At 73.5% G+C, this 56829-nt stretch carries 53 protein-coding genes (2 of these 53 running past the window's edge); 26 read left to right on the top strand and 27 right to left on the bottom strand.

The window, feature by feature from the left end:
* The 6 genes from KU893_RS16730 to KU893_RS16705 all read left to right on the top strand — a co-directional run.
* Window positions 1–645: the 3' end of an NAD-dependent succinate-semialdehyde dehydrogenase gene (locus KU893_RS16730; RefSeq protein WP_218235513.1), read on the top strand. 705 nt of this gene lie to the left of the window's left edge; 645 of the gene's 1350 nt are visible here — the last part of the coding sequence; the start codon falls outside the window, past its left edge; it ends in the stop codon at window positions 643–645.
* A gap of 32 nt (window positions 646–677) precedes the next feature.
* On the top strand, window positions 678–2147 hold the full coding sequence (locus KU893_RS16725) for a PucR family transcriptional regulator ligand-binding domain-containing protein (protein ID WP_218235512.1): 1470 nt from the start codon (window positions 678–680) through the stop codon (window positions 2145–2147).
* 104 nt (window positions 2148–2251) lie between these two features.
* Window positions 2252–3604: a 4-aminobutyrate--2-oxoglutarate transaminase gene (gabT, locus tag KU893_RS16720; protein ID WP_218235511.1), complete on the top strand. Its 1353-nt coding sequence runs from the start codon at window positions 2252–2254 to the stop codon at window positions 3602–3604.
* Window positions 3601–5085, top strand: coding sequence for an aldehyde dehydrogenase family protein (locus KU893_RS16715; protein ID WP_218235510.1), 1485 nt, complete (start codon window positions 3601–3603; stop codon window positions 5083–5085). Before gabT ends, KU893_RS16715 begins: the two co-directional genes overlap by 4 nt.
* Window positions 5082–6239, top strand: a complete 1158-nt coding sequence (locus tag KU893_RS16710) for a CaiB/BaiF CoA transferase family protein (RefSeq protein ID WP_218235509.1) — start codon at window positions 5082–5084, stop codon at window positions 6237–6239. Before KU893_RS16715 ends, KU893_RS16710 begins: the two co-directional genes overlap by 4 nt.
* A complete protein-coding gene (locus tag KU893_RS16705) occupies window positions 6236–7429 on the top strand; it encodes an acyl-CoA dehydrogenase family protein (RefSeq protein WP_218235508.1) in 1194 nt (397 codons plus the stop codon). The genes KU893_RS16710 and KU893_RS16705 overlap by 4 nt, the downstream gene beginning before the upstream one ends.
* A 45-nt stretch (window positions 7430–7474) precedes the next feature.
* On the opposite strand, the gene KU893_RS16700 is transcribed toward KU893_RS16705, so the two are convergent.
* The 4 genes from KU893_RS16700 to KU893_RS16685 are packed head-to-tail and all read right to left on the bottom strand — an operon-like array spanning window position 7475 to window position 10212.
* Window positions 7475–7678, bottom strand: coding sequence for a hypothetical protein (locus tag KU893_RS16700; RefSeq protein WP_218235507.1), 204 nt, complete (start codon window positions 7676–7678; stop codon window positions 7475–7477).
* Complete coding sequence (locus KU893_RS16695) at window positions 7675–8130, bottom strand: DUF4383 domain-containing protein (RefSeq protein ID WP_246592748.1); 456 nt, start codon at window positions 8128–8130, stop codon at window positions 7675–7677. The genes KU893_RS16700 and KU893_RS16695 overlap by 4 nt, the downstream gene beginning before the upstream one ends.
* Before the next feature lie 49 nt (window positions 8131–8179).
* Window positions 8180–9868 carry a SulP family inorganic anion transporter gene (locus KU893_RS16690; RefSeq protein ID WP_218235506.1) on the bottom strand — a complete coding sequence of 563 codons (1689 nt, stop codon included), beginning with the start codon at window positions 9866–9868 and terminating at the stop codon, window positions 8180–8182.
* Window positions 9865–10212: an ArsR/SmtB family transcription factor gene (locus tag KU893_RS16685; RefSeq protein WP_218235505.1), complete on the bottom strand. Its 348-nt coding sequence runs from the start codon at window positions 10210–10212 to the stop codon at window positions 9865–9867. The genes KU893_RS16690 and KU893_RS16685 overlap by 4 nt, the downstream gene beginning before the upstream one ends.
* A 107-nt stretch (window positions 10213–10319) precedes the next feature.
* On the opposite strand from KU893_RS16685, the gene KU893_RS16680 reads away from it, so the two are divergent.
* Window positions 10320–10571, top strand: coding sequence for a hypothetical protein (locus tag KU893_RS16680; protein WP_218235504.1), 252 nt, complete (start codon window positions 10320–10322; stop codon window positions 10569–10571).
* Window positions 10572–10577: 6 nt separating this feature from the next.
* Here KU893_RS16680 and KU893_RS16675 read toward each other — a convergent pair whose 3' ends face one another.
* Window positions 10578–11171 carry a TetR/AcrR family transcriptional regulator gene (locus KU893_RS16675; protein WP_257441375.1) on the bottom strand — a complete coding sequence of 198 codons (594 nt, stop codon included), beginning with the start codon at window positions 11169–11171 and terminating at the stop codon, window positions 10578–10580.
* Between the two features lie 80 nt (window positions 11172–11251).
* On the opposite strand from KU893_RS16675, the gene KU893_RS16670 reads away from it, so the two are divergent.
* Window positions 11252–12424 carry an acyl-CoA dehydrogenase family protein gene (locus KU893_RS16670; protein WP_218235503.1) on the top strand — a complete coding sequence of 391 codons (1173 nt, stop codon included), beginning with the start codon at window positions 11252–11254 and terminating at the stop codon, window positions 12422–12424.
* Here the strand turns inward: KU893_RS16670 and KU893_RS16665 are convergent.
* Both KU893_RS16665 and KU893_RS16660 read right to left on the bottom strand, forming a co-directional pair.
* A complete protein-coding gene (locus tag KU893_RS16665; protein WP_218235502.1) occupies window positions 12417–13076 on the bottom strand; it encodes a type 1 glutamine amidotransferase family protein in 660 nt (219 codons plus the stop codon). The two genes, KU893_RS16670 and KU893_RS16665, sit on opposite strands and share 8 nt — an antisense overlap.
* Entirely contained in the window at window positions 13073–14590 is a 1518-nt protein-coding gene (locus KU893_RS16660; protein ID WP_218235501.1) for a hypothetical protein, read from the bottom strand. The genes KU893_RS16665 and KU893_RS16660 overlap by 4 nt, the downstream gene beginning before the upstream one ends.
* A gap of 103 nt (window positions 14591–14693) precedes the next feature.
* On the opposite strand from KU893_RS16660, the gene KU893_RS16655 reads away from it, so the two are divergent.
* Entirely contained in the window at window positions 14694–15413 is a 720-nt protein-coding gene (locus KU893_RS16655) for a GntR family transcriptional regulator (protein ID WP_218235500.1), read from the top strand.
* 6 nt (window positions 15414–15419) lie between these two features.
* Here the strand turns inward: KU893_RS16655 and KU893_RS16650 are convergent, their stop codons facing one another.
* The 5 genes from KU893_RS16650 to KU893_RS16630 form a co-directional block, all read right to left on the bottom strand.
* Window positions 15420–16658: an amidohydrolase family protein gene (locus KU893_RS16650; RefSeq protein WP_218235499.1), complete on the bottom strand. Its 1239-nt coding sequence runs from the start codon at window positions 16656–16658 to the stop codon at window positions 15420–15422.
* Window positions 16659–16894: 236 nt separating this feature from the next.
* Entirely contained in the window at window positions 16895–17431 is a 537-nt protein-coding gene (locus tag KU893_RS23675; RefSeq protein ID WP_218235498.1) for a gamma carbonic anhydrase family protein, read from the bottom strand.
* 252 nt (window positions 17432–17683) lie between these two features.
* Window positions 17684–19480, bottom strand: coding sequence for an acetyl/propionyl/methylcrotonyl-CoA carboxylase subunit alpha (locus KU893_RS16640; RefSeq protein ID WP_218235497.1), 1797 nt, complete (start codon window positions 19478–19480; stop codon window positions 17684–17686).
* Window positions 19481–19496: 16 nt separating this feature from the next.
* Entirely contained in the window at window positions 19497–19754 is a 258-nt protein-coding gene (locus KU893_RS16635) for an acyl-CoA carboxylase subunit epsilon (RefSeq protein WP_218235496.1), read from the bottom strand.
* Entirely contained in the window at window positions 19751–21337 is a 1587-nt protein-coding gene (locus KU893_RS16630; protein ID WP_218235495.1) for an acyl-CoA carboxylase subunit beta, read from the bottom strand. Before KU893_RS16630 ends, KU893_RS16635 begins: the two co-directional genes overlap by 4 nt.
* Window positions 21338–21386: 49 nt before the next feature.
* Between KU893_RS16630 and KU893_RS16625 the strand changes: the two genes are divergently transcribed.
* From KU893_RS16625 to KU893_RS16600, 6 genes are all read left to right on the top strand, one after another.
* Window positions 21387–22082 carry a TetR/AcrR family transcriptional regulator gene (locus KU893_RS16625; protein ID WP_257441377.1) on the top strand — a complete coding sequence of 232 codons (696 nt, stop codon included), beginning with the start codon at window positions 21387–21389 and terminating at the stop codon, window positions 22080–22082.
* 46 nt (window positions 22083–22128) lie between these two features.
* On the top strand, window positions 22129–22560 hold the full coding sequence (locus KU893_RS16620; RefSeq protein ID WP_218235494.1) for an SRPBCC family protein: 432 nt from the start codon (window positions 22129–22131) through the stop codon (window positions 22558–22560).
* A gap of 136 nt (window positions 22561–22696) precedes the next feature.
* The gene (locus KU893_RS16615) at window positions 22697–24235 is read left to right on the top strand and encodes a S8 family peptidase (RefSeq protein WP_218235493.1); all 1539 of its coding nucleotides are present in this window, start codon (window positions 22697–22699) and stop codon (window positions 24233–24235) included.
* Window positions 24236–24295: 60 nt separating this feature from the next.
* Window positions 24296–24949, top strand: a complete 654-nt coding sequence (locus tag KU893_RS16610) for a GTP pyrophosphokinase (protein WP_257441378.1) — start codon at window positions 24296–24298, stop codon at window positions 24947–24949.
* A gap of 113 nt (window positions 24950–25062) precedes the next feature.
* Entirely contained in the window at window positions 25063–25800 is a 738-nt protein-coding gene (locus KU893_RS16605; RefSeq protein WP_218235491.1) for an SDR family NAD(P)-dependent oxidoreductase, read from the top strand.
* Window positions 25797–26615, top strand: a complete 819-nt coding sequence (locus KU893_RS16600; protein WP_218235490.1) for an SDR family NAD(P)-dependent oxidoreductase — start codon at window positions 25797–25799, stop codon at window positions 26613–26615. The genes KU893_RS16605 and KU893_RS16600 overlap by 4 nt, the downstream gene beginning before the upstream one ends.
* A gap of 3 nt (window positions 26616–26618) precedes the next feature.
* Here the strand turns inward: KU893_RS16600 and KU893_RS23355 are convergent, their stop codons facing one another.
* The 4 genes from KU893_RS23355 to KU893_RS23670 form a co-directional block, all read right to left on the bottom strand.
* Window positions 26619–28043, bottom strand: coding sequence for a hypothetical protein (locus tag KU893_RS23355; protein ID WP_218235489.1), 1425 nt, complete (start codon window positions 28041–28043; stop codon window positions 26619–26621).
* 378 nt (window positions 28044–28421) lie between these two features.
* A complete protein-coding gene (locus KU893_RS16590; RefSeq protein ID WP_218235488.1) occupies window positions 28422–29312 on the bottom strand; it encodes an alpha/beta hydrolase in 891 nt (296 codons plus the stop codon).
* Window positions 29299–30066 (bottom strand): tetratricopeptide repeat protein, encoded by a 768-nt coding sequence (locus KU893_RS16585; protein ID WP_218235487.1) that lies wholly within the window; start codon window positions 30064–30066, stop codon window positions 29299–29301. The genes KU893_RS16590 and KU893_RS16585 overlap by 14 nt, the downstream gene beginning before the upstream one ends.
* 105 nt (window positions 30067–30171) lie before the next feature.
* Window positions 30172–33003, bottom strand: a complete 2832-nt coding sequence (locus KU893_RS23670) for an FAD-binding and (Fe-S)-binding domain-containing protein (RefSeq protein ID WP_218235486.1) — start codon at window positions 33001–33003, stop codon at window positions 30172–30174.
* Between the two features lie 92 nt (window positions 33004–33095).
* Between KU893_RS23670 and KU893_RS16575 the strand changes: the two genes are divergently transcribed.
* A complete protein-coding gene (locus KU893_RS16575) occupies window positions 33096–34151 on the top strand; it encodes an LLM class F420-dependent oxidoreductase (protein ID WP_246592747.1) in 1056 nt (351 codons plus the stop codon).
* Entirely contained in the window at window positions 34148–34963 is an 816-nt protein-coding gene (locus KU893_RS16570) for a crotonase/enoyl-CoA hydratase family protein (protein ID WP_218235485.1), read from the top strand. Before KU893_RS16575 ends, KU893_RS16570 begins: the two co-directional genes overlap by 4 nt.
* Window positions 34964–34967: 4 nt before the next feature.
* Here KU893_RS16570 and KU893_RS23340 read toward each other — a convergent pair whose 3' ends face one another.
* From KU893_RS23340 to KU893_RS16540, 6 genes are all read right to left on the bottom strand, one after another.
* Window positions 34968–36143: a calcium-binding protein gene (locus tag KU893_RS23340; protein ID WP_257441391.1), complete on the bottom strand. Its 1176-nt coding sequence runs from the start codon at window positions 36141–36143 to the stop codon at window positions 34968–34970.
* Window positions 36144–36248: 105 nt separating this feature from the next.
* Window positions 36249–36545: a DUF4031 domain-containing protein gene (locus tag KU893_RS16560; protein ID WP_218235484.1), complete on the bottom strand. Its 297-nt coding sequence runs from the start codon at window positions 36543–36545 to the stop codon at window positions 36249–36251.
* 41 nt (window positions 36546–36586) lie between these two features.
* Window positions 36587–37165 carry a C40 family peptidase gene (locus KU893_RS16555; RefSeq protein WP_218235483.1) on the bottom strand — a complete coding sequence of 193 codons (579 nt, stop codon included), beginning with the start codon at window positions 37163–37165 and terminating at the stop codon, window positions 36587–36589.
* 345 nt (window positions 37166–37510) lie between these two features.
* The gene (locus KU893_RS16550) at window positions 37511–38182 is read right to left on the bottom strand and encodes a hypothetical protein (protein ID WP_218235482.1); all 672 of its coding nucleotides are present in this window, start codon (window positions 38180–38182) and stop codon (window positions 37511–37513) included.
* Window positions 38183–38289: 107 nt separating this feature from the next.
* Window positions 38290–39732, bottom strand: a complete 1443-nt coding sequence (locus KU893_RS16545; RefSeq protein WP_218235481.1) for a glyceraldehyde-3-phosphate dehydrogenase — start codon at window positions 39730–39732, stop codon at window positions 38290–38292.
* A gap of 98 nt (window positions 39733–39830) precedes the next feature.
* Window positions 39831–40328: a VOC family protein gene (locus KU893_RS16540; protein ID WP_218235480.1), complete on the bottom strand. Its 498-nt coding sequence runs from the start codon at window positions 40326–40328 to the stop codon at window positions 39831–39833.
* Between the two features lie 59 nt (window positions 40329–40387).
* Between KU893_RS16540 and KU893_RS16535 the strand changes: the two genes are divergently transcribed.
* Window positions 40388–40855: a MarR family winged helix-turn-helix transcriptional regulator gene (locus KU893_RS16535; protein ID WP_218235479.1), complete on the top strand. Its 468-nt coding sequence runs from the start codon at window positions 40388–40390 to the stop codon at window positions 40853–40855.
* Window positions 40856–41076: 221 nt separating this feature from the next.
* Here KU893_RS16535 and KU893_RS16530 read toward each other — a convergent pair whose 3' ends face one another.
* Both KU893_RS16530 and KU893_RS16525 read right to left on the bottom strand, forming a co-directional pair.
* The gene (locus KU893_RS16530) at window positions 41077–42627 is read right to left on the bottom strand and encodes an FAD-dependent oxidoreductase (RefSeq protein ID WP_218235478.1); all 1551 of its coding nucleotides are present in this window, start codon (window positions 42625–42627) and stop codon (window positions 41077–41079) included.
* A gap of 77 nt (window positions 42628–42704) precedes the next feature.
* On the bottom strand, window positions 42705–43778 hold the full coding sequence (locus KU893_RS16525) for a GTP-binding protein (protein ID WP_218235477.1): 1074 nt from the start codon (window positions 43776–43778) through the stop codon (window positions 42705–42707).
* A gap of 56 nt (window positions 43779–43834) precedes the next feature.
* Between KU893_RS16525 and rpmG the strand changes: the two genes are divergently transcribed.
* Window positions 43835–44005 (top strand): 50S ribosomal protein L33, encoded by a 171-nt coding sequence (rpmG, locus tag KU893_RS16520; RefSeq protein WP_218235476.1) that lies wholly within the window; start codon window positions 43835–43837, stop codon window positions 44003–44005.
* A gap of 27 nt (window positions 44006–44032) precedes the next feature.
* Here rpmG and KU893_RS16515 read toward each other — a convergent pair whose 3' ends face one another.
* Window positions 44033–45067 carry a CobW family GTP-binding protein gene (locus tag KU893_RS16515; RefSeq protein ID WP_218235475.1) on the bottom strand — a complete coding sequence of 345 codons (1035 nt, stop codon included), beginning with the start codon at window positions 45065–45067 and terminating at the stop codon, window positions 44033–44035.
* A 60-nt stretch (window positions 45068–45127) separates the two neighbouring features.
* Between KU893_RS16515 and KU893_RS16510 the strand changes: the two genes are divergently transcribed.
* Window positions 45128–46375 (top strand): YibE/F family protein, encoded by a 1248-nt coding sequence (locus KU893_RS16510; RefSeq protein ID WP_218235474.1) that lies wholly within the window; start codon window positions 45128–45130, stop codon window positions 46373–46375.
* A 37-nt stretch (window positions 46376–46412) separates the two neighbouring features.
* Here KU893_RS16510 and eccCb read toward each other — a convergent pair whose 3' ends face one another.
* Together eccCb and KU893_RS22865 are read right to left on the bottom strand one after the other, a co-directional pair.
* Window positions 46413–49946 carry a type VII secretion protein EccCb gene (gene eccCb / locus KU893_RS16505; protein ID WP_308167229.1) on the bottom strand — a complete coding sequence of 1178 codons (3534 nt, stop codon included), beginning with the start codon at window positions 49944–49946 and terminating at the stop codon, window positions 46413–46415.
* Between the two features lie 3 nt (window positions 49947–49949).
* On the bottom strand, window positions 49950–50546 hold the full coding sequence (locus tag KU893_RS22865; RefSeq protein ID WP_246592746.1) for a hypothetical protein: 597 nt from the start codon (window positions 50544–50546) through the stop codon (window positions 49950–49952).
* 165 nt (window positions 50547–50711) lie between these two features.
* On the opposite strand from KU893_RS22865, the gene KU893_RS16500 reads away from it, so the two are divergent.
* The 6 genes from KU893_RS16500 to KU893_RS16475 all read left to right on the top strand — a co-directional run.
* Window positions 50712–52109: a hypothetical protein gene (locus KU893_RS16500; RefSeq protein ID WP_218235473.1), complete on the top strand. Its 1398-nt coding sequence runs from the start codon at window positions 50712–50714 to the stop codon at window positions 52107–52109.
* A 133-nt stretch (window positions 52110–52242) separates the two neighbouring features.
* Window positions 52243–52566, top strand: coding sequence for a WXG100 family type VII secretion target (locus KU893_RS16495; protein WP_218235472.1), 324 nt, complete (start codon window positions 52243–52245; stop codon window positions 52564–52566).
* A gap of 33 nt (window positions 52567–52599) precedes the next feature.
* The gene (locus KU893_RS16490) at window positions 52600–52914 is read left to right on the top strand and encodes a WXG100 family type VII secretion target (RefSeq protein ID WP_218235471.1); all 315 of its coding nucleotides are present in this window, start codon (window positions 52600–52602) and stop codon (window positions 52912–52914) included.
* Between the two features lie 120 nt (window positions 52915–53034).
* Complete coding sequence (gene eccD / locus KU893_RS16485) at window positions 53035–54417, top strand: type VII secretion integral membrane protein EccD (protein ID WP_218235470.1); 1383 nt, start codon at window positions 53035–53037, stop codon at window positions 54415–54417.
* A 5-nt stretch (window positions 54418–54422) separates the two neighbouring features.
* Complete coding sequence (gene eccB / locus KU893_RS16480) at window positions 54423–55829, top strand: type VII secretion protein EccB (protein ID WP_218235469.1); 1407 nt, start codon at window positions 54423–54425, stop codon at window positions 55827–55829.
* Window positions 55820–56829, top strand: the 5' portion of a protein-coding gene (locus tag KU893_RS16475; protein WP_218235468.1) for a S8 family serine peptidase. The gene runs 271 nt beyond the window's last position; 1010 of the gene's 1281 nt are visible here — the first part of the coding sequence; its start codon is at window positions 55820–55822; the stop codon falls past the right edge of the window. Before eccB ends, KU893_RS16475 begins: the two co-directional genes overlap by 10 nt.

The following is a 56829-nucleotide window of genomic DNA, read 5'->3' as shown; positions in this document are numbered from 1 at the left end:
TCGGACCCGTTCCTCGTGCTCGGCTCCGACGACCTCGACGCCACCGTGCAGGCCGCCGTCGACGCCCGCACCTACAACACCGGCCAGGCCTGCAACGCCGGCAAGCGGTTCGTCGTCGTCGACCACCTCCACGACGAGTTCGTCGCCCGGTTCGCCGGGCGCCTCGCCGAGCTCGAGCTCGCCGCCCCCCTCTCCTCGGAGACGGCCGCCGCGACGCTCGCCGACCAGGTCGACCGTGCGGTCGCCGCGGGCGCCCGGCTCCTCACCGGCGGGGAGCGGCACGGCGCCTACTTCCCGGCCGGCGTGCTCACCGGTGTCACGCCCGACAACCCGGTGTACCGGGAGGAGCTCTTCGGTCCCGTCGCGATGGTGTTCCGCGCCGCCGACGAGGACGAGGCGGTCGCGATCGCCAACGACACGCCCTACGGCCTCGGGTCCTACGTGTTCACCCCCGACGCCGAGCAGGCGGCCCGGGTCGCGGACCGCCTCGAGGTCGGCATGGTGTTCGTCAACGGCGTCAACGCCGACGGGGTGGAGCTCCCCTTCGGCGGGGTGAAGCGCTCCGGCTTCGGCCGCGAGCTCGGGCGCTACGGCATCGAGGAGTTCGTCAACAAGAAGCTGATCCGCACCGTGGTGCCGGCCTGAGCCGGTGCCGGGGCCGGTGACAGACTCCTGACGTGGCCGTGCCGACCGTTGCCTCGCTGTGCTCCGCCCTCGGGCACCACCTCGTGCCCGCCGCCGGGTTCGAGGTGCCGCGCACCGAGGTGAGCGCGGTCCACATCAGCGAGCTGCTCGAGCCGGAGGCCTACCTCAGCGGTGGTGAGCTGCTGCTCACCACCGGGTTGGCGCTGCCCGACGACGCGGCCGGCGTGGCGACGTACGTCGACCGGGTGCGCGCGGCGCAGGTCAGCGCGCTCGTGCTCGGCCTCGGTCCGGTGCACCAGACGCCCCCCGAGGTGCTGGTCGAGGCCTGCCGCGCGGCCGGCCTGCCGCTGCTCCTCGTCCCGCCGGCGACGCCGTTCCTCACCGTCTCGCGGGCCTACTGGACCGCGCAGTCGCGCTCGACCGAGGAACGGCTCAACGACGTGGTGTCCGCGCACCGCGCGCTGGTCGAGGCGGCAGTGGCGCCCGACCCCGCCGCCTCGGTGCTCAGCCGGCTCGCGCGGTGGCTGGACGGCTGGGCCGTGCTTCTCGACGCGGCCGGCTCGGTCGACCTGGTCCATCCGCTCTCGCTCGGCGAGGAGCTGGGCGTGCTGGAGGCCGAGGTCGCCCGGCTCGACGTCGTGGGGGTGCACTCCTCGGCGTCCTTCCCCGTCGGCGACCACGTGGCGGCCGTCTTCCCGCTGGCCGTCGGCAACCGGGTGGTCGGCTACCTCGCCGCCGGCTCCCGCCGGCAGCTCGACGCCGCCCAGCGCCGGGTCGTGCTCACCGCCGCCGCCCTGCTCAGCCTCGACGCCGTCCGGCGACAGCAGGTCGAGTCCGCCCGCGCGGCCACCCGGCGCTGCGTCGCCGTCCTCGTCGACCTCGGCCTCGTGGACGCCGCCCGCCGCCTGGCCGCCGAGAGCGACTGCCCGGCGCCCGCGCGCGAGGCCGCCGTGCTCGTCGTCCGGGGCCGTGACAGCGAGGTGCTCGCCCAGACCGTCGAGCGGTGGTGTCCCGGAGCCCTCGGTGTGGCCGTCGACCGGACCACGGCCTGGTTCCTGCTGCCGCACGACCACGGCAGCGCCGACGACCTGCGCCGCCGCCTCGACGCCGCGGACCCGACCGCGGCGCTCACCCTCTCGGGCCCGGTCGCGGTCGAGACGGCCGGCGCCGTCCGGGTGCGCCTGCAGCGCGACCTCGCCGACGTCGCCGCCGGTGGCTCGGTCGGCCCGGCGCCGGGCGTCCACCTGCGGGTGACCCGCGCCGTCGACGGCTTCGTCGCCTCGGCGAGCCCGGAGCTGAGGGCCGCTCTGGTGGCCTGGCTGCGACACCGCGGGCAGTGGGAGGCGGCGTCGAGCGCCCTCGGGCTGCACCGCAACACCCTGCGCTACCGCGTCGCGCGGGCCACCGAGGCGCTCGGCCTCGACCTCGACGACCCGGACGTCGCCGCGGAGACCTGGCTGGCGCTGCGGGCGCGCGGCGAGACCACGGTTTCGGCGTACTGACGAAGTCGGACGGATCTTCGTCCGGATCATCCGAAGACCCGCGCGGCCCGGACTTCCTACCGTCGTGCCACACGACCACGGGCACCACCAGCGGGAGGAACACCATGACGATGCCGGAGCAACGCCGGATCCTGGCCACGGCCATCCCCGGCCCGCTGTCGCTGGAGCGGCAGGTCCAGCGCAAGGCGGAGCTGGCCAACGGGCTCGGCACCACGATGCCGGTCTTCATCGAGCGTGCCGGCGGCGGCATCCTGGTCGACGTCGACGGCAACCACATCATCGACCTGGCGTCCGGGATCGCCGTCACGTCCGTGGGCGCCTCCCACCCCGCGGTCACCCAGCGGATCGCCGAGCAGGCGGCGCGGTTCACGCACACCTGCTTCCTGGTCACCGAGTACGACGGCTTCGTCGACGTCGCCGCCGCGCTGAACCGGCTCACCCCGGGTGAGCACGCCAAGAAGACCGCGCTCTTCAGCACCGGCGCCGAGGCGGTGGAGAACGCCATCAAGATCGCCCGCACGGCCACCGGCCGCACAGCCGTCGTGGTGCTCGGCCACGCCTACCACGGCCGGACCAGCCTGACCATGGCGATGACGTCGAAGAACGCGCCCTACAAGCAGGGCTTCGGGCCGTTCGCCCCCGACGTGCACCGGGTCCCGTCGCCCTACCCCTACCGCTGGCCCTCCGGACCCGAGAAGGCCGCCGAGGAGGCGTTCGCCGCGCTGGAGGAGATCGTCACCACCCAGCTCGGGGCCACCAACGTCGCTGCGATCGTGGTCGAGCCGATCCAGGGCGAGGGCGGCTTCATCGTGCCGCCGCCGGGCTACCTCGCGAAGGTCCAGCAGTTCGCCCACGAGCACGGCATCGTGTTCGTCGCCGACGAGATCCAGACCGGCCTGGCCCGCACCGGCGCGATGTTCGCGTGCGACCACGAGGGCGTCGTACCGGACCTGATCACGACCGCCAAGGCCCTCGCCGGCGGCATGCCGCTGGCGGCGGTCACCGGCCGCGCCGAGATCATGGACGCCGTCGCGGCGGGCGGCCTCGGCGGCACGTACGCCGGCAACCCGGTCGCCTGCGCCGCCGCCCTCGGCGCCCTCGAGGTCATCGAGTCCGAGGACCTGGTGGGCCGCGCCCGCGAGATCGAGGCACGGGTGCGGCCCCGCCTCGAGGCCGCGTGCGGGCCGGACAGCGTCGTCGGCGAGGTCCGCGGCCGGGGAGCGATGCTGGCGCTGGAGTTCGTGCGACCCGGCACCACCGAGCCCGCGCCCGAGGTCGCGAAGGCGGTCGTCGAGCGCTGCCACCAGGAGGGCGTGCTGACGCTGCAGTGCGGGACCTACGGCAACGTCATCCGGTTGCTGCCGCCGCTGGTCATCGGCTTCGACCTGCTCGACGAGGCCGTCGACGTGCTCCTCGACGCGATCGCCGCCGTCGGGGCCCTGGAGACGCAGGCATGAGCGCGACCTCCTTCGACCCGCGCACGGGGGCGGTGGTCGCCACCGTCGCCGACACCAGCGCGGACGAGCTGCGGACGGTCCTGGCGACCGCGGCCACGGCGGCCCCCCGGCTGGCCGCGACCAGTCCCGCGGAGCGTCGTCCCTGGCTGCACGCCGTGGCCGACGCGCTCGAGCTGCACCGCGACGAGCTCGCCCGGCTCGCCGACCGCGAGACCGCGCTCGGCCTCGCCCGGCTGACCGGCGAGGTCGACCGGGCGGCGGCCCAGCTGCGCTTCTACGCCGACGTCGCGGCCGAGGGGTCCTACGTCGAGGTCACCGTGGACGAGCCGACGGCGACCACGCCCGGGCTGGTGCGGGTCAACCGGCCGCTCGGCCCGGTCGCGGTGTTCGGGGCCAGCAACTTCCCGTTCGCGTTCAGCGTGCTCGGCAACGACACGGCCATGGCGCTGGCCGCCGGCTGCCCCGTCGTCGCCAAGGCACACCCCGCGCACGCCGGGCTGTCGATGCGCCAGGCCGAGATCGCCCGCGAGGCCCTGGCCGCGGCCGGCGCACCGCGCGGCGCGTTCAGCGTCGTCAGCGGCCACCAGGTCGGGGTCGAGCTGGTCCGCGCCCCCGAGATCACCGCGGTCGGGTTCACCGGGTCGCAGGCCGGGGGCCTGGCCCTGTGGCGCATCGCCAACGAGCGGGAGAGCGTCATCCCGGTCTACGCCGAGATGGGCACCGTCAACCCGGTCGTCGTCACCCGGGCGGGCGCGGCCGACATCGACACCGTCGCCAAGGGCTTCGTCGCCTCCTTCACCCTCGGCAGCGGCCAGTTCTGCACCAAGCCGGGCCTCCTGCTCGCCCCGGCCGGGTCCGGCGCCGCGGCCGCCGTCGCCGCCGCCCTGCACGCCGCCGGGCCGGAGCCGGTGATGCTCACCGAGGCGATCGCCCGCGGGGTCGTCGCGGGTGTCGAGCAGATGCGCGCCGCCGGTGCCGAGCTCGTCGCCGAGGTGGCGGCGGGCGGGGCGGCCTTCGCCGCACCGGCCGCGGTGCTCACCGCGTCGCCGGACGCGCTGGTCCCGGGGAGCCGGGTGCTGGAGGAGACCTTCGGCGCCGTCGTGCTCGTCGTCGAGTACGCCGACGACGCCGAGCTCGCCGCCGTCGTACGCCGGCTGCAGCCCTCGCTCGCCGCGAGCGTGTTCACCGGCGGCGCCGACGACCCGGACGCCGCCGCGGCGCTCGCCCTGCTCGGCGACCAGGTCGGCCGGGTCGCCGTCGACGAGTGGCCCACCGGGGTCGCGTTCACCTGGGCCCAGCAGCACGGCGGGCCGTGGCCGGCGACCTCCGTTCCGTCGGCCACGTCGGTCGGCGCCGCCGGACTGGGCCGCTTCGTGCGCCCGGTCGCCTTCCAGTCGGTGCCCGACGGCTGGCTTCCCCCCGAGGCGCGCTCCGACAACCCGTGGCAGCTGCCGCGCCGGGTCAACGGGACGCGGTCATGACCGGCCCGCTCGACGGCGTCCTCGTCGCCGACTTCAGCCGGGTCCTGGCCGGACCGCTCGCCGCGGCCACCCTGGCCGACCTCGGCGCCGAGGTGATCAAGGTCGAGCGCCCCGGGGTCGGCGACGACACCCGGCACTGGGGACCGCCCTGGACCGAGCGCTCGAGCTCCTACTTCGAGTGCGCCAACCGCTCGAAGAAGTCGGTGGAGCTCGACCTCGCCGACCCCGCCGACCTGGCGGTGGCCCGGGAGCTCGCCGGACGGTGCGACGTGCTGATCGAGAACTTCAAGGCCGGCTCGCTCGACCGGCTCGGCCTCGGGTACGACGCGGTGTCCGCCGCCAACCCTGGCGTCGTCTACGCCTCGATCACCGGCTTCGGCACCCAGCAGGGCGCGGGCCTGGCGGGGTACGACTTCCTCGTCCAGGCCGTCGGCGGCCTGATGAGCATCACCGGTCAGCCCGGTGAGCCGGTCAAGGCCGGGGTCGCCCTGGTCGACGTGCTCACCTCCAAGGACGCGGTCGTCGCGATCCTCGCCGCCCTGCGCGCCCGGGACCTGATCGGTCGCGGCCAGCACGTCGAGGTCAACCTGCTCTCGAGCCTGCTCGGCTCGCTGGCCAACCAGGCCTCGTCCTACCTGGCGACCGGCCGGGCGCCGGGAGCCATGGGCAACCGGCACCCCTCGATCGCTCCCTACGAGACGATGCGCGCCAAGGACGGCCACCTCGCCGTGTGCTGCGGCAACGACGGCCAGTTCGCCCGGCTCGCAGCCGCGCTCGGCCGCCCCGAGCTGTCCTCGGACCCGCGCTTCGTCACCAACGGCGACCGGGTCGCCCACCGCGATGCCCTGCTGCCGCTGCTCGAGGAGGCTCTGGCGGGCGACACGGTGGACGCCTGGGTCGACACCCTCACCGCGGCCGGGCTGCCGGTCGGCAAGGTCGGTACGGTCGCCGACGGGTTCACGCTCGCCGCCCGGCTCGGGCTCGAGCCCACCGTCGAGGTCGGCGCCGGCGCCTCGCCCCAGGTCCGCAGCCCGCTGGGCTTCTCGGCCACCCCGATCACCCGCTACACCGCCCCGCCCCGGCTGGGCGAGCACAACGACGTCGTACGAACCATGCTGAGCACCGCTCAGGACAACCAGGAGGACTCCCGATGAGCACCCCGACCACCGCCCTGCCGCCGTTCGCCCCGCTCGACCCGGCCGGCATCGACGACCTGCTGACCGAGGACGAGAAGGCGGTGCGGGCCACGGTCCGTCAGCTGTGCGCCGACCGGATCGACCCGTACGTCGCGGAGTGGTTCGAGCAGGGGCACCTGCCCGACATCCGCGGCCTGGCCAAGGAGCTCGGCTCGATCGGCCTGCTCGGCATGCACCTGGAGGGCTACGGCTGCGCCGGGATGTCGGCCACCGACTACGGCCTGGCCTGCCTCGAGCTGGAGGCCAGCGACTCCGGCATCCGCTCCCTGGTCTCGGTGCAGGGCTCGCTGGCCATGTTCGCGATCTGGCGCTGGGGCTCGGAGGAGCACAAGACCGAGTGGCTGCCGCGGATGGCGGCCGGCGACGCGATCGGCTGCTTCGGCCTGACCGAGCCCGACGTCGGCTCCGACCCGGGCAGCATGCGCACCCGGGCTCGCCGCGACGGCTCGGACTGGGTCCTCGAGGGCCGCAAGATGTGGATCACGAACTCCTCGGTCGCCGACGTGGCCGTGGTGTGGGCGCAGACCGACGAGGGCGTGCGCGGCTTCGTCGTACCGACCGACACCCCCGGCTTCAGCGCCCCGGAGATCAAGCACAAGCAGTCGCTGCGCGCCTCGGTCACCGGCGAGATCGTCCTCGACGGCGTCCGGCTCCCGGAGTCGGCGGCCTTCCCGGAGGTGCGCGGCCTCAAGGGCCCGCTGTCCTGCCTCAACGAGGCCCGCTACGGCATCGTCTGGGGCGCGATGGGCGCGGCCCGCTCCTCGCTGCAGGCGGCCCTCGACTACGCCAACCAGCGCATCCAGTTCGGCAAGCCGATCTCGGCCTTCCAGCTGACCCAGCAGAAGCTGGTCGACATGAACCTGGAGTACACCAAGGGCGTGCTCCTCGCGCTCCACCTCGGCCGCCGCAAGGACGCCGGCACGCTGCGACCCGAGCAGGTCAGCCTCGGCAAGCTCAACAACGTCCGCGAGGCCCTCGAGATCTGCCGCACCGCCCGCACCGTGATGGGCGCCAACGGCATCTCGCTGGAGTACCCGGTGATCCGGCACGCCAACAACCTCGAGTCGGTGCTCACCTACGAGGGCACCGTCGAGATGCACACCCTCGTCCTCGGGCAGGCGATGACCGGCCACGCCGCCTTCCGCTGACCGGGGGCGCGCACCGTGCGCCGGTGAGGCTCGGCCCCGCCGACCTCACCGGCCGTGGGGGCCGCGGGCGAGCCGGCGGCCGCCCACGAGGTGCCCGCCGAGATAGCCCGCCGCGCTGGCGCCGACGGTGGCGGCCACGTGCAGGACCAGGGGGACGACGACGCCGCGCCGGCGGTGCTCCTCGTCGCGGACCGAGGCCATGGCGCAGGTCCAGTACTCCACGGCCGGGTCGCCCACGCCGCTGCTCATCGCGGGTCCGTCGCTTCGTCGTCGGAGCGGGCCAGCACCAGGCCGAGGCCGATCATGCCCACGCCGAGGACCAGGTGCAGCCAGTTGTCCGCCCGGTCCAGCGGTACGACGTTGGCGTCCTCGTGGCGGTCGACGAGCAGACCGTAGACCGTGAGCGCCAGGTAGAGAGCGCCGCCACCGAGGAGGAAGGCGCGGGCGCCGGTCCAGCTCGTGGCGAGGACCAAGCCCACGACGCCGAGGGCCAGGTGCACGATGTTGTGCAGGCCCGAGACCGCGAAGATCCCGAGCAGCTGGGCGCCGGACTCGTGGCCGGCGAAGGTCATCTCGTCGTAGTCGGTGGTGATGCCGGGGACGAAGCCGAGGATGCCGACGAGGACGAACGTGCCCGCCACCGCGGCGGCGGCCTTCTGGGTCAGCGTCGTCATCGCCGTGGGAGCAAGCGAGGTGTCCATGGCCGGCCGGTACCCGCCGGCCAGGTGGCAAGACGTCCTCAAGTCCCGGTCAGGACGCCTCGCGCTCCAGGCCCGGCTCGTGCGCGATCCGCGCCGCGTGCAGTCGTGCGTGCGCGATCGCCTCGGGGGTGGTCGCGAACAGGTGCCGCTCGTGGGCGAGCTGGCGGTGCACGCCGAGCTGCTCGAGGACCGCGAGGTGCTCGGGCCGGGTGCCCGACAGCAGCACCGTGACGCCGCGCTGCTCGAGGCGGCCGATCGTGTCCGCCAGGACGTGGGCCCCGGTCGCGTCCACGGCTGTCAGGTGCGCCATCCGCAGCACGACGACGCGGACCCGCTTGACCTCGGCGAGCTCGAGCAGGAAGTCGTGGGCGGCGGCGAAGAAGAGCGGGCCGTCGAGGCGGTAGGCGACGATGTTCTCGTCGAGCAGCCGCCGCTCCTCGTCGGTGTGGTCGCTGTTGTCGAGCGGTTCCTCCTCCAGACGCGCCGTCCGGGCGGTCTGGCGCAGCGCGAAGAAGCCGGCGGCGGCCAGGCCGACGGTCACGGCGAGGACCAGGTCGAGGGCCACCGTCGCGGCGGCGGTGAGCAGCAGCGTGGCCGCGTCGCCGCGGGTGGCGCGCAGGAGGGGCGCGAGGCTCGAGACCCGGATCATCTGGACGGCGGTCGCGATCAGGACGCCAGCCAGGGCGGCCAGCGGGATCTGGCCGACCCAGCGGGCGGCGACCAGCACCACGACCAGCAGCAGCACGGCGTGGGTCAGGGCGGCCAGCCGCGACCGGGCGCCGGAGCGCACGTTGACCGCCGTGCGGGCGATCGCCGCGGTGGCGGGGATGCCGCCGAACAGCGGGCTGACCAGGTTGGCCAGGCCCTGGCCGAGCAGCTCGCGGTCCGGGTCGTGCCGCTGCCCGACGCTCATCGCGTCCGCGACCGTCGCGGACAGCAGGCTCTCGAGCGCGCCCAGGGCGGCGACGGCGACTGCGGCGAGGACGAGCGTGTCGAGGTCGCCCCAGGGCACCGAGGGCAGGTGTGGCGCGGGGAGGCCGGAGGGGATGGTGCCGATGGTGGCGAGCGGCGTGCCCCCGTCGCTGTCGGCGAGCAGCGCGTTGCCCACCGTCGCCAGCACGATCAGGAACAGGGCCGCCGGGAAGCCGGCGCGGACCCGGGCCATCGCCACGATCAGCACGGCGATGCCGCCGGCCGTCGCCGGAGCGCCCCACGAGGGAGCCTGCGCCCAGGCGCGCACGGCGTCGGTCGCGAGGACGAGCACCTTCTCCGCGTGCACCTCCACGCCGAGGGCGGCGGGCAGCTGCTGGAGGGCGATGATGACCGCGATCCCGGCGGTGAAGCCCTCGATCACCGGGACGGGGACGTACCGGATGGCCCGGCCCGCGCCGGTGACCGCGAGACCCAGCAGCATCAGGCCGGCGAGCAGGCCGACCACGAGCACGCCGTCGATGCCGTGCGCGGCGACGATCGGGATGAGGACGACGGTCATCGCCCCGGTGGGACCGCTGACCTGGACGTGGCTGCCGCCGAAGACCGCGGCGATCGCGCCGGCGACGACCGCGGTCACGATGCCCGCTCCGGCCCCGACTCCGGAGCTGACCCCGAAGCCGAGGGCCAGCGGCAGGGCCACCAGGGCGACCATCACGCCCGCCGTGAGGTCGTGGCGCAGATCGGCCTGAGCCCAGTCGGCCCGACGTGGGGCCAGCTGGCGGGCCCGGTCCAGCAGCGTGCTCATCGGTCGGCCGACGGTCGGGTGGGGACCACCAGCTCGTCCTCGAAGTCGGTGCGCGTCGCGGCGAGCCCGGCCAGGATCTGGCGGGCGGACAGCAGCAGGTCGCGGACCTCGGGTGCGCTGATGGAGTAGACGACGGCGTTGCCCTCGCGGCGGGAGACGACCAGCGAGGTGCGGCGCAGCACCGCGAGCTGCTGGGACAGGTTGCTGGCTTCGATCGCGATCTGTTCGAGCAGCTCGTGGACCGCGTGGTCGCGCTCGGAGAGCAGCTCGAGGATCCGGATCCGGGCCGGGTGGCCCAGGGTGCGGAAGAACTCGGCCTTGGTCTGGTAGAGCGGCACTGCCATCGGCGCACCTCCTTCTTGTCCTCGACATTACCGCTAGAATACATGAAGTGAAGAATTCTTCATGTTGTGAATCATCCGAGGACCTGAGGAAGGGCGGGGAGCGCCGCATGCACGAGGGCACCGTCGAGACCGTCACCGTCGCCCAGCTCGAGCCGGGCGACGTCGTCACCTTGCCGGGGATCTCGGCCCGCTGCCGGATCCAGGTCGCGCGCTCGGCCGTCCCCGGCGTGGTCTGGCTGTACGTCGTCGACGCGGTGACGGGCGTGCGTCACCGCGGTCACGTCGCGCTGCCGCTGCACCAGGAGGTCGCCCGCCACGGTACGGCGCCGGTGCCCGAGCCGGTCCCCGAGGACAGCTGAGCCCGGTCAGCCTCGCGCGCGCAGGCCGGTCGCGACCAGGTCGACCAGCGCCTGGTAGGCCTGCGCGTCGTCGAGGCCGGTCGCCGTACCGATCCGGCCGTCGCCGATCGCGTCCATGACCTCGGCGACGGCTGCACCGACGAAGGTGGCGTTGACCTTGCGCAGCGTTCCGGCGGCGACCCCCTCGGTCACCAGCGCCTGCACGCGGGCCGCGGCCTGCGCGGTGTTGGCGCGGTAGACCTCGGCGCCGGGCGGGAAGCCGGCGAGGTCGGCGTAGAACCGGGGGGAGGCGGGGGCGAGCTCGTCGGCGACCGCGGTGAGGTACGTCGAGAGCCGGTCGGCCGGGTCGGCGGCAGCCTCGACGCGGTCCTCGATCCGCTCGGCGGCGCGCTTGAAGAAGCGCCGCACCGTGGCGGTGATGAGCTGTTCCTTGCTGGGGGCGACGAGGTAGAGCGTGCTGCGCGAGCAGGAGAGGCGCTGGGCCAGCTCGCCGATCCCGAAGCCGGCGAAGCCCTCGGCCAGGAACAGCTCGACGAGCTCGTCGAGCAGGGCGTCCCGGCGCTGGCGGGTGCGCGCCGGGAGGGTTCGCTGCTGCTGCACGGTCGCAGGCTAGCAACGAAGGGAGTACTGTGGTCCGTACCAGAAGGACACTTCCAGTACTCACCGCTTCGGAGGACCCGATGCCCGCACGTCGCCTGATGCCGTCCGAGGAGACGGCCGACCTGCTCCGCCTGGCCCGCCAGCTCGCCGCCGACGAGCTGCTGCCGCGCGCCGCGGAGGCCGAGGCGACCGGGACCTTCCCGCGCGAGGTGTTCCGGCTGCTCGGCCGCGCCGGCTTCCTCGGCCTGCCCTACCCCGAGGAGCTGGGTGGCGGCGGACTGCCCTACGAGGTCTACCTGCAGGTCCTCGAGGAGATCGGCTCGGTCTGGTCGAGCGTCGGCGTCGGCGTCTCGGTGCACGCGCTGAGCTGCTTCGGTCTCGCCACCGCCGGCACCGACGAGCAGCGGCGGACGTGGCTGCCCGAGATGCTCGGCGGCGAGCTGCTCGGCGCCTACTGCCTCTCCGAGGCGCACGCCGGCTCCGACCCGGCCGCGATGCGCACCCGCGCGCGTCGCGACGGCGACGAGTACGTCATCAACGGCGCCAAGGCGTGGGTCACCCACGGCGGCCAGGCCGACTTCTACAAGGTCATGGCGCGCACCGGCGACCGTCGCGGCGACATCAGCTGCTTCCTGGTCCGGGCCGGGACCCCCGGCCTGTCGGCCGACACCCCCGAGGACAAGATGGGCCTGATGGGCTCGACCACCGCGACGGTGCGCTTCGAGGACGTGCGGGTCCCTGTCGACCAGCGGCTCGGCGAGGAGGGCCAGGGCCTCCAGATCGCCCTCGCCGGTCTCGACTCCGGCCGGCTCGGCATCGCCGCCGTCGCGACCGGCCTCGCCCAGGGCGCGATCGACCGTGCCGTCGCCTACGCCCAGCAGCGCGAGTCCTTCGGCCAGCGGATCATCGACCACCAGGGCCTGGCGTTCGTGCTCGCCGACATGGAGGCCGCCGTCCAGTCCGCCCGCGCCACCATGCTGCACGCCGCGCGGCTCAAGGACCTCGGCCTGCCCTTCTCCCGCGAGGCTTCGATCGCCAAGCTGGTCGCCACCGACGCCGCCATGAAGGTCACCACCGACGCGGTCCAGGTGCTCGGCGGCGCCGGCTACACCAAGGACTTCCCGGTCGAGCGCTACATGCGCGAGGCCAAGGTGATGCAGATCTTCGAGGGCACCAACCAGATCCAGCGGATGGTCATCGGCCGCTCGCTCGACCGCGAGGCCGGCGCGGGCGCCATCGTCTCCGTCAGCTGACGAGCACGCCGCCCTCGGCGGGCCGCACGTGCAGCGCCGCCCCGGCGCCGACGACCTCGAGCACACCGTCGCGCACCACGACGGCGGTGTGCTCGTCGACCGCGCGCGCCTCCGGCGCCAGCCCGGCGCGGACGGCCGCCACGGCCCGCGGGAGCGTGCCCCACTGCGCGGCGTGCACGTCCACGGCGAACCCGACCCGGCCCAGCCCCGGTACGACGGCCAGCTGGTCGAGGTCCTCGCCGGCGTCCTCCGGGGCGACCGGGCGCCCGTCCAGGAGCCAGCCCCCGACGATCGCGCGCTCCGCCGCGATCGCCGCGCCGGCCGAGAACCCGGCGTAGGGGAGCGCGGCCAGCGCGTCGCGGGCCGGCACCACCAGCTCGGCGTACAGCGGGGTGAGACCGCCGGCGACGAACACGCCGGCAGTGCCGGTGAGGTCCGCGGCGCACAGCGGGCGTCCGGACGCCAGGACGACCGTCCGCACCGACGGCGCATCGCCCAGCACGTCGCGCCAGCGGTCCAGGTCGACGCCCTCGCCGTCGTCGACGACGACGCAGGTCGCCTCGCCGCCCGCGAGCTCGGCCACGAAGGGCGCGAGCAGGGCTCGGACCTGTGCCTCGTCCCGACCACCACCGACCAGCACGCTCAGCGTCACCGGCTCCTCCTCACCACGATCGACTTCGTGCTCGGCGTCGCGTCCCACTGGGTCCCGACGCCCGCTCGGACGTACAGGATGTACCGTCCCGGCTTCATCTGCCGCGTCTTCAGCACGAAGGTCGGCGAGCATGCGCGCCACGCGGTCGCGACCGGTGCGGCACCCTTGCGTCGCACCTGGCAGGCGAGGACGGCGCCCGGCGTGGGGGAGGCGAGGCGGTAGGTCGCCTTGCGCCCGGCGCGGACCTTGCCCGGCCCGGTCACCGGCCCGGTCTCCGGGGCGCTCGCGGCGGGGGTCGGCAGCGGTTGCGGATGCGGCCCGGGGCCCGGGTCGAGCGGGTCCTCCGGGTCGGGGGTGGAGAGCCACGACCATCCGGCCGGCGTGACGTCGAAGTTGCCGGCGGCGTCGCTCGCCGCGACCTCGAAGGTGTAGGTGCCCTCCGCGGTCAGGCCGCTGTAGGTCACCGGAGAGGTGCAGGCTGCCCACGCGTCGTCGCGTCCCGGCCCGGTCACGCGGCACCGGAACGAGGCCCCAGCCTCGGAGGTGAAGGTGGACCGCATCACGCCTCCGCTGACCTCACCGCCGGTCAGCGTGGTCTGCGGGGCCGTGGTGTCGACGGTCCAGGTGTGCGTCGCCGGCACCTGGTCGGACCACCCGAGGTGGCGTCCCCACACCCGCATCCGGTGCGTCCCCTCGCCCAGTCCGGCCGCCGTGTGGTTGCCGACCCGCTGGCTCAGGCACACGTACGGCGTCTGGTCGTCGAGCTGGCACAGGTAGCTGGACGCGATGGTGCTGGTCAGGCCGAAGGTGGCCGCGGTGCTGTTGGTGAGCGCCGGCGGCGTCGCGATCAGCTGGGTGTCGACGGCGGTGAACGGGTACCCGCTGACGGCGCTGCTCTGCCCCGACGGGTCGGTCGCGCGGACGTAGAAGGCGTGGTTGCCCTCGCCGAACGCCTGCTGGAAGCCGCTGGAGCAGGGTGTCCAGATGACGGTGCTGTCGAAGGCGCACTCGAGCGCGCCCTCGTCGGCGGCGAAGTCGAACCGGAAGGTCCGGTCGACGTCCGGGACCGAACGCACCTCGACCGAGGTCATCTCGGGGACGTGGGTGTCGTTGAACGAGATCCGCGGCGTCTTCTCGACCGAGCTGAACGCACCGGACTGCAGGCCGCACAGCGGGACGTCGCCCTCCATCTCGATCAGGTCGCAGCCCGACCAGTTCCCGACCTCCCAGTTCCCGGGAGCGGCCTCGGGCCGCAGCCAGGTGGTGGCGACCAGCGGTTCCTCGTTGCGCATCCGCTCGCAGGTATTGACGGCGCGCTCGTCGACCTCGCTGGTCCAGTCGCAGACGGTCGGGCCGTCCTCGATCGAGCCGGACTTGACGGTGACCTTGCCGGCTCCCTTGATCGAGACGACGACGCCCACCTGTCCGGCGTGGGCGGGGGAGGTCAGGGACGGGACGGCGGTCAGGGCTGCCGTGGTCGCCAGGACGGCGGCAGCGCGAAGCAGGAGTCTCACATTCCCCGAGTCTCCGGGGTTCCGGCACCCGTCACCATCCCGAGTGGCTGGTGACTCGTCCCTCCCAGAGTGCTGGGGGTCGCGGACGCTCTAGGGTGGCGCCGTGAGTGATGCGGGGCTGCCGGAGCCGGTCGAGCGCCGGCTGCAGCGGCTCTGGGCCGATGCGGCCGAGCGCGGCGGTCCCATGCCGGGGGAGACCGTGCTCGCGTCGTCCCTGGAGGTCAGCCGGCCGGCGGTGCGCGAGGCGCTGGTCCGACTCGAGGAGCGCGGCTTCATCCACCGCCGCAAGGGCGCCGACACCACCGTCAACAGCTCACTGCTCGGCATCCCCGCCCGTTTCGAACAGCGCCTCGACAGCGCCGAGCTGATCGCCGCGATGGGCCGCACGCCGTCGGTCGAGGTCGTGTCGGCGGAGGTCGGCGAGGTGACCCTCGACGAGGCCGACGCGTACGACGTCACGCCGCGCCAGTCCGTGCTGCGCACCACCAAGGTGTGGTCCGCCGACGGTGAGCCGGTGCTGGTCGCGCGCGACGTCGTACCGGTGCTGACCCGGGTGGACCCGGCCGGCCTCGACCCCGTGACCCCGATGCCCGCGCTGGCGCGGGAGCTGGCCGGCGAGCAGGTCGGCTGGGAGCTGGTGTGGCCGGGTGCCGACGGCCTGTCCGTCGAGGACGCAGGGCTGGTCGGCCGCCCCGAGGGTGAGCCGGCGATGACCCTCGAGGCGACGGGGATCAGTCGCACCGGCACGATCTGCTACTGGACCCGCGAGGTGCACGTGCGCGGCGCGTTCCGCTACGCGCTCGTCCGCCGCGCCGACTGGTAGGCCGGCTCAGCGCAGCAGCCGCGTCGTCGTCTCCGACTCGGCGACGACCCGCCCCTCCCGGACCACCCAGCGGGGCCGGGCGTGCTCGGTGAGGACGTCGCGCAGCCGGCCGTCGGCGTGCACGCACAGGTTGGCCGGGTTGCCCGCGGCGATCGCGTGGTCGGCGACGCCGAGCACCTCGGCCGCCCGCGTGGTCACCAGCTCGAGCAGCAGTCGCTGGTCGGCGGCGGTGAGGAAGCGCAGGGTGTGCGCGGCGAGGAAGGCGACCTCGAGCATGCTGTGCCGACCGAACGGGTAGTACGCGTCCTCGACGTCGTCCTGGCCGAGCGCCACCGGGATGCCGTCCTCGAGGAACTCCCGCACCGGTAGGTGCAGCGGCCCGGTGTGCGGGTCGGAGACGAAGCCGAGCCCTGCCGCGTGCGCGAGGTCCATCAGCCGCTGCAGCGTCGGCTGGGGGTACGTCGCCAGGGCACGCGCGTGGCAAGCGACCCCGCGCCCGCGCAGGTCGTGCTCGATCATCGCCTCCGCCAGCATCTGGGTCGTCCGCAGCCCCGGGTCGCCGGCGTCGTCGACCAGCATCGCCACCCGCTTGCCCTGGGCCGCGGCCAGCCGGCAGGCCCACTCCACGTGAGCCCTGGCGTCGGTGTCGGTCATCTCGATCCAGGGGATGCCGCCGACCACGTCGGCACCCATCCGCAGCGCCTCCTCGCACAGCGCGGCCGCGCCCGGGTCGCGGAGCAGCCCGTCCTGCGGGAAGGCCACCACCTGGACGTCCAGCAGGTCGCGGTACTCCTCGCGCACGGCCAGCACCGCCTCCATCCCCACCAGCCGCGCCGTGGTGTCGACGTCGACGAACGCCTGGACGTGCAGCACCCCGTGAGCGACGGCCGCGTCGAGGACGCGCCGGATGTTGGGCTCGAGCCAGGCCCGGTCGTACTGCCGCTTCACCCCGCTCGCCTCGCGCACGATCGAGCGGAGCGCCGCGCCCATGTTCCCGGAGGTGTACGCCGCCAGCGCGCCGTCGCCCGCCCGGTCGAGCGTGTGCACCTTCTCCAGGTGCAGGTGCCCGTCGACGAAGGACTCGGTCACCAGGCCGCCGCCGGCGTCGATGGTCCGGGTCGCGGTCGCGCCGGCCGGCGCCTCCGTGCCGACGTGGGCGTAGCGACCGTCCCGGATCCCCAGCGTGACGGGCGATCCGTCGGCCAGGCGGGCGTTCGCGACGAGCAGGTCGTACGGCGCGCTCATGCCGCCGCCTCGACCGCGACCGACTCCTGCGCGGTGAGCGAGGCGAAGTCGGTCAGGCTGTGCACGACGACGTCGCGGTTGGCCGACGCGTGGGTCTCTGCGGTCACGGGGTCCTCCGGGCTCGGATGAGATCTGTCAGACAGGACCTTCTCCACCTGTCAGACATGTGTCAAGAGCCGGCGGCGCGCCGACGGGCCGGCTCGTCAGGTCTCGACGAGCCGGGCCGGGGGTTCGGGTCAGGACCTGCCGTCGACCGGTACGACGCCCGCGTGGTGCCGCTTCGCCAGCTCGGCGTAGTAGGCGGCGTTGGTCTCGACCCAGAAGTGGGCGCCCGTGCCCTCGATGGGCCGCTTCGTCTCGGCGGGCGCCCCGGCGGCGAGCACGCCCTCGGGGATCTTGGTGCCCGGCGTGACGACCGCGCCCGCCGCGACGAGCGAGCCTGCGCCGATCGTGGCGTGGTCGAGGACGGTGCTGCCGTTGCCGAGCAGCGACTTCTCGCCCATCGTGGCGCCGTGGAAGACGCAGGCGTGGGCCACGGTCGCGTTCGGACCGATCTCGACGACGACGTCCGGGGCGCCGTGGACGACCGAGTTGTCCTGGATGTTCGAGCCCTCGCGCACGATGATCGTGCAGATGTCGGCGCGCAGCACGGCGCCGTACCAGACGCTGGCACCCTTCTCGATGCGGACGTCGCCGATCAGCGTCGCGGTCGGCGCGACGAACGCCTCGGGGTGGACCTGGGGCCGGCGGCCTTCGAACTCGTAGAGGAACACGGGGCCACCGTAGGGCAGCACGTGTCCCGAGACGCGCCCAGGTCCGGAGACGCCGCGAGGTGGGGGGGGGGGCGGCCCCGGGGCCGGGCGCGCGCGCCCCCCGGGGGCCGGGGGGGGGGTCGGGGCCCCTCCCCTCCCCCCCCCCGCCCACCACCTCGCCTGGTCTCGTGACGCGTCGCTCGGTCCCTTGCTTCGCTGCGGGACCGAGCCGACGCTCCTCGACCTGCGGACGCATTCAGCGCCTTCGCAAGCTCAGGCGCTGGCGTCCTTGATCTCGCAGACGACCTCGCCGTTGCCGATGGTGGCGCCGACCTCGGCCGCGAGACCGGTGATCGTGCCGGCCTTGTGCGCCTTGAGCGGCTGCTCCATCTTCATCGCCTCGAGGACCACGACGACGTCGCCCTCGGCGACCTCCTGGCCCTCCTCGACGGCGACCTTGACGATGGTGCCCTGCATCGGCGAGGTCACCGAGTCGCCCGACGCCGCGGCGCCGGCCTTCTTGCCGGCCGCGCGCTTGGGCTTCTTCGCACCCGCGCCGCCGCCGACGGAGAGCCCGCCGAGGCCGGCCGGGAGGACGACCTCGATCCGCTTGCCTCCGACCTCGACGACGACCTTCTGCTTCTCGCCCTGCTCCTCGGCCTCGCCGGCGGCGCCGCCGGCGGCGCCGCCGTACGGCGTGATCTGGTTGTCGAAGTCGGTCTCGATCCAGGTCGTGTAGACGTCGAAGGAGCCCTCGCCGGACGGCGTGGACGCGCCGACCCAGGCGGGGTCGTTGACGATGACCTCGTGGAAGGTGATCGCGGTCGGCATGCCGTCGACCTCGAACTCCGCGAGGGCACGGCGGGAGCGCTCGATCGCCTGGGTCCGGCTGGACCCGGTGACGATCAGCTTGGCGATCAGCGAGTCGAACGCGCCGGGCACCGTCTCGCCGACCTGGTAGCCGCCGTCGACGCGGACGCCGGGACCCTGCGGCGGGTTCCAGGCGGTGAGCGTGCCGGGGGCGGGCATGAAGTTGTTGCCGCCGTCCTCGGCGTTGATCCGGTACTCGATGGAGTGCCCGCGGACCTCCGGGTCGCCGTAGCCGAGCTCCTCGCCCGCGGCGATGCGGAACATCTCGCGGACCAGGTCGATGCCGGTGACCTCCTCGGACACGCAGTGCTCGACCTGGAGACGGGTGTTGACCTCGAGGAAGGAGATCGTGCCGTCGGCGGCGACGAGGAACTCGCAGGTGCCGGCGCCGACGTAGTTGGCCTCGCGCAGGATCGCCTTCGACGACTCGTAGAGGCGCGCGTTCTGCTCGTCGCTGAGGAACGGCGCGGGCGCCTCCTCGACCAGCTTCTGGTGGCGGCGCTGCAGCGAGCAGTCGCGGGTCGAGACCACGACGACGTTGCCGTGCGTGTCGGCCAGGCACTGGGTCTCGACGTGGCGGGGCTTGTCGAGGAACTTCTCGACCAGGCACTCGCCGCGGCCGAAGGCGCTGATCGCCTCACGGGTGGCGGACTCGAAGAGCTCGGGGATCTCCTCGAGGGTGCGGGCCACCTTGAGGCCGCGACCGCCGCCGCCGAAGACCGCCTTGATGGCGACCGGGAGGCCGTGCTCCTTCGCGAACGCGACGATCTCGTCGGCCGACTCGACCGGGTCCTTGAGGCCCGGGGCCAGCGGGGCGCCGGCAGCCAGCGCGATCTGCTTCGCCTTCGCCTTGTCGCCCAGGCCGTCGATCGCCTCGGGCGAGGGGCCGATCCAGATCAGGCCGGCGTCGATGACCGCCTGTGCGAAGAGCGCGTTCTCGGCCAGGAAGCCGTAGCCCGGGTGGACCGAGTCGGCACCCGACTGCTTCGCGACATCGATGATCTTGGCGATGTCGAGGTAGGTCTCGGCGGGGGTCGAACCGCCCAGGGAGTACGCCTCGTCGGCCAGGCGCACGAACAGCGCGTTGGCGTCCGGCTCGGCGTACACCGCGACCGAGCCGATACCCGCGTCCTTGGCGGCACGGATGACCCGAACCGCGATCTCGCCGCGGTTGGCGATCAGGACCTTCTTCAAACTCATGGTGTGGCCTTCCAGTTCAGCGGGGCAGGGCGCTGGCGCGCCAGGCGCCGCGTCCGGGGTTCGGGTGGGAGCTGGCGGTACGACGCAGGCGGCGGGCCGGGTTGGTCCACTCGGAGCGTGGTGCCTCGGGCGCCGCGGCGCCACCGCCGAGGGCGGAGAGCACCGCGACGATCGCGGCAACCTCCTCCGGCGTGGTGCCCGGCGTGATGACCCGCAGCAGGGGAGCGGCGGGAGTCGCCGCCTGCTCGGCCTCGGTCACGGTCTCGGCGCTCACAGCGGGATGTTCCCGTGCTTCTTGGGCGGGAGCACCTCGCGCTTGTTGCGCAGCAGGCGCAGTGCCTTGACCACCTCGGCGCGGGTCTCCGACGGCTTGATCACGCCGTCGACGTAGCCGCGCTCGGCCGCGATGTAGGGGTTGGCCAGCGTGGTCTCGTACTCGTCGATCAGCTCGGCCCGCTTGGCCTCGACGTCACCGCCGGCGGCCTCGAGCTCGGCGAGGGTACGGCGGTGCACGATGTTGGCCGCGCCCTGGGCGCCCATCACCGCGATCTGGCCGGTGGGCCACGACAGGTTGATGTCGGCGCCGAGGTGCTTGGACCCCATGACGTCGTACGCGCCGCCGTAGGCCTTGCGGGTGATGATCGTGACGAGCGGGACGGTCGCCTCGGCGTAGGCGTAGATCAGCTTGGCGCCGCGGCGGATGATGCCGAGGTGCTCCTGGTCGACACCGGGGAGGAAGCCGGGGACGTCGACGAAGGTCAGCACCGGGATGTTGAAGGCGTCGCAGAACCGGACGAACCGGGCGGCCTTCTCCGAGGCGTCGATGTCGAGGGTGCCGGCGAACTGCATCGGCTGGTTGGCGACGACGCCGACCGAGCGGCCCTCGACGCGGCCGTAGCCGACGATGATGTTGGGTGCGAACAGCGGCTGCACCTCGAGGAAGTCGCCGTCGTCGACGATCGTCGTGATGACGTCGTGCATGTCGTAGGGCTGGTTCGGCGAGTCCGGGATCAGCGTGTCGAGCGCGAGGTCCTCGGGCGTGGGCTCGAGGTCGGCCGCCTCGTCGAAGGACGGGGCGTCGTCGAGGTTGTTCTGCGGCAGGAACGCCAGCAGCGCCTTGACGTACTCGAACGCGTCCTCCTCGTCGTGGGCCATGTAGTGGGCGTTGCCCGACTTGGTGTTGTGGGCCCGGGCGCCGCCGAGCTCCTCCATCGAGACGTCCTCGCCGGTGACCGTCTTGATGACGTCCGGGCCGGTGATGAACATGGCGGAGGTCTGGTCGACCATGATCGTGAAGTCGGTGACGGCGGGGGAGTAGACGTGGCCGCCCGCGCAGTTGCCCATGATCATCGAGATCTGCGGGATCACGCCGGAGGCGTGCACGTTGCGCTTGAAGATCTCGCCGTACAGGCCGAGCGAGACGACGCCCTCCTGGATGCGGGCGCCGGCGCCCTCGTTGATGCCGATGATGGGGCAGCCGGACTTGATCGCCAGGTCCATGACCTTGGTGATCTTCTCGCCGTACACCTCGCCGAGCGAGCCGCCGAAGACGGTGAAGTCCTGGGAGAACACGCACACCTGGCGGCCGTCGACCGTGCCGTAGCCGGTGATCACGCCGTCGCCGTACGGGCGGGTCTTCTCGAGGCCGAAGGCCGTGGAGCGGTGGCGGGCGAACTCGTCGAGCTCGACGAAGCTGCCCTCGTCGAAGAGCATCTCGATGCGCTCGCGGGCGGTCTTGCGCCCCTTGGCGTGCTGCTTCTCCTGCGCCTTGGCGGCGGGAGCGTGCACGGCCTCGTCGGTGCGGCGGTCGAGGTCCGCCAGCTTGCCCGCCGTCGTGTGCAGGTCGATCTCGGTCATGAAACTGAGTATCATCCATTGATACTGGAGTTCACAAGGGGGGTGGGGTGTGACGCAATCGCGTGACGACGACCGCCGGGCGCCGGCCGCCAAGGGCCCGGGCCCTGCCGCCGCGATCGTCGACGCCGCCTTTCGGCTGTTCAACGAGTTCGGGTACGACGAGACCAGCGTCGACGACATCGCCTCCGCCGCGGGCGTCAGCCGCAGCTCCTTCTTCCGGCTCTTCGGGTCCAAGGAGATGGTGATCTTCCCCGACCACGACGCGATCCTCGCGGCGGTCGAGGAGCGGCTCGCGGCCTCCACCCAGAAGAGCGCCATCCTCGCCGTGTCCGACGCGGTGCGGGTCGTGCTGTTCCACTACATCGCCGAGGGCCCGCTGGCCCGGCGTCGTTACCAGCTCACCTCGACGGTGCCCGCGCTGCGCGAGCGCGAGCTGATCAGCGGGTCGCGCTACCAGCAGCTGTTCCGGCAGTACATCAGCGCCTGGGGCGACGGCACCGAGGAGTCCGAGCGGCGCGGCGAGCTGATGGCGGCCGCCGTCGTCGCCGCCCACAACCGGGTGCTCCGCCGCTGGCTGCGCGAGGAGTGCGAGGACCCGCACATGGAGATCGACCAGGCGATGGCGCAGGTCAACGCGCTCTTCGCCCCGCCGCCGGCGACGACCCCCGCCGCTCCCGGCGCGATCGTCGTCGTCCGCACCGACCAGGACCTCGAGGCCGTCGCGGAGCAGCTCCGCTCGCTGTGACCGGCCGGACGGGCTGCGGGGATCGGCCGGGGGTACCGCCGCGGTCATGCCGAGCGTCGAGCGCGTCGTCGTCGTCCCCCGTCCCGTCGAGAAGGTCTGGGACTACCTGACCGACTTCACCACCACCGAGGAGTGGGACCCGCCCACCGTGACCACGGTGCGGACCTCCGGCGACGGCGGCGTCGGTACGACGTACCGCAACGTCTCCTCCTTCCTCGGTCACGAGACCGAGGTCGAGTACCGCGTGATCGCCTCCGTGCCGCACGAGCTGTTCGAGCTCACCGGGTCCGCCGCGGGCGTCGACCTGCGCGACACGCTCCGCTTCTCCGAGCAGGACGGCGTGACCACGGTGCGCTACCGCTCCGAGCTCACGCCGCACGGCGTCGGCAAGCTGGCGTCGCCCGTCGTGAAGGGCGGCCTCGAGCTGCTCGCCAACCAGGTCGCCCAGAAGATCGAGGAGCGTCTGCTCCTCCTCTAGCGAGGCCGGGCGGGCGCGCAATGGCTCCGGTCGTGCGGAACTTCGGCCGCGGATCCTCTCGCCAAGGCGGCCTCCGGGAGGACAGGATGTGACCCGGCGCACATCCCCGCGCCCTTCCTCTCGGAAAGGTTGATCCATGCCTCACCTCAACCGGCGGTTCCGTGCCGCCGTCCTCACGGTCGCGACCGGCCTCACCCTGGCCGGACTGTCCGTGACCGGATCCGGCGCCGTCGCCGCCCCCGGCGCCGCGGCCGACGAGCCCCCGTCGACCCCCGTGCCGATCAGCACGCCCGACGGAGTCGTGTCGGCGTACCTGCTCAACGCCAAGCACGCCAACCCCGGCCAGACCCGCCTCGTGGAGCGCGCCGTGACCCGGGCCGGCGGTGTCGTCGTCCAGACCTGGCCGCAGATCGGCGTCGTCGTCGCCCACAGCGACGAGGCCTCGTTCCGCGCCGACGTCCAGGCGTACGCCGGCAACGCGCTCGAGTCGGTCGGTGCGACCCGCACCGTGCCGGTGTCCGAGGGCACTCCGGCCGGCGTCCAGGCGCCGTGGGGCCCCGGCAAGGGACAGGTCCGCAAGGCCCAGCAGTCGCCGCAGCACGACGACACGGAGAACACCCTCACCGCCGCCGACCCGCGCGAGGCGGAGCAGTGGGACATGCAGGTGATCAAGGCCGACCAGGCGCACGCCATCACCGACGGCTCCCGTGACGTCGTCGTCGGCGTGCTCGACTCCGGCATCGACCCCGACCACCCGGACCTCGCGGCCAACATCGACGTCGCCGACTCGGTCAACTGCAGCGACGCCGGCCGTCCGGACACCTCGCCGACGGGCTGGTACCCGACCACCAGCGACCACGGCACCCACGTCGCCGGCACCATCGGCGCGGCGCGCAACGGCACCGGCATCGTCGGCGTCGCGCCCAACGTGCGGATGGCGGCGGTCAAGGTCGTCAACGACGACGGCTTCATCTACCCGGAGTACGCCGTGTGCGGCTTCGTCTGGGCCGGTTCGCACGGCATGGACGTGACCAACAACAGCTACTACGTCGACCCGTTCGAGTTCTACTGCGAGGACCAGCCCGACCAGTACGCCGCCAAGGAGGCCGTGCGCCGCGCGGTCGCCTGGTCGACCGGCCAGGGCGTCGTCCACGCCGCGGCCGCCGGCAACTCGGCCCACGACCTCGCCGACAAGTCGTCCTTCCTCGACGAGGGCAGCCCTGACGACGGCACGCCGGTGACCCGCACGCTCAACAGCGGCTGCCAGGACATCCCGACCGAGCTGCCCGGCGTGGTGACCGTCTCCGCGAGCCACCGCGACGACATCTTGTCGTACTTCTCGAACCGCGGCCTCGGCGTCATCGACGTGGCCGCCCCGGGGCGGCGCATCCTGTCGACCATCGTCACCGACAACGGCTACGGCCTGAAGTCGGGCACGTCGATGGCCTCGCCGCACGTCGCCGGCGTCCTCGCCCTCATGAAGTCGGCCCACCCCGACCTCACGCCGGCACAGATGGTCGCCAAGCTGCGCGCCGACGCCGACGACCACGCCTGCACGATCCAGGAGACGCCGCCGCTGCCGACGATCCCGTTCGGGGCCCCGTGCGTCGGGACCAACGCCGACAACAGCTACTACGGCGAGGGCATGGTCGACGCCCTCGATGCCGTGCGCTGAGGCACCAGGTGACCGGTGGCCGCCTGCGGGCGGTCACCGGTCGCCGGGCAGACTCGGTGCGTGACCACGACGAGCGCGCCCCCGGACGAGGAGTCGAACGCCGACGACTCGTCGGCATTCGAGCGAGCGTTGGGTCCGTTCCTGCTCAACTACAAGTTCGGCCTCGACGAGATCCTCACCAAGATCAACATCCTGCGCGAGGAGCTCGCCTTCCGCGGCAACGGCAACCCGATCGAGCACGTCAGCTCGCGGCTGAAGTCCGTCGAGAGCCTGCGGTCCAAGGCGCTGCGGATCGGCTGCCCGCTCGAGGTCGACGCGATCGCCGAGCAGATCACCGACATCGCCGGGGTGCGGATCGTGTGCAGCTTCATCGCCGACGCCTACCAGGTGCTCGACATGCTGACGACCCAGCCGGACATCACCGTGCGCACCATCAAGGACTACGTGGCGCAGCCGAAGCCCAACGGCTACCGCAGCCTGCACGCGATCGTGGAGATCCCGGTCTTCCTGTCCGACACGGTGCGCACCGTCGCGGTGGAGCTGCAGATCCGCACCGCGGCCATGGACTTCTGGGCCAGCGTCGAGCACAAGATCTACTACAAGTACGCCAAGGACGTGCCTGCCGAGCTCGTCGAGGAGCTCTCTGCCGCCGCCCGGGTCGCCCACGAGCTCGACACCCGGATGGCCGAGCTGCACCGCATCGTGCACGGCTGACCCCGGCTCGCGGCGTGCTGCGGCCGCGGGGTCTCCCGCGAGCACGGGCAGCGCAGAACTAGAACAGGTTCTATGGTGTCCTCGGCATGCTGCCGCGAACTCCAGGAGGACCCATGACCGACCAGCCCGCTCCCCGCGCCCAGCGCTTCACCGGCCGCCGGGTCGTCGTCACGGGAGCCGCCGGCGGCCTCGGCCAGGTCGTCGCCGAGCTGTTCCGCGCCGAGGGCGCGACCGTGGTCGCGACCGACGTGGTCGCCGCCGACGGCGTCGTGGCCTGCGACCTGTCCGACGACGCGGCCCGTGACGCCTTCGTCGCGGACGCCCTCGCCGAGCTGGGCGGCCTCGACGTGCTCTGCAACGTCGCCGGGATCCAGAAGTTCGCCCAGATCGGCTCGATCACCGCCGACCTGCTGCGCAAGCACTTCGACGTCAACGCCCTCGCCCCGATCATGCTCGCCCAGGCCTGCGCCGACGCACTGGTCGAGAGCAAGGGCAACGTCGTCTCCGTCGCCTCGATCTCGGCCGTGATGGGCCAGCCCTACAACGCGCCGTACTGCTCCTCGAAGGCCGCGCTCCTGCTCGGCATGCGTGCCCTCGCCGTCGAGTTCGGCACCAAGGGCGTGCGGGTCAACTGCGTGTCGCCCGGCGGCATCGCCACCCCGATGGTCGAGGCGGCGGCGGCCGGCCTGCCCGCCGACGCCAACTGGGACCTGGTCGCCCGCAGCACCTCGGTCATTCCCGGCTTCATGCCGCCCGCCGATGTCGCCGAGGCGCTCCTCTACCTCGCCTCCGACGCGGCCGCGTCGGTCACCGGCGCCAACCTCGTCGTCGACCGCGGTGTCGTCTGGTGATCACCGGGTCGCCCCGCCGTGCGATCGTCACCGGCGCCGGTCCCCGTTCCATCGGCCGGGCCGTCGCTGACGCGCTCCTGGCCGACGGCTGGGACGTCGTCGTCACCCGCCGCGACACCCTCGACCTCGCCGACCGCGCCTCGGTCGCCGCCTTCGCCGCGTCGTACGCCGAGCAGGCCGACCGCCTCGACCTGCTGGTCAACAGCGCGGGCATCCACCTCGACCTCGGCTCGCGGTGGAAGGAGCCCCAGCTCGTCGACGGGCACGAGATCCACTGGCGCACCAACTACCTCGGCACCGTCGACCTGACCACCGCTCTGCTGCCGCTGCTCCTCGCGGCGCCGTCGCCGACCGTCGTGCACCTCGTCTCCCAGCTGCACGACCGCGGCACCACCGACCAGCTGCTCGGCCGGCCGGTGGACTACGACTCGTGGGCGTCCTACGGCACCTCCAAGCTCGGGCTGGTCCACCATGCCGCGCTCCTCGCCGAGACGTACGGCGACCGGGGCCTGCGCGCCCTCGCCGTCCACCCCGGCTCGGTGTCGACCAACATCGCCAACCGTGGCCTCGAGACCCGCCCGCTGCTGAGGCGGCTGCGCAACCTGGCCCTGCCGCTCGAGCGCCGTACCCTCATGACGCCCGAGGAGTCGGCCGCCCACCTGGTCCGGATCGCCACCGACCCGTCCAGCGGCTCGGGGTACTACCGCAAGAGCCGGCCGGTCGACCCGGCGCCGGCCGCAGGCGACCTCGCCGCCCGCGAGGCGCTCGCGGCGACGACCGAGGCATGGTTGGCTGGCGGCTCCGGAGGCCGGTGACGCTCAGGCCGCGTCGCCGCCGGCGAAGACGAGGGCGTCGTGCTCGTGGAGCTGGTACTCGGCTTTGGTGAGCACGGTGGTGCCGCCCCCGGTGACGAGGCGGTAGAGGCCGTGGGGTGTTGCCCAGATCCATCTGTCGGGTCCGAGCTGCAGGACGGTGTAGCCGAGGTGGGTCTTGGCTCGGTGGTGGTGTCTGCCGAGTGGGGTGTCGTTGTGGTCGCCGGTCTGGCCGGGTGGGCCGTTCTTGTCGTAGGGCACCGTGTGGTCGTGATCGGGGCTTCGGCCGTGCTTCGTGAAGAGCTTCGTGGCGTGGGGGAAGACGTCGCCCAGGGTGCGTAGCTCGGTGCGGTGCTTCACGTCCGCGGGGTGTTCGTAGCCGTTGACCGAGCGCCCGGTGTGGAGGTCCACGACGGGGGTGATGGTCACGTGCGCACCGCGTCTCAGCAGGTCGCGGACCTGGTCGAGGAGGCGGGGTCCGTTGACCCGGCCCTCGACGCGGGCCAGGGGCCCGAGGGTGCCGGTGGTGTCGTGGGCCAAGTGGACGACGAGGTCGACGGCTGCCCTGCCGGGGTCCGCGGTGCCGGGGTCTGCGGTGCCGGGGTCGCGACCTTCCTCCGATGCCTGGAGGAACGCGAGGACGGCGGCGGGGTCGGCGAGCATGGCGAACGCTTCGGCCCGCCAGTGGTCCATCCCCCACGGTTCCCCGCCGTCGACCGGGGCCGGCGCGTTCTCAGCCAAGGCGAGGGCGAGGTCGTCGACCATGCGGGCGTGGGCGAGGGCGTCGGCCTCGTCGATGCGGGCGAACACGACCCCCAGCCCGGCAGCGTTGTCCACGGAGTCGATCTGGGTGCCGGGGCGGGGCTGGGGGAACCAGACCCCTTTGCCCTTCTGGTTGGCGTTGATCCGTTCCCGATGGGCGACGGGGTCGGCTTCGATGATTTTGGCCTCGGCGATCTTCAGGATCCGTGAGGGTGCCTGGTCCAGGGCCGCGGCGACCGCGGTGTCGACGACCCGGACCTGGGAATTGCTGAGCTTGCGGGACCAGCGGGCGACCTTGCGGACCACCCACAGCTCACAACGCCCGGCTTTCACTCCCTCCCACACGGTGGGGAGGCGGTGGCGCAGGTCGAACGCATCGGCCACCGCGCTGCGGGTCGACAGGACACCTTCGTGGCGGGCGATCGCCATCTCCACCAGGGCCAGGTCCTGGACCTGCGGCGTTCCGTCGCCGCCGAGGGTGATCAGCTTTGGACCCCCGAGTCGTACGGGCACCGCGTCGGGTTCGGTCTGCGGGTCATTCGAGTGGAGGTCGGCCCAGGCGAGCAGCAGCTCCAGCTGTTCGACTTCGTGGATCCGGCGGACCTGGACGCCGTTCTCGGCCGCGTGGAGCAGCTGCGCCGGGGCGGCGTCCGAGAGGTCCGAGAGCATGGGTCGATTCTACTCGAACACACGTTCGTACGCCATGGACTCGAGGGGACTTTCCCCATATTTCTAGCGGTTTCTCGCGCCTTCCCATCGCGGCCCCGCCGTCTCGGCGGGAATCGCAAGCCGACCGCGGAACCCGACCCCTACGCCCCTCCTTCGTTGCTGCCTTTCCGGAACCCGACCGGCTGCGCGACCGAAGCCCGCTGACCGTCTCCCTGGCACGCAAGAGCGGGTCTGCGTCGTTCGGGACATGCGGCAGCTCAACGGCGAGGAAGCGGCAACTCAACAGCGAGGAAGCGGCAACTCAACAGCGAGAAAGTGGCAACTCGACAGCAAGAAAGTGGCGACTCAACGATCTCCTCACCCGCAGACGGCAGCGCGCTACGCGTCGAGCGCCTCGGCCAGGAAGCGCAGCTGCTTCGGCACCACGCGCCGCCAGTACCCGATGTCGTGGTCGCCCCGGCTGAACCCGCCGGCGGGCCGCTCGGGGAGGTCGCGGACGAAGTCGCGGGTGGCCGCGTAGAAGGGGTCGCCCGTGCCGCAGTCCACCCGGAGGGGTACGTCGGCCAGGGTGTTCTCGCGCCCGAACACCGTCATCCGCGCGAAGTCCGCCGCGTCGTCGAACGCGCCCGGCGACGTGTCGTCGTACCGGTGCCACAGGGCGGGGCTCATCACGCCCACCGCCTTGACCGCGTCGCCGAGCGCGGGGGTCAGGTGGAGTGCGCCGAACCCACCCATCGACCAGCCGAGCAGGCCGATCCTGCTGGTGTCGAGACCGCGCTGTGCCAGCAGGGGCAGGAACTCGTCGACGACCATGGCGCCGGCGTCCTCGCCGCTGCGCCGGGCGTGCCAGTAGGTGTCGCCCCCGTCGACGCTCGCGATCGCGACCGGCGGCATCCCGTCGGCGATGCCGGCCGCGAGGAACCGGTCGAGCGCCAGGTAGGAGCGCGCGAAGGCCGACGCGTGGTCGTTGCGCCGCCCGTGCAGCACCACCACGACCGGCGGTCCGGGCCCGTCGGTGAACCGGCCTCCCCACGGGGTCGCGATCGACCACCCGCAGGTCGCGCCCTTGCGGGCCGCGGAGACGAAGCTGCCCGACACCGGCTCGCCGCCCCGCACGTGCGGGACGACGCCGTCCGGTCCGTCGTCCGTCCGGTGCCGGTACGCCGCCCCCGCCGCACCCGCTGCCCCCAGCGCCACCACCCCGCCGCCGGCACCGAGCAGCCCGCGACGCGAGAGGCGACGGCCCGGGCGGGGCTCACTCCTCGTCATCGTCGTCCAGCTCCTCCTCGAGCTCGCGCAGCGCCTGCGCGGCCAGCGTGTCACCCCTGGCCGCGGCCAGCCGGAAGTGCTCGAGCGCGCCCTCGGTGTCCCCCAGGCAGTCGAGCAGGATCGCGAGGTTGTGGTGGGCGTGGGCGTCGCCGAGCGCGGCGCCGGCCCGGTAGGCGGCCTCGGCTGCGACCGGGTCGTTGAGGACATCGGCGTACAGGTTGCCGAGCGGGAGCATGCTCTCCGTCTCGCCGAGCAGCATGCCGCGCTCCAGCACCGCGCGCCCCTCCTCGAGGCGCCCGGACCGGATCAGCAGCTGGGCGAGGTCGCCGCGCGCCGACGGGAACAGCTCGGCGCCGGCGCGCAGGTCGTCCTCGAGTGCCGGGTCCCACGACGTGCACCACCGCCAGCAGGCCACGACCGCCGCCGCGGTCGCGTTCCCGGTGGCTGCTGCCCGCTCGGCCGTCGCGAGCGCCTCGTCGCACCGGTCCAGCTCGCGCAGCATGAACGCGATCGCGAGGGTGGCGTCCTCGTCGCCAGCCGCCTCGGCACGCTCGAAGGCCGCGAGCGCCTCCGACCACCGTTCCAGGTCGGCCAGCGTGTTGCCCAGGTTGTAGGAGCCGAGCACCGACCCGAGCTCCTCGGCCATCCGGAAGCAGTCGATGGCGGCCTCGAGCCGGCCCAGCTCCGCCAGCTCGCAGCCGGTCTCGATCAACGCCTCCTCGTCCGAGGGATCGATGCGGTCAGCAGGGGACATGCCCGGAACCTAGCGGTGCAGCTCCGCGAGCGCGGGCAGTTGCCTGACTCAGCGCTGAGCCGAGCCGGCCGTGATCGGCTCGGAGGGAGCGGGTGGTCGAGGCGGTCAGCGCAGGCCGCGCGCCAGCAGCTCGGCGAGGTGCACCGGCTCCGCGTCGGGAGCCAGCTCGTCGAGCTGCGTGCGGCACGAGAAGCCGTCGGCCAGCACCACCCGCCGCGCGTCGTCGGCCGACGACCGCAGCGCCGGCAGCAGGTTCGCCTCGGCGACCGCGACCGACACCTCGTAGTGCCCCTGCTCGACGCCGAAGTTGCCGGCCATGCCGCAGCACCCGGGCACCGCCTCGACCGTCGCGCCGGCCCGCTCGAGCAGCGCCTGGTCGGTGCTCCAGCCCATCACCGCGTGGTGGTGGCAGTGCGGCTGCGCGACGATCCGCACCCCGGCCAGCGAGGGCGGGGTCCAGGCCGGCGTGCGGGACAGCAGCTCGGCCAGCGTGGTGGTCGCACCGGCGACGGCCGCGGCGTCGGGGCCCGGCACCAGCTCGCGCAGCTCGTGGCGCAGCACCGCCGTGCACGACGGCTCCAGTCCGACGATCGGCACCCCGGCGTGGGCGTCCTCCTTGAGCGCCTCGACCATCCCGCCCAGCCGGCGGGCGGCGCCGTCGAGCTGGCCGGTGCTGATCCACGGCAGGCCGCAGCACTCCTGCTGCCGGGTGATCCGCGGGTCGTAGCCCGCGTCGCGCAGCACCGCGACCGCCGCATCGGCGACGCGCGGCGCGAAGTGGTTGGTGAACGAGTCGACGAAGAGCACGACCGGCGTACCCGTCCCCGCGGCACCGCCGAAGGTACGGCGGAACGTGCGCCGCGCGAACGCCGGCATCCGCCGCCGCGTGTCGACGCCGGCCGCCTTCAGGGCCACCTTCCGCAGCGGCGCGAGGTCCATCGACTTGTTGGCGAAGCGCGGCATCGCGGAGCCGACCTTGGCCCACCGGGGCAGCCAGCCGACGGAGTAGTGCGAGCGCGGCCGCAGCTTGCGCTTGTAGGTCTGGTGCAGCACCTCGGCCTTGTAGGAGGCCATGTCCGTCCCGGTCGGGCAGTCCGACGCACAGCCCTTGCAGGACAGGCACAGGTCGAGTGCCTCGTGCACCTCCGGCGAGCTCCAGGTCGTCGTGCTCGAGCCGTTGACGATCTCCTGCAGCAGCCGGGCGCGGCCGCGGGTGGAGTGGATCTCCTCCTTCGTCGCCTGGTACGACGGGCACATCACGCCGCCCGAGCCGCTGTTGTCGGCGCGGCACTTGCCCACCCCGGTGCAGCGGTGCACGGCCTGGCCGAAGTCGCCGCCGTCGGAGGTGTAGGCGAGTGCCAGGCCCCCCGACTGCTTGGTCAGGCGCGCCGTCGCGGTGTAGCGCAGGTCGGCGGTGCTGGAGGCGGGCTCGACCAGGATCCCGGGGTTGAGCATCCGGGTGGGGTCGAAGACGTCCTTCACGGCGGCCATCAGGGAGAGCGCGGCGGGGGAGTACATCCGCGGCAGCAGGTCGCTGCGGGCCCGGCCGTCGCCGTGCTCGCCGGACAGCGAGCCGCCCAGGGAGGTGACCAGGTCGGCCGCGTCCTCGAGGAACGCGCGGAACGCCTCGGCCCCGTCGGGCCGGTCGAAGGGGAAGTCCATCCGCACGTGCAGGCAGCCTTCGCCGAAGTGCCCGAACGGCATCGCGGTCAGCTCGTGCCGGGCGAGCAGCTCCTCGAACGAGGTCAGGTAGGTGCCGAGCCGGTCCGGCGGTACGGCGGCGTCCTCCCAGCCTGCCCAGGCGGGCTTGCCCGACGGCGCACGTCCGGCGAGGCCGGCTCCGTCGGCGCGGATCTTCCAGAGCCGGTCGGCCGTCCTCGGGTCGTCGACGACGAGGGCCGAGATGCCGAGGCCGGCGGCGGCGAGCAGGTCCGCCCGGCGCCGTACGTCGTCGGGGTCGGTGCCGGACAGCTCGACGAACATCCAGGCGTCGCCGGCCGGCAGCGGCGGCACGGCGTTCTCCCCGCGGCGCTCGCGGATCACGTCGACGATGCGCCGGTCCAGGCCTTCGCACGCGGACGGCTCGAAGGCGAGCACCTCGGGTGTCGCGAAGCCGGCGGTCGGGAAGTCGGCGAAGCCGAGCACGACCATGACCGCGACCTTCGGTGCGCGGACCAGCCGGACCGTCGCCTCGGTGAGCACCGCCAGCGTGCCCTCGGACCCGACAAGGGTCCGGGTGAGGTCGAAGCCGCGCTCGGGTGCGAGGTGGTCGAGCGCGATGCCGGAGACGTGGCGCCCGAAGGTGCCGAACTCGGTCCGCACGGTGGCGAGGTCGCCCGCGACCACCTTCCGCAGCCGGTCCAGGACGTCGGAGCCCTCGGCAGAGGCGACGGGCGTCCCGTCCGCGTCGTACCCCGTCGTCAGCGTGGACCCGTCGGCGAGCAGCGCCCGTACGGCACGCACGTTGTGGGAGGTCCGGCCGTAGGCCAGCGAGCGCGCCCCGCACGCGTCGTTGCCGATCATCCCGCCGATCGTGCAGCGGGTGCTGGTCGACGGATCCGGCCCGAACCTCAGCCCGTGGGGTGCCGCCGCCTGCTGCAGCACCGCCTGGACCACGCCCGGCTGGACCACCGCGGTCTCCGCCTCGGCGTCGACCGAGAGCACCTGGTTCAGGTGCCGGCTGAAGTCGATGACCACGCCGGGGCCGATCGCGTTGCCGGCGACCGAGGTCCCCGCCCCGCGGGCGGTGACCGTCAGCCCCTCCGCGCGGGCGGCGGCCAGGACCGCGGCCACCTCGTCGCCCGAGCGCGGGAACGCGACGGCGACGGGCGGGACCCGGTAGAGCGAGGCGTCGGAGGAGTAGGCGCCGAGGACCGCGGCGTCGTCGCTGACGTCGCCCGCTCCGTGGCGCTGGAGCTGCTGAGCGATGCCGGACACAGGCTGAAATCTAGTGGGTGGCGGCGACGGCTACGCTCCCGTCCCAGGTCACGACCACACCACGACCACCACCACGACAGCCAGGGGGCGCCATGCGGCTCGGCATGATCATCGACTACTCCGGCGGGTTCGCCGAGACCGTGGAGCTGCTCCAGGAGTACGAGCGCAACGGGCTCGACCTGATCGCGATGCCGGAGGCGTACTCCTTCGACGCGGTCAGCCAGCTCGGCTACATCGCCGCCAAGACCGAGCGCCTGGAGCTGATGTCGGCGATCTTCCAGATCTACACCCGCACCCCGTCGCTGACCGCGATGACGGCCGCCGGCCTGGACTTCGTCTCCGAGGGCCGGTTCACGCTCGGCCTGGGCGCCAGCGGGCCGCAGGTGATCGAGGGCTTCCACGGCGTCAAGTACGACGCTCCGCTGGGCCGCACCCGCGAGGTGATCGAGATCTGCCGGCAGGTGTGGAAGCGCCAGCCGGTCGAGTTCGAGGGCAAGTACTACGACATCCCGCTGACCAAGGAGAAGGGCGGCTCCGGGCTCGGCAAGCCGCTCAAGATCATCAACCACCCGGTCCGCAGCGAGATCCCGATCTCGGTCGCCGCGCTCGGCCCGAAGAATGTCGCCCTGGTCGCCGAGCTCGCCAACGGCTGGCAGCCGCTGTTCTTCCACCCCGGCAAGCGCGACCTCGCCTGGGGCGAGCCGCTCGCCGAGGGGTTCGCGAAGCGCGACCCCGCACTCGGCGAGCTCGACATCCAGCTCCAGATCGCCTTCCACCTCGGCGAGCCGTCGCCCGAGGCCGTGCAGGCGATCCGCAACCAGCTGGCGCTGTACATCGGCGGCATGGGCGCGCGCGACAAGAACTTCTACAACCAGCTGGCCTGCCGCTACGGCTACGAGGCCGAGGCCAAGGAGATCCAGGACCTCTACCTCTCGGGCGCGAAGGCGGAGGCCGCGGCCGCCGTACCCCAGGAGCTGGTCGACGCCGTCACCCTGCTCGGTGACGAGGACTCGATCCGCCGGCAGGTGGCCGAGTTCCACGCCGCCGGCGTGCGCACCTTCCTGCTGAACCCGCTCGCCGCGACCGACGAGGAGAAGGTGGCGCAGGTGCGCCGGCTCTCCGAGATCGTCAAGGAGGTCGTCGCGTGAGCGAGCCCCGGTTCACCCTCACCCGCGACGGCGCGGTCGCCACCGTCGGCCTCGCCGGCCCGGGCGGCAAGGCGGTCATGGACGAGGCGTTCTTCGCCGAGCTGGCCGCGACCTTCACCGAGCTCGACGCCGACGACGCGGTCCGCGCCGTCGTGCTCGCCGGTGCGGGCGACCACTTCTCCTACGGCCTCGACCTGGCCGCGGCCGCCGGCACCTTCGCGCCCTGGCGACAGGCCACCCATGCCGGCGCCCGGCAGGAGCTGATGGCCCTGATCCGCCGCTGGCAGAGCGCGCTCGACACGGTGGCGAACCTCCGCAAGCCCACTGTCGCCGCCGTCACCGGCTGGTGCATCGGCGGCGGCGTCGACCTCGCCGTCGCCTGCGACGTCCGGGTCGCGTCGGCCGACGCGGTGTTCAGCGTGCGCGAGGCCAAGGTCGGCATCGTCGCCGACCTCGGCAGCCTGCAGCGCCTCGTCGGCGTCATCGGCGACGGCCACCTGCGCGAGCTCGCCCTCACCGGCGACGACGTCGACGCCGCTCGCGCCGCGCAGATCGGGCTGGTCAACCACGTCCACGCCTCCGCCGCCGAGACCCGTACGGCGGCCGCCGACCTCGCCGCCCGGATGGCGGCCAACTCGCCGCTGGTCCTGCGCGGCATCAAGGACGTCCTCGACGCCGAGCGTGGTCCGCGGGTCGAGGCCGGCCTGCGCTACACCGCGGTGTGGAACTCGGCCTTCCTGCTCAGCGACGACCTGGACGAGGCGATGCTGTCGTTCCTCGAGCGGCGCCCCCCGGAGTTCACCGGCCGCTGACGCCTCACGGCACCAGCCGGTCGCGGCCGGGACCGCCGTACAGCCGGTCCTGGCCGCCGCCGCCGCGGAGCACGTCGCGCCCGGCACCGCCACAGAGCAGGTCCCGGCCGCCGCGGCCACGGATCCGGTCGTTCCCGCCGAGGCCGACGATGACGTCGCGTCCCGGCGTGCCACGGAGCACGTCGTCGCCGGGCGTGCCGACGATGGTGGCCGCCCGCCCGTGGCAGGTGCGCACGGGCGGCTGGCCGCAGCCGCCCTCGGGGGTGATCACGACCTGGCCGCTCGTCGCCTCCGGTGCGACTCCGGTCTGGGCCGGCGGCACGCTGCTGTAGCTGCCTCCGCCGCCGCCCCCGCCGGCCGTGCTGTCGAGCAGACCGCCGCCCCCGCCGCCGCCGTAGCCGCCGCCCCCGCCGCCGGCCGTGCCGCCGCCTCCGCCGCCGCCGAAGCCACCGTTCCCCCCGCTGCCGCCCGTCACGACCTGGCCGGCGCCGCCGGCGCCCCCGTTGCCCATCGCCCAGCCGCCCGCGCCGCCCTGACCGGCGTTCGCGCCGTCGAGCACCACGCCGCCGCCCCCGCCGCCGCCCTCCGTGCCGTCACCGGCGCCGCGAGCCACCAGGCTGGAGCCGCCGACGCTCCCGCCGCTCGACGCGGTGTCGATGCCGGCGCCGGTGCCGCCGACGCCGGCCGGGGCGCCGTTGCCGCCGGTGCCGGTCGAGCTGGCGTCGAGCCCGCCGGTCGTCGCCCCGGAACCACCGCCACCGCCGGCGACGACCAGGACGCCGGCCGCGGTCGGTCCGGTCACCACGAAGGACCCGCCGCCGCCACCGCCGCCGGTCTGGCCGGGTACGCCGTTCCCGCCGGCGCCGCCGACCAGCACCTGGAGGGTGCTGCCTGCCGACACCGGGACACCCGGCACGAAGAGGAAGCCCCCGTGACCGCCGGCCTGTGTCGAGCCGCCGCCGGGAGCGCCCACGACGTACAGGCTCACCCGGTGCACGCCGGCCGGCACCACCCACGACTGGACGGTGCCGCTCGCGCCGAAGACGACGGGAGCGGGCGCGGCGCAGGAGCCGACACCGGCCGCGGGCGGTGGGCCGGCCGTCGGGAGGACGAGGGCGCCGGCGGCGAGAGTCGCGCCGGCGAGCGCACGGGCCACGGGACGGGGCAGCGGGAGAGTCACGAGAGGTCCTCCGGGAGCAGCGGACGGGCGAGCCGATCCGCCCCCATCGGCCGGCATTCGCACGCTACTCCGGCGCGCCGCGCCCGGAAAGGGCGCGCCGCGGACCTACCGGTCCTCAGCACTCCGCTTGGACCGGGTGATCGCGGCGACCGCACGGCCGTAGGCGATCGGCACCGCGCCGAGTGCCAGCGCGCGCTGCCGGGTCGGTTCGGTGACGTCGAAGTGCTCCGTGGCGGTGCCGGCGTTCTGGATCCAGCGCTCCTCGATGCCGAGCCGCCGCGCGAAGTCCAGCAGCTCGCGACGACCGGCCTCGCCGGGCAGGTCGGAGAGCAGGTGGGACCAGACGCCGTCGACGGGACCGACCACGGCCTCGAGCTGCATGTCGTCGACGTACACCGTCATGGGGCAAGGCTCCCACGGGGCCGGCGGGAACCGGCGAGAGGTCAGCGCACCCGGCCGTAGAACACCGAGCCGCTCCAGATCCGGTCGCGGCGGACCGGGACGCCGGGCCGCGAGGCGTGCCACAGCGTGTGGTTCCCGGCGTAGATGCCGACGTGGTAGACACGGCCGCCGCTGGTGAAGAACACCAGGTCGCCGACCTGCGGACGGCCGACCCTCCGGGTCGCGCCGGCCTGGGCGCCGGAGGTGCGCGGCAGGTTCTTGCCGACGTGGCGGTACGTCCACTGGACCAGGCCCGAGCAGTCGAAGGCGTTGGGGCCGGCGGCGCCGTACACGTAGGGCTTGCCGGCGCGGGAGCGCACCGTGGCCATCACCCGGGCGACGCGCTTCGCGGCCCGCTTCTTGGCCTTGTGTGCCTTCTCGGCCTTGTTCTGGGCGGCGGTGTCGGCGGTCTGGGGCTGGTCGGCGGCCCCGCCCTCGGCCGTCTCGGCCGGGAGGACGTGCAGGACCGCTCTGTCGGGGTCGTCGGCGTGGGCCTGGGGAGCCGGCGTGAACAGGCACGCCGACGCGAGGACGGGCACGACGAGAAGGCGCGCGGCAGCGCGCGACACGAGGGTGGACATCAGGAGGAGCTCCGCAGCGGCGCCTGCGAGAGATGACCTGTCGGACTTGGGCTGCTGGTGCCCAGGGACGCCGTGCGTCCCTTCGCCCCGAGCCGGATCGCTCCGGCGTACTACCTGGGTCTCCCGTGCCCGCGCTTACTTCATCGTGGTCGATGTCTCCCCACCGTCGAGCGCGGGCCTCGGCGCGACGCGGGCGGCCTCCCCGGGTCGGAGAGGTCTCAGCGTCCAGTGCACCCTGCGTGCGGCGGGCAGCGCAGTGGTCACGGTCACGTTTACGGCGTGGCGATCCTCACCCGGTCCGATGTAACGCGGACGCTGATCGGCACCGCCGATCAGCGCATCGGCTCACCCCGGGAAGTGCGGATCGGCCAGCAGGTACTGCGCGATCAGACCCTCGCGGCCGCGGTGCGGGCGCACCGGCTCAGGGACCATCCGGCCCTCCGCGGTGTCCCAGAACCGGTCGACCTGCAAGGCGATGCGCCGGGCCAGCCGGCCGGCCAGGCCGTGGTGCGGGAGGTAGGGGTGCGGGCGCGTCGGCACCCGCTTCTCGGTGCGGTAGAGCTGCTCGGCGAGGCCGCCGCGCTGGGCGTCGTCCAGGGCCGCGGACAGGTCGCGGGCCAACCGGAGCTCCATCGTCCGCAGGGCCGCCAGCTCGCGCTCGACCTCGTCCCAGATACCGGTCCACGAACGGCGCACGACCCACGTGGAGCCGTAGAGCTTGGCCTTGAGCTCGGTCAGGGCGACCTCGAGCCGCTTGCTCTGCAGGGCGAGCTCATGGACGCGCTCGCCGCCCTGCTCGAGGTGGTGCCGTGCCGCGGGGGCGAGCACCGCGTTGGCCGCCGAGACGTGGCGGCTCGTGCTTGCCAGGAACGGGTCGGCGGCGCTGAGCGCGGCCCGTGGTCGTTCCCGGGTGGGCCGGGAGGCCTCGGCGCTGCGCATCCGGGCGTGGAGCACGGCGTAGGTCGAGATGACGGTGTCGGCGAGGACGTCGGCGCCGGTGTGCGGGCTTTCGTTCATGGCTCCTCCTCGGAGAGAACCCCTCTCCAACGAGTGTGCGCCGGTCCCGAGCCCCTTGCAAGGGGCCGGGACCGGCGCACAGGACGACCGGTGGAGCCGGTCGCGCGTCAGACGCGCGGCAGCGTCGTGTACTCCACGCCGCAGATGTACTGCACGGTGCGCAGCACCTGGCAGGAGTAGCCGAACTCGTTGTCGTACCAGACGTAGAGGATGGCCGAGTCGCCGTCGACGATCGAGGCGCCGCCGTCGACGATCGAGGCCGCACGGGCGCCGATGAAGTCGGTCGACACCGCGTCGGATGCGGTCGTGTAGTCCAGGTTGCGGGCCAGCGGGCCGACGAGCGAGGCCTTGCGCAGGTGGTCGTTGACCTCCTCGCGGGTGGTCTCGCGCTTGAGCTGCAGGCTCAGGATGGCGATCGAGACGTCCGGCGTGGGGACGCGGATCGAGTTGCCGGTGATCCGCGCCTGGAGGTCCGGCAGCACCTTCGCCACGGCCGAGGCCGCGCCGGTCTCGGTGATGACCAGGTTGAGCGGCGCGGAGCGGCCGCGCCGGTCGGCCTTGTGGTAGTTGTCCAGCAGGTTCTGGTCGTTGGTGAACGAGTGCACCGTCTCGACGTGGCCGCGGACGATGCCGAACTCGTCCTCCATCGCCTTGAGCGGCGGGACGATCGCGTTGGTCGTGCAGGAGGCGCAGGACAGCACCTTCTCGTCGAGGTCGACGTCGAGGTGGTTGACGCCGTGCACGATGTTGGGGACGTCGCCCTTGCCCGGAGCGGTCAGCAGCACCTTGGCGATGCCCGGGCGCAGGTGGGTCGACAGTCCCTCGCGGTCGCGCCAGATGCCGGTGTTGTCGATGAGGATGGCGTCGTTGATGCCGTACTCGGTGTAGTCGATCTCGTCGGGCGAGTTCGAGTAGATCACCTGGATCACGTTGCCGTTGGCGATGATCTGGTTCTTCTCCTCGTCGACCGTGATCGACCCGTTGAAGGCACCGTGGATCGAGTCGCGACGCAGCAGCGAGGCGCGCTTCTTCAGGTCGTCGCCCTTGCCCTTGCGGACGACGACGGCGCGCAGCCGCAGGCCGTTGCCCGAGCCGGACTTCTCGACGAGCAGGCGCGCGACGAGTCGGCCGATCCGGCCGAAGCCGTAGAGGACGACGTCCTGCGGGCACGGCGCGGGCAGCTTGTTGTCACCGGTGGCCTCGGCGAGGGCCGCCGCGGTGAAGTCCGGGATCGGCTGGGAGCCGTCGGTCGCGCGGTAGGCGCGGATCAGCAGCGCCAGGTCGACCTTCGCGGCGCCCAGGTCGAGCGCGGCGATGGCCTCGAGGAAGGGGAGGGTGTCCGCGACCGAGAGCTCGACGCCGTCGATCTGGCGGGCGTAGCGGTGCGTCTTGAGGATGTCGATGACCGACTTGTTCACCAGCGAGCGGCTGTGGAGCAGGATCGTGACGTCCTTCTCGCGGTGCAGCCTGCCGACGATGGGGATCATCGCCTCGGCGATCTCCTCGTGGTGCTTCCAGCGAGTGAACTTCTCTTCGGTGGTGGTGCTCAACGCTTCCCCTTTTAACAGGTCGACAAAGCCGCTTGATCGTAGGCCCCGTGCCGGGGGCCGGGGCTAATCGGGCCGCTCGCTGGGACGCGTGGCGCCGGTCACAGCACCTTGGTTCCGTACATCTCGCCGAGCGGGTCGGCCAGCAGCTCCAACCGCTCGCCGTCGGGGCCGGGGAAGTAGAGCGAGACCTTCGACTCCAGGTGGTACTCCACCCCGGCCTCGTCGAGCTTGGCCCGCAGGTAGTCCCACTTCTCCCGGGTCACCGAGATGGCGAGGTGGTGGTGCCCGCCGAGCACCTCGGCGTACGGCCCGAGGTCGAGGCCGGGCAGGGTGAAGAACGCCAGCAGGTTGCCCGCGCCCACGTCGAAGAAGAAGTGGTCGGAGCCGGCGTAGTCGCGGTTCTCGAAGATCTCCGTCAGCGGGAACTCCAGCAGTCCCTGGTAGAACTCGATGGTCCGCCGGACGTCCGAGGACAGCAGGGCGGCGTGGTGGATGCCGCGGGCGCTGCTCTCGGGGCGCTCGCCCTCGGGAGCGAGGTACTCCCGCTTGATCCGCTCGCGGTCCTGGGTGATCGCGTCGAGGTCGATGGTTGCCATGTCAACTACTCTCCTCCGAGGTCGTGGATGTGTCAACATTCGCCGCTAGGATGACACCGATGAGTACGACGACGCGATGGCTCGACCCTGAGGAGTCCCGGGCCTGGCGGGCCTGGCTGGACCTCAACAACCGGCTGTTCGCGCGCCTCAACCGTGAGCTGCAGGCGACCAGCGGTCTGTCGATCTCCGACTACGAGATCCTCGTCGCCCTCACCGACGACGACGTGCCCGAGCACTCGCTGCGGATGTACGAGCTCGGCGAGCGCCTCCAGTGGGAGAAGAGCCGGGTCTCCAAGCAGGTCTCCCGGATGGAGGCGCGCGGCCTCGTCGAGCGCCGGCACTGTGCCGACGACCGGCGCGGCGCCTTCGTCGACCTGACCGACGCCGGTCAGGCTGCCATCGACGCCGCCGCGCCCGGCCACGTCGCACTGGTGCGCGAGCTGTTCTTCGACGGCCTCAACGGCGACCAGGTCCGCAGCCTGGGCCGCTTCGCCACCTCGGTCCTCGACCGCCTCGCCGACGACTGACCCAGGCCGCGCGCCGCCGCTTGTAACTAAGGGTTACAGCACGTTTTAGCCTGCAACAGCGCCGAGGTAGTGGCAACAACGCCCTGGTGGATGCTCGCGACCGGCCTCGTGAGCTGGGGTGCCGAGCCTGAGGTCGTCAGGGCTATCTACCCGGGTGCTATTGCCACTACCCGGGCGGTGTTGCGGCACTTTTCGTGACGTAACACTTAGTTACAAGCGCCTCAGGCCCGCATGTCCTCCACGGCGAGCGACGCGAACGCCATCGCGGCGCCGAGCGGCGCACCCGGGCCGGGGTACGCCGAGCCGAAGACCGAGGCGGTCGAGTTGCTGGCGGCGTACAGGCCCGGGATCGGCCGGCCGTCGGTGTCGAGCACCCGCGCGCTCGCGTCGGTGACCAGGCCGCCCTTGGTGCCGAGGTCGGAGAGCACGAACCGCGCGGCGGTGAACGGTGCCTTGTCGACCGCGACGAGGGCAGCCGACGGGCCGCCTCCCCCGGCGAAGAAGGTGTCGTACTCGTCCTCGCCGCGGCCGAAGTCCTCGTCCTTGCCGGCCGCGGCGAACGCGTTGTAGCGCTCGACGGTGGCGACCAGGGCGTCGGCGTCGAGGCCGATGGCGGTGGCCAGGTCCCCGAGGGTGTCCGCCTCGACCCAGGTGCCGGCGGCGAGGTGCTCGGCGCGCTCTCCCTCCGGCATCGCGATCGCGGGCAGCCGCCCGTCCTCGCGGGAGTCGAAGACGAACCAGGACGGTGTCCGGGCCGGGTCCTGGGCCATCACGCGGCCGAACCGGTCGTAGGGCAGGCACTCGTTGCCGTAGCGCTGCGCCGCCGCGTCGACCATCACCCCGCCACGGAAGCCGAGGGTGAACGCCCCGCTGCCGTCCGGCTGCTGCAGGCCCGGGCAGAACCAGCCCTCGCCCGACCAGTCGGTGGCGGCCCCGATCTCCGCGGCCGCGTCGATCACCTCGCCGGTGTTGGTGCCGCGCGGCGCCATCGTCCAGGCCGCGTCGCCCGGCGTTCCGTGTGCCGTACGACGCTCGGGGCTGCCCTCGAAGCCGCCGGCGGCGACCAGGATCCCGCGCCGGGCCCGGACCTCGCCGGGGCCGTCGGGGCCGTCGTACCGGACCGTCGTGGCGCGCCCGTCGGCGTCGCGGCCGAAGCCGGTGACCTGGCGTCCGGTGGCGATCGTGCCGCCGTCGCGGGCGGTCATCGCGGCGAGCCGGGCGATCAGGGACTGGCCGCCGGACAGGGTGGACCGGCCCGGCTGGCCGGCCCGGTCGCGCTCGACCGGCGGGCGCACGAGCGCGGCGACCGCGGGATCGAGCTCGTCGCGGCGGATGCTCCTGGGCTGGATCGAGCGGCCCATCGGGACCCGGCCGGGCGCGTCGTAGTACTCCGAGAACGGGATCCACTCGAAGTCCATGAGCGGGTCCGCCTCGAGCCGGGCGACCAGTCGGGGCGCCTGGGCGAGCAGGGCCTCGACCCGGTCCGGGTCCGGGTCGTCGAGGACCGCGGCCAGGTAGGCGCGCGCGCCCTGTGTCGAGTCCGGCAGACCGGCGCGCTGCTGCACGTCGGTCCCTGGCAGCCAGCACGCGCCGCCGGAGTACGCCGACGTGCCGCCGATCAGCGGCGTGCGCTCGAGCACCAGGGTGCTGAGCCCGGCCGCGGCCGCGAGGGCGGCCCCGGTCAGGGCGCCACCGCCCGAACCGACCACCACGACGTCGTACTCCTGCGCGAGGGCGTCCGCCCCGACCACCGTGCCGCTGCTGCCGTCCATGGCGAAACGATAACGTGTTCTAGTTCGCCTGCCGGCGGATCGCTCCCGGTCGACGGGAAGGGGCGCCCGGAACGCGCTCAGGCGGCCTCGCGGATCGGGCCGAGCCAGGGCTCCAGGCCGTCCTCGCGATCCGGCCGGCCGAGGGCCTCGCCGGGGGCCAGCAGCAGGTGCTCGAACGCGGGACGCAGGTCGGCGGGCGCCGTACCCACCCCGGTGAGGACGATCCGGGTGAAGGCTCGGCGCGCGCCCCAGGACGCGTGGTCGCCGATGCTCAGCTGGCCGCCCGCGCCGTCCCAGGCCAGGGCGCGGCCCGGTCGGCTCGGGAGCCAGAAGCAGCCGCGCGAGCGGTGGGCGCCGGTCCCGAGCCGGGCCAGGGAGTCGAGCAGCCGGCCGGGGTGGAACGGCTGCAGGGACTGCAGGTCGACCCGCCAGACGCCCTCGGCGCGGACCTCGCTCAGCGCACCGGTGCGCACCGGGCTCGACCAGGCCAGGGTCCGCTCGTGCTGGTGGAGCCGGCCGAGGAGCACCTCGCCTCCGAGGTGGTGCACCCCGTCGAGCACCGCGGCATCGGGCCGCGCGAGGGTGCGGACCAGCCCGCGTGCGACCGGGGCGACCGGATCGTCGGGGGCGTCGAAGGCGACGACGTCCGCGTGCTCGATCATCGCGGCGAGCACCTCGCCGACGCCGCGCCGGTCGTCGTGGGCGCAGTGGTGGCCGCGCTCGGCGAGCAGGTCGTCGCCGAGCAGGTCGCCCACCGGCTCCCGGGCGCTGACGGCCGTGACCGCTGCCGAGACCCGCAGGAACCGCGCGACCCGGGTGTCGTGGGCGAGGGCGGCGCACAGGTGGGCGGCCTGCGCCCCGACCGGGAGGTGGGCGACGATGCTCCGCCACCGGCCGTCCCGGGCCAGTCGCTCCAGTGTGGGGAGGATGTCTGCCCGGATCGCGCAGCTGACGCAGGCGTGGTCGAGCAGGATCTCGTGGGTCTCGACGATCCCGGTCAGGTCGCTGACCGTCCGGGTCAGCACCCCGCGCTCCACGTCGATGGTGTGGCGGCACGCGACCGCCGACGGAAGGTCGAACTGCAGTCCGACCATGGTCGCGGCCATTGCCTCGGGGTCGACACCGGACAGCAGGACGACGGGAATGCGCATGATGCTCCTCGAGTTAGAACGATAATCATTCTCAATCTATCTCAGGAGGTCGTGCCATGGCCACCAAGGCATCCCAGGTCCGTCCCGTCGTGAAGCTGCGCTCGACCGGCGGCAGCGGGTACGTCTACGTCACCCGCAAGAACCGGCGCAACGACCCGGACCGGCTGGTCCTGCAGAAGTACGACCCGGTGCTGCGCCAGCATGTGGAGTTCCGCGAGGAGCGCTGAGCCGGGGCGTGGACGGAACGGTCCGGATCAGCGGCTGAGCCGGCGCAGCCGCTCCAGCAGGCGCAGCCCCTCGCGGTCGGGCTCCGCCCTCGTCGCCAGGCCGGCCTCCAGCCGGGTCCGGGCCGCCTCGGCGTCCAGGCCGACGCCGATCGCGACCAGCTCGCTGTGCTCCGGCGGGGGGCGGAGTGCGGCGACATGGACCTGGGTGCCGACCACGTGGACGACGTACCCCTGCGGGCCGCGGGCGGTCGGAACCGCGACGGTGCCCTTGACCCGGTAGGCGCCGGCGGGCGGGTCGAGGAGCAGTCCGGCGACCGCGCCGGGGTCGACGGTGCCGTCGACCCGGACCGCGGCGGAGGCTGCCTGCGGTCCGTGGTCGTGACCGGCGGCCCCGTCCTCGGCCGCCCGCTCGGCACGGAGCAGCGCGGCGAGCGGGAGCTCGTCGGGCGGGTCCTCGCTCATCGCGACGTCGTGGACCAGCGCCGGGTCGATCCGGCCGCGGGAGGTGCGTACGACGTGGGCGGCGGGGTTGACCTCGCGCACCCGCGCCTCGATCGCGGCGAGCGTGTCCTCCCGCTCGGCAGGGGGCAGCAGGTCGACCTTGTTGAGCACGACCAGGGTGGCGACCGAGAAGCGCGCGGGCGGCATCCCGCCGTCGTCGAGGGTGCGGAAGTACTCCACCGTGTCGACCACGTCGACCACCCCGCCCGGGCGCACCCGCGGTGCCTGGCTGTGCCGGATCATCTGCGCGAGGGCGCCCGGCTCGGCCAGGCCGCTGGCCTCCACGACCACCGCGTCGAGGGCCAGCCGCGGGTGGGTGAGCCTCTCGAGGGCGGCGTCCAGCCCGGACACGTCCTCGAGGCAGCACAGGCAGCCGCCCGCGATCGAGACCGGCTCGTCGACCTGCCCGGTGACCAGGCCGGCGTCGACGTTGATGGCTCCGAAGTCGTTGACGATGACCCCGATCCGCGCGCCGGGCTGGCGCAGCAGCCGGTTGAGCACTGTCGTCTTGCCGGCCCCGAGGTGCCCGGTCAGGGCGGTCACGGGTACGGCGCGGCTCACCCGTCCAGCCTAGTTGACAACGATTCTCATCTGGGCGCGGACCGTGGCAGGGTGTGCGCCGTGAGCAGCCACCGGCGCGAGAAGCCTGCCCGCACCACCGGCCACGGCCACGGCCACGGCGCCGACCTCGCCGCCGTCCGGGTCGGTACGACGGCCCGCACCGTGCTGCTCGCCGTGCTCGCCCTGGCCCTCGTCGGCACCCTGGCCGGTCTCGCGATCTGGTGGCCGCCCGCGGACGCTGCCCAGCGCAGCGCCGAGGCCGGCGGCCCCGCGGCTCAGTTCGCCGCTCCGGGCGTCACCTTCCCCTCGGCGGAGGTGGTCGCCGTGGCGCCGCGGTGCGCCGGCAACGGGCTGCCGGACGGCTCGGGCTGCAGCTCGCTCACCGTGAAGGTCGCGCCGGGGGAGAAGGGCGCGGGCGAGACGGTCCGGGTCGACGTCCCGCCGGAGGTGATCGACTCCGGGATCGGCAAGGGCGACCACGTCGAGCTGCTCCGCACCCCGACACCCGAGGCGGAGCTGGAGGCGTCGTACTCCTACTTCGCCACCGAGCGCCACGGCACGCTCATCTGGCTGACGCTGCTCTTCGTGGCCGTGGTGCTGGCGGTCGCCCGGCTCCGGGGGCTGCTCGGCCTGGTCGGGCTGGCCTTCGGCGGCGCGGTCGTGTGGTGGTGGATGCTGCCCGCGCTGCTCGACGGCGCGCCCGGTGTCGGCGTCGCGATGACCGGCGCCTCGGCGATCATGTTCGTCGTCCTCTACACGACCCACGGGTTCTCGCTGCGCACCAGCGCCGCGCTCGCCGGCACCCTGCTCGGGATCGTGCTCACCGCCGGCATCGGCGTGCTCGCCATCGGCGACGCCCGGCTCACCGGCATCAGCGACGAGGGCGGCGCCATCCTCGCGACCTTCGGCGCCCTCGACTTCCAGGCCCTGCTCGGCTGTGCCCTCATCATCGCCGGGCTCGGTGTCCTCAACGACGTCACCATCACCCAGGCCTCGGCCGTCTGGGAGCTGCGCGCCGCCACCCCCGACGCCTCGCGGACCGAGGTCTTCGCCAGCGCCATGCGGATCGGCCGTGACCACATCGCCTCGACGATCTACACCATCGTCTTCGCCTACGTCGGCACGGCGCTGATCCTGCTCATGCTGCTGCGCGTCTATGACCGTCCGCTGCTCGAGCTGATCTCCACCGAGCAGCTCGCCGAGGAGGTCATCCGCACCCTGGTCACCTCGATCGGCCTGGTGCTCGCCGTCCCGGTCACCACCGCGGTGGCGGCTCTGATCGCCGCACCCCATGCGGATCGGCGGTGAACCGGCCGATTTCGCGACCAATCCGCATGGGGTGCGGTCACAGGGTCGGATCGGTCCAGGCCAGCTGGACGACCTCGGCACCCCGGTCGCGGGTGAGCATCCGGCCGCGTCCCGGCTGGGCCGGACCCGGCCGCAGGCTGCCGATCAGCGCCCCCTCGTCGCGGTTGCCGGCCAGCAGGATGCCCGGCATCGCCAGGTCCCGCATGGACTGGATGACCGGCTCGTAGAGCGCGCGTCCCGCACCGCCGGCGCGGCGGGCGACGGCGATGTGCAGGCCGACGTCGCGGGCCTGGGCCATCAGCGGTTGGAGGAGGGCGACCGGCGAGCTCTGCTGGGTCGCGACCAGGTCGTAGTCGTCGACCACGACGAACACCTCGGCGCCGGCCCACCACGACCGGTTGCGCAGCTGGTCCGGCGTGACGTCCGGACCGGGGATCCGGTTCTGGAGGTAGGTCGCGAGGTCGTTGAGCGCCGGCTGCGCCTGGGTCGCGGAGGTGAGGTAGTTGAGGAGGTACTCCTCGGGCACCTCGCCCAGCAGCGAGCGCCGGTAGTCGACCAGCAGGATCTGGGCCTCGGCCGGCGTCCGGGTCCGCATGATCTCCTGGCAGTAGGAGCGCAGCAGGTTGGTCTTGCCGGACTTGCCGTCACCGAACAGCAGCAGGTGCGGCTCGGCGTCGACGTCGAGGGCGACCGGGGCCAGCTCCTTCTCGTTGATCGCGAGCAGCAGCTGGCGCTGCGGCGGCGTACCGGCCAGGGCGCGGACCTCGTCGAGCGTGATCCGGTCGGGCAGCAGCCGCAGCTTCGGACCGGCCGGGCCGCGCCACGCGCTCGCGACCGCCGCGATCATCGTGTCGACGCCGTCGCCCAGGGTGCCGGCCGTGCCGTCGCCGTCGACGCGGGGCAGCGCGCCGAGGAAGTGCAGCTTGCCCGGCACCAGTCCGCGGCCCGGCCGGTTGCCCGGCACCAGGGCCGCGACCTTGCGGTCGATCTCGGAGTCGATCGGGTCGCCGAGGCGCAGCTCGAGCCGGGTGCCGAGCAGGTCGCGCATCGCGGCGCGGAAGTCGGGCCAGCGGGTCGCGCCGGTGACGATGTGCAGGCCGAAGGTGAGGCCGCGTCCGGCGAGCTGCTGGATCTCCAGCTCGAGGTCGTCGAAGTCCGAGCGCAGCGTGCCCCAGCCGTCGATGACGAGGAACACGTCGCCGTACCCGTCGTCGGCGCGCCCCTGGGCGCGCCGGCTGCGGTAGGTCTCGATCGAGTCGATGCCCTGGCTGCGGAAGTAGCGCTCGCGGCGGTCGACGATGCCCTTGACCTCGGCGACGATCCGGCGGACCACCTCCGGCTCGGAGCGGGTGCCGACACCGGACACGTGCGGGAGCGCGGTCATCGGGGCGAACGTGCCGCCGCCGAAGTCGAGCACGTAGAACTGCGACTCCAGCGGGGTCGTCGTCAGCGACAGGCTGGTCACGATCGTGCGCAGCACCGTGCTCTTGCCGCTGCGCGGACCGCCGACGACGGCCACGTGACCGGCGGCGCCGCTGAGGCTGATCGTGAGGGTGTCGCGGCGCTGCTCGCGCGGCCGGTCGACGGTGCCGAGCGGGACGGTCAGGTTGCCGACGCCGCGCCACTGCAGCGACACCAGGCCGAGCTCGGGGTGCGGCGCGAGGTCGGGCATCAGCTGGTCGAGGGTGTCGGGTCGGTCCAGCGGCGGCAGCCACACCTGGTGGGCGGCCGGGCCACGCCCGTCCATCCGGGCCACCGCGATGTCGAGCACCGACGCGCTGCCCTCGGGTACGACGGCCGGCGTCTCGACCTCGTCGCGCTCCGGCTCGTCGAAGGTCTGCACCTCGGAGATCGTGAACGGCAGGATGCCGCGCACCTTGCCGCCGCTGTCCCGCACGACCCGGCGGCGGCCGGTCTCCGGCGGACCCGAGACGTAGGCCGCCTTGAAGCGGGTCATCGTGGTCGGGTCGGGCTTGAGGTAGCCGAGACCGGGCACGGCCGGGAGCTCGTAGGCGTCGGGCACGCCGAGCACCGCCCGCGACTCCTGCGCGCTGAACGTGCGCAGTCCGATCCGGTACGACAGGTGCGACTCGAGGCCGCGCAGCCGGCCCTCCTCCAGTCGCTGCGAGGCGAGCAGCAGGTGGAGGCCGAGCGAGCGGCCGAGCCGACCGATCGCGACGAACAGGTCGATGAACTCGGGCTTGGCCGACAGCATCTCGGAGAACTCGTCGACGACGAGGAACAGCGACGGCAGCGGCGCGAGGTGGGCCGACGCCGGGTCGCCCGACGTCCGCGCCTTCTCGTAGTCGCGGATCGAGGCGAAGTTGCCGGCCTCGCGCAGCAACTCCTGGCGCCGCACCATCTCGCCGGACAGCGCGTCCTGCATGCGGTCCACGAGGGTGAGCTCCTGGGCCAGGTTGGTGATCACCGCGGAGACGTGCGGCATCTCTGCCATCCCGGCGAAGGTCGCCCCGCCCTTGAAGTCGACGAGCACCATGTTGAGCTGCTCGGGCGAGTGGGTCATCGCGAGGCCGAGCACCAGCGTGCGCAGGAACTCCGACTTCCCGGACCCGGTCGCGCCGATCACCAGGCCGTGGGGGCCCATGCCCTGCTGGGCGGACTCCTTGATGTCGAGGTGGACCGGACCGGCGCCGTCGCCGACACCGATCGGGACCCGGAGCCGGTCGCGCGCGGGCCGCGTCCGCCACGCGGTGGCCGGGTCGAAGCGGTGGACCTCGCCCAGGCCGAGCAGGTCCATGAAGTCGGTGGTCCCGGTGAGGTCGGCCGCCTCCTCGCCGACCGCCGCGCCGGCACTCGGCGTGAACAGGGGGGTCAGCCGCCGGGCCAGCGCCTCGGCCGTGGCGGCGCCGCACTGGTCGCCCTTGGCCCGCACCGGCTCGGTCCGCAGGCGTACGGCGACCAGCGGCACCGTCTCCAGCGCCGCACCGGCCGCGGCCGGCCGGGCGTGGGGCTCGATCTCGAGGCGCAGCGCCGTCGGGCTGTCGAGCTCGCCCCAGCGGGCCGGCAGGTCGATCACGGTGACGCCGTGCAGGCCGTCGGACGGGATCAGGTGGTTGCCCGGCGGCAGCTCGGCGCCGTCGGTGACCACGATGATGTGGGGGATCGCCGGCCGTTCGTCCGCACCGAACCGGGGCCGCTCGGTCAGGTCGGGTGGCAGCATCGTGGCCAGGTCGCTGAGCGAGGTCGTCACCATCCGGGCCGGGCCGACCGCGTCGTTGTGGTGCTGGCTGTGGGCGTGGGGCAGCCACTTGACCCAGTCCCAGTGGGCCAGCGTCGCGTCGGTCGCCAGCACTGCCACCTGCAGGCTCTCGGGTGACTGGAAGGTCGTCACCGAGCAGAGCAGCGCCCGCGCCAGGGAGCGGGCCTCCTCCTCGTCGCCGCAGATCTCGATCCGGTCGAACGCCCGCAGGTCGATCGAGGCCGGCAGGTCGGGCTGCAGCCGGTGGACGACGAGCAGGCGGTGCAGCGCGGACGCCGACGCCGGGTCGACCTCGTCGATGGGGGCGCTGTCCGGCGGCAGCAGCTCGAGGGCGCGCGGCGGCGCGCACACGCCTTACCGGACCTGGAGGAAGGCGGGGTCGGCCGAGGACCGCTCCCACACCCGGGTGCGGTCCTCGGCCAGCGACGGCAGCGCCGTCGGCGAGGGGTGCATCCAGGTCAGCGCCCGGCGCTGCTGGTCGGCGGCGTCGCGCGCGATCTTGCGGACGCTGGCGAGGTAGCGGAGGTACTCGGTGCGCGAGCCGGTCACCTGCTGCTGGCGCTGCTTCCGCTGCCGGTCGATCTGGACCACGATGAAGCCGAGGGTCGCGAACAAGAACATGCCGGCCGCGATGAACCGGAGCGCGGAGTTGCTGCCGGAGCCGCCGAGGCCCGCCACCAGGACGATCGAGCCGAGGCTGCCCAGCATCGGGATCGCGTTCATCGCCACGCCCGCCGCGCCCTCGCTCGGCTGGAGCTGGGGCGGCGGCTGGAGCTGGACCTGGCCGCTGGGGAGCTCGGGGCGCTCGCCGCGGCTGCCGCGCTGGGTCAGGCTGCCGGGACCGGCCACCGGGGCCGCCCGCCGGCCGGGGGGACCGCCCGGAGCGCCGGGGGCCGCGCCGCCCGGGGCGCGGTGCGTGCCCGGTCCGCCTGGAGTGATGCCCACCGTCACGCTGCCGTCCCCTGTCGTCGATGCCCGGTCATGCGACGCGCACGATGATAGGACGGGCCTCCGTCGGGGTAAGGAGCCGCAGGACACGCATGGGGAGAAGGACTACCCTGCGAGCCGGGCCGCCAACCTCGGTCCGGCACCACGACTCATCTCGGGAGGCACACGGTGAGCGGGACGCCCCGTACCCCGGCCCCGGGCACGGTCACCGCGGTGAGCGTGCACGGCCCGCGCGGTGTGCTCGACCTGACGGTGCCGGTCGAGGCGACGCTCGAGGACGTCTCGCGGGCCTACTCGGTCGAGGCGGGCATCCCCGTCGTGCTGCCGCTGGTGACCCGTTCCGGGGAGCCGCTCCAGCTCGCCGCCGTCGTCGGCGAGGTCGGCCTGGTGGCCGGCTCGGTGGTCGTCGCGGTCGACCCGTCGGCACGGCCGGCGCCGCCACGCAGCCGACCCCGCCCGGGTGAGGGCGGCGAGGCGCCGCTGGTCGCCGGCCGGGCCTCGGCGGCGTGGTTCGTGCTCGCGGTGGCGGTCGCCGGCGTCGCCGGGTGGTGCGCCTCCCAGCTGTCGTACGACGACCGCTGGCCGGTCGTCGCCGTCCTCCTCGTCGCCGCCCTCGTCGGCTCCCTGCCGATCGGGGTGCTCCGCGCCCAGCGGGTGCTGGCGGCCCCCGCGTTCGCCGCGGCCGCGGGCTTCGCGCTCGCCTGGGACCCCGCGCCCGAGCGGCTGCCGACGGTCTGCGGGATCGCCGCCCTCGGTGCGGCCGTGACCGCCGGCGTGGGCCGGGCGCTCGCCGAGCCCGACAGTGTCGCCCTCGACGGGCTCCGGGTGTGGATCGCGGTCGGTGCCGGCTGGTTCGTGGTCGCCGGCGTCGGTGCGCTGAGCGGCGTCGCGCCCCAGGTCGTGTGGGCGGTGCTCTACCTCGCCGCGGTGCTCGCGGCCCGCTTCGTGCCGGAGTTCGTGGTCGACGTGCCCGACCAGTACCTCCTCGACCTCGAACGCCTCGCCGTCACCGCCTGGTCGGCGCGCGAGCGGCCGACCGGCCGCCGCGGACGGATCGTCGTGCCGGAGCAGGCCGTGCAGGCCGTCGCCGACCGCGGTGCCCGGGCGGTCACGGCCGCCTCGACCGCGGTCCTCGCCGTCGCGGTCCTCACCGCGCCCCTGCTCCTCGCCACCGCGACCCTGCCGCTCGACCGCACGGGCGCGCGCTGCCTCGTCGGGTTCGGCGGCGCCGCCCTCCTCCTGGCGGCCCGCAGCTACCGCCACGTCGCCGCCGGCCGCCTGCTCCGGCTCGCCGGCGTGATCTCCCTCGCCGTCCTCTCCGTCGCCCTCCTCGGCCTCGCGCCGGGCGGACCGGACCCGGTGGTCGCGCCCGGCCTGGTGGCGGCGCTCGCCGTGGCGCTCGCGGCCGCCCTCGTCCTCGCGGCGGTCTTCGTCGGCCGCGGCTGGCGCTCGGCGTGGTGGTCGCGGCGGGCCGAGATCGCCGAGGCGATGTGTGGCGCGTTCGCGGTCGGTTCGCTGGTGGTCGCGGTCGGCTTCTTCCGTCACCTGTGGGAAGTCACGGGTTGATGTTTAGCCCTTCACGGGGCACGGGTACCACCTGACGCGTCGGCTCTTTGGCAGCGCTCGGGGAGCCAGATCGATGAACCGCTAGGCAGGGGCGGGTGTTCGCCGCCCGCCAACCAGCAACCAAGGAGCAGACATGGCAGGCACTGAGTTCGGACACGGAGAAGGCGCACTCAAGAAGGTCGCCGAGCTCGTGGCCGCGACCAAGCAGGACCTCGTGAAGCAGTCCCAGACGATGGAGGCGCAGCTCGAGGACATGAGGAACCACTGGGTCGGTGGCGGTGGCCTCGCGTTCAAGAACGTGAAGGAGGCCTGGATCGAGAAGCACAAGGTCGTCACGTCGGCCCTCGACAAGTTCGAGGCGTCCCTCATCGAGACCGAGTCGGACAACGTCAACACCGACAGCCAGGCCAGCGGCGACCTCGCCGGCTTCCTGAGCAAGCTCGACGCCCAGTCCTGATCCCCGACGACCCCACGAACCCAGGAGAGAACCATGACCGGACCTGACTACGGCGCCCTCGACGGCCTTCGCGTCAACCACGCTGGCCTCGAGGCCGCGGCCGCCAACATGTACGAGACCGCCAAGGCGATGAACGCCCGCCTCGACCAGCTCGAGAGCGACGCGAGCCAGTACATCCAGACCTGGGCGGCCGACAGCGCCCAGCGGCTGAGCTACGACCAGGCCAAGAACGCCTGGGACTGGGCGATGAAGGAGCTGCTCGACCTGCTCGACGGCGTCTCGAAGACGACCTACCAGTCCAACGCCGACTACATCCAGGCGGACAAGCGCGGCGCGGGCCGGTTCTGAACCGGACACCCGCACGGAGGGACCGACCCCGGTGGTCGGTCCCTCCGTCGCTGTCCCCGACCGCTCTGGCAGGGTCGGCTCCTAGGATCGGGCAACACGTTCTCGGGAAGGGCTGAGCAGATGACACAAGCGCCGCGGACGAGCGCAGCCGTCGCGTCGGGGCTGGTGCGGGTGACCGTCACCTCCGGCACCCGGCGGGTCGACCTGGTGCTCCCGGGAGCCATCCCCGTCGCCGAGCTGCTGCCCGAGCTGGCCCGCAGCGTCGGGCTGCTCGACCCGGCCACCGTCCACGGGGGCTACCGGGTCGGCACCTCCGAGGGCCGCCGGCTCGCCCTCGACACCGGCCTGACCCTGCAGGGCATCGAGGACGGCGGCCTGCTCACCGTCACCGCCGGTGTCGACGACCCGGCCCCCCGCGTCTACGACGACGTCGTCGAGGCGATGACCGACGTCGTCGAGCACGACCTCGAGCCCTGGCACCCGGCCGCCGGTCGTCGTACGGCGCTCGTCGCGGCGGGCCTGTTCCTCGCCCTCGGCGCGGGCGCGCTGCTGGTCCAGCGCGGCTCCGACGTCGCGTCCGCGGCGACCGCGCTGGTCGCCCTCGCACTGTGTGCCGGGGCGATCGTGCTGTCGCGGGCCCAGGGCGAGCACGAGGCCGGCATCGGCGTCGCCTGGCTGGGGGCCGGGTACGCCGCCGTGGCCGGCGTGATGCTCGCCCCCGACGGCGACACCTGGTTCGCCGAACCGCTGGCCGCGGCCGGCGCCGGCGCCCTGCTGGCGGGCGTCGTGTGCCTGATCGGCCTCGGCCCGGGCCGCACGCTGGCGTTCCCGCCGATCGTGGTCGGCGCTCTCGCGCTGGGTGTCGGCAGCTATGTCCGCTCCTCGCCGGACGGCTTCGCGCCGGCGCCGCTGCTGACCACGGTGCTGGCGTTCGTCGTGCTGGCGGGCAGCGTGTTCCCGTGGCTCGCGCTCGGCGCGACCACGACCCGCGTCGACCAGCTCTTCTCGGCCACCGACATCACCGCCGACCCCGACGACATCGAACGCGACCGGGTCGCCGCCGACGCCCGGGTCGCCCACGAGATCCTGCTCGCGATCAGCGGCACCGTCGGGCTCCTGCTCGTCCTCGTCGCGCCGCTCGCCGTCAGCCTCGGTGTCACCGGCACCCTGCTCGCCGTCGACGCGTGCCTGATCGTGGTGCTCCGCACCCGCCAGTACCGCACCGGCAGCGAGGTGCTGCTCGGCCTCGGCTCCGGCGTCGCCGGCATCGCCGCGACCGCGGTCGCCGTCCTCGCCTTCCACCCCGACTGGCGCCCGACGCTGGCCGTGGTCCTCGCCGTCGTCGGGGCGGTGCTCCTCGTGGCGACCCTCAGCCCCGCTGCCCCGTCCGTTCGGCGCGGCCGGCTCGGCGACGTGCTGGAGTCCGCCGCGCTGCTGAGCCTGCTCCCGCTCCTCGTCGTCGCGACCGGCCTGTTCGACCAGGTCCGCGACTGGATCGGCTGAGCCCCGTGGCCACCAAGAAGGACCTCGTCGAGGCCTACGCCTTCAGCCGCCGCCGGCTGGTGACCGCGTTCGTCTCGGGCGCACCGGGCGGTCGCGAGGTCGAACCGGCCCGCCCCGGCCGGATGATCGTTGGCGGCATCGCGCTCGCCGTCCTCCTCGTCGCGGGAGCGGCGATCGCCGGGGCGCTCTCGGACCGTGCCGAGGTCGACTGGAAGAAGTCGGGCCTGGTCGCCGACGACCGGGGCGCGCTCTACGTCATCCTCGACGAGGACGCCGTCCCCGGGCTGCCGCGGGTGCGTCCGGTGATCAACGTGACCTCGGCGCAGCTGATCCTCGGCGCCGACGTCGAGGCGCGCAAGGTGCCCGACGAGGAGCTCGCCGACGTCCGCAAGGGCCCGTCGATCGGCATCCTCGACGCGCCCGCCACCGTGCCGGCCGCCGACCACCTCGACGAGAGCGGCTGGACGTCGTGCACCGGGACCGGCCTGGGCATGCAGACCGCGGTCGGGGCGAGGCCGCAGGTGACGCCGGTGCCTACCACCGGCTTCGTGGTCCGGTCCGCCACCGACGGCCGGGTCTACCTCGTCGCCGAGGCCGAGGTCCCCGACCTGCCGCGCCGGGCCTACCGCTACGAGCTGCCGACGGACAACGACGGCCTCTACACCGACATCGGCATCTCGCCGAACGACCAGGTCACCGTCCCCGACGCGTGGCTCGAGCTGTTCCCGCCGGGCGACCCCCTCGACGCGCAGGGCCTGGGCCTCGCCGGGGGCGGGAAGCCCGCCGGGCTCGCGGGGTACGACGGCGCGCGGGTCGGCGACTGGCTGGAGCGGTCCGGGACGACGTACGCCCTCACGACCCAGGGCTTCCTCGAGCTCTCCCCGTTCGAGGCGGCGGTGCTGCGCAACACCTCCTTCGGCAAGCAGGCGCCCACCGAGGTCGCCTACGTGCCGGGTGCTCCGTTCAGCATCGCGCCGCCGACCGAGGGCGCCCGGGAGAACTGGCCCGAGCAGGTGCTCCGCGGTTCGCTCGACCCCACGGGGCAGGTCTGCGCCGAGCTGGTGACCGCGAAGGGTGCCGCGCCGGCCGCCCGGCTCGCGACCGCGCCCCGAGGTGACGCCAGCGCGGAGGAGGTCGCCGACGGCGACCGCGAGGTCACCGTGGCGTCCGGTCGCGGCGCCGTGGTCCGCTCGGCCGACTGGATCAGCCGCGACGACGGCACCCTCCACCTGGTCGACGACCGCGGCTACAGCTACCCGGTCGCCAGCGCCTTCGACCTGGAGCAGCTCGGCTACGCCGACGTCCCGGTCGTGGTCGTCCCCGACGTGTGGAACAAGCTGTTCGAGATCGGCCCCGAGCTCTCCCAGGACGCCGCGCTCTGCCCGCCGTCCAAGGACCAGTCGTGCGGCTAGGAAAGGCCCTGGGACACGGCCTGGGACACGGCCTGGGACACGGCCTGAGACACGGCCTGGGACGCGGCCTCGCCGGTGCGGTCGTGGCACTGGTGGTCGTGCCGGTGCGCCCGGCGACGGCGGCCGGGGCGCCCGCGCCCGTCGGGGAGCAGTGCCTCAACGTGGGCGCGACCACGCAGGAGCGCTCCGTGAAGGGCGACAACGCCGCCAACCTGTCGTTGCACGTCGCCCAGGCCCAGGCGCTGGTCCGCAAGACCGGTACGCAGCCGGGCGCGGGCGTGACGGTGGTCGTGGTCGACAGTGGCATCGAGGGCTACCGCGACGAGGCCCCGCGGCCGGTCGAGCTCCCGAGCGGCCACGGGATCGCGGTCGCCGGCATCGTCGCCGGGCCCGACCAGACCAAGCCGACCCGGGCCGAGGTCGGCATCGCCCCGGGCGCCGACGTCCGGGACGCCCGGTTCTACGACGTCGCCGTGCGCTCGCAGGACGGCCAGCTGCTGCCCAGCTCGGCGGCCCTGGCCGCCGAGCTGGGCGAGGTGGCCGCCGCCCGGGAGGCCGGGACCCTCGGCCGCAACGTCGTGGTCGTCGTCCCCACGCAGGTGCCCCGCTCGGCCGATCTCGAGACCCAGGTGGGCCGTCTGGTCCGCGCGGGCGTCCTGGTCGTCGCCGCGTCGGGCGACCGGCCCGCCGACGACGGCACCTTCCCGGACGACTACGAGGGCGAGCCGAGGAAGGGCGAGGACGTGGCCGGGATCGTCTGGCCGGCCGCCCACCCCGGGGTCCTCGCCGTCGGGGTCTCGACCCCGAACAGCTCCGGCACCGTGCTGCGCAGCTCCGACATCGACCTGGCCGCCCCCGGCGACGGTGCCGTCTCGAAGGGCCGCAACGGCGGCTGGTGCGTCCTCACCCCGGCGTCCACGGCCTGGGCCGCCGCGCAGGTCGCCGGCGTCGCCGCGCTCGTCTGGTCGGCACACCCCGACGAGACGGCCGAGCAGCTGCG

This window comes from Nocardioides daeguensis (assembly GCF_019192965.1).
Classification (GTDB): Bacteria; Actinomycetota; Actinomycetes; order Propionibacteriales; family Nocardioidaceae; genus Nocardioides; species Nocardioides daeguensis.
Note: the sequence above shows the minus strand (reverse complement) of the source record. Positions and strands in the feature narration are given on the sequence as shown.

Coding starts and splice junctions, on each gene's coding strand:
- KU893_RS16670 (WP_218235503.1), top strand. CDS start 11,252: ATGCCCGCACGTCGCCTGATGCCGTCCGAGGAGACGGCCGACCTGCTC.
- KU893_RS16550 (WP_218235482.1), bottom strand. CDS start 38,182: ATGAACGAAAGCCCGCACACCGGCGCCGACGTCCTCGCCGACACCGTC.
- KU893_RS16615 (WP_218235493.1), top strand. CDS start 22,697: ATGCCTCACCTCAACCGGCGGTTCCGTGCCGCCGTCCTCACGGTCGCG.
- KU893_RS16535 (WP_218235479.1), top strand. CDS start 40,388: ATGAGTACGACGACGCGATGGCTCGACCCTGAGGAGTCCCGGGCCTGG.
- KU893_RS16585 (WP_218235487.1), bottom strand. CDS start 30,066: ATGTCCCCTGCTGACCGCATCGATCCCTCGGACGAGGAGGCGTTGATC.
- gabT (WP_218235511.1), top strand. CDS start 2,252: ATGACGATGCCGGAGCAACGCCGGATCCTGGCCACGGCCATCCCCGGC.
- KU893_RS16495 (WP_218235472.1), top strand. CDS start 52,243: ATGGCAGGCACTGAGTTCGGACACGGAGAAGGCGCACTCAAGAAGGTC.
- KU893_RS16490 (WP_218235471.1), top strand. CDS start 52,600: ATGACCGGACCTGACTACGGCGCCCTCGACGGCCTTCGCGTCAACCAC.
- KU893_RS16710 (WP_218235509.1), top strand. CDS start 5,082: ATGACCGGCCCGCTCGACGGCGTCCTCGTCGCCGACTTCAGCCGGGTC.
- KU893_RS16620 (WP_218235494.1), top strand. CDS start 22,129: ATGCCGAGCGTCGAGCGCGTCGTCGTCGTCCCCCGTCCCGTCGAGAAG.
- KU893_RS16525 (WP_218235477.1), bottom strand. CDS start 43,778: ATGCGCATTCCCGTCGTCCTGCTGTCCGGTGTCGACCCCGAGGCAATG.
- KU893_RS16560 (WP_218235484.1), bottom strand. CDS start 36,545: ATGACGGTGTACGTCGACGACATGCAGCTCGAGGCCGTGGTCGGTCCC.
- KU893_RS16630 (WP_218235495.1), bottom strand. CDS start 21,337: ATGACCGAGATCGACCTGCACACGACGGCGGGCAAGCTGGCGGACCTC.
- KU893_RS16640 (WP_218235497.1), bottom strand. CDS start 19,480: ATGAGTTTGAAGAAGGTCCTGATCGCCAACCGCGGCGAGATCGCGGTT.
- KU893_RS16695 (WP_246592748.1), bottom strand. CDS start 8,130: ATGGACACCTCGCTTGCTCCCACGGCGATGACGACGCTGACCCAGAAG.
- KU893_RS16540 (WP_218235480.1), bottom strand. CDS start 40,328: ATGGCAACCATCGACCTCGACGCGATCACCCAGGACCGCGAGCGGATC.
- KU893_RS16575 (WP_246592747.1), top strand. CDS start 33,096: ATGCGGCTCGGCATGATCATCGACTACTCCGGCGGGTTCGCCGAGACC.
- KU893_RS16605 (WP_218235491.1), top strand. CDS start 25,063: ATGACCGACCAGCCCGCTCCCCGCGCCCAGCGCTTCACCGGCCGCCGG.
- KU893_RS23355 (WP_218235489.1), bottom strand. CDS start 28,043: ATGCTCTCGGACCTCTCGGACGCCGCCCCGGCGCAGCTGCTCCACGCG.
- KU893_RS16680 (WP_218235504.1), top strand. CDS start 10,320: ATGCACGAGGGCACCGTCGAGACCGTCACCGTCGCCCAGCTCGAGCCG.
- KU893_RS16650 (WP_218235499.1), bottom strand. CDS start 16,658: ATGAGCGCGCCGTACGACCTGCTCGTCGCGAACGCCCGCCTGGCCGAC.
- KU893_RS16690 (WP_218235506.1), bottom strand. CDS start 9,868: ATGAGCACGCTGCTGGACCGGGCCCGCCAGCTGGCCCCACGTCGGGCC.
- KU893_RS16530 (WP_218235478.1), bottom strand. CDS start 42,627: ATGGACGGCAGCAGCGGCACGGTGGTCGGGGCGGACGCCCTCGCGCAG.
- KU893_RS16590 (WP_218235488.1), bottom strand. CDS start 29,312: ATGACGAGGAGTGAGCCCCGCCCGGGCCGTCGCCTCTCGCGTCGCGGG.
- rpmG (WP_218235476.1), top strand. CDS start 43,835: ATGGCCACCAAGGCATCCCAGGTCCGTCCCGTCGTGAAGCTGCGCTCG.
- KU893_RS16700 (WP_218235507.1), bottom strand. CDS start 7,678: ATGAGCAGCGGCGTGGGCGACCCGGCCGTGGAGTACTGGACCTGCGCC.
- KU893_RS16705 (WP_218235508.1), top strand. CDS start 6,236: ATGAGCACCCCGACCACCGCCCTGCCGCCGTTCGCCCCGCTCGACCCG.
- eccD (WP_218235470.1), top strand. CDS start 53,035: ATGACACAAGCGCCGCGGACGAGCGCAGCCGTCGCGTCGGGGCTGGTG.
- KU893_RS16555 (WP_218235483.1), bottom strand. CDS start 37,165: ATGTCCACCCTCGTGTCGCGCGCTGCCGCGCGCCTTCTCGTCGTGCCC.
- KU893_RS16715 (WP_218235510.1), top strand. CDS start 3,601: ATGAGCGCGACCTCCTTCGACCCGCGCACGGGGGCGGTGGTCGCCACC.
- KU893_RS16685 (WP_218235505.1), bottom strand. CDS start 10,212: ATGGCAGTGCCGCTCTACCAGACCAAGGCCGAGTTCTTCCGCACCCTG.